General features: G+C 73.7%; 50 protein-coding genes and 2 pseudogenes. 28 read left to right on the forward strand and 24 right to left on the reverse strand.

Translation table 11 applies throughout. The features are described from left to right. From ABD419_RS22270 to ABD419_RS22280, 3 genes are all read left to right on the forward strand, one after another. Nucleotides 1–953: acetate--CoA ligase family protein (locus ABD419_RS22270; protein WP_344491398.1), on the forward strand; the 953-nt coding region annotated here is incomplete at its 5' end. A gap of 80 nt (nt 954–1033) precedes the next feature. Then, on the forward strand, nt 1034–1438 hold the full coding sequence (locus ABD419_RS22275) for a DUF7144 family membrane protein (RefSeq protein WP_344491402.1): 405 nt from the start codon (nt 1034–1036) through the stop codon (nt 1436–1438). Nucleotides 1439–1544: 106 nt separating this feature from the next. After that, on the forward strand, nt 1545–2921 hold the full coding sequence (locus tag ABD419_RS22280) for an NADP-dependent succinic semialdehyde dehydrogenase (protein WP_344491405.1): 1377 nt from the start codon (nt 1545–1547) through the stop codon (nt 2919–2921). Between the two features lie 3 nt (nt 2922–2924). On the opposite strand, the pseudogene ABD419_RS22285 reads toward ABD419_RS22280, so the two are convergent. Next, nucleotides 2925–3215, reverse strand: a pseudogene (locus ABD419_RS22285) (DNA alkylation repair protein); the annotation flags it as partial. 52 nt (nt 3216–3267) lie between these two features. After that, on the reverse strand, nt 3268–4824 hold the full coding sequence (locus tag ABD419_RS22290; RefSeq protein WP_344491408.1) for a phytoene desaturase family protein: 1557 nt from the start codon (nt 4822–4824) through the stop codon (nt 3268–3270). 117 nt (nt 4825–4941) lie between these two features. On the opposite strand from ABD419_RS22290, the gene ABD419_RS22295 reads away from it, so the two are divergent. Continuing rightward, nucleotides 4942–5193, forward strand: a complete 252-nt coding sequence (locus ABD419_RS22295; protein ID WP_344491411.1) for a hypothetical protein — start codon at nt 4942–4944, stop codon at nt 5191–5193. 45 nt (nt 5194–5238) lie between these two features. Here ABD419_RS22295 and ABD419_RS22300 read toward each other — a convergent pair whose 3' ends face one another. From ABD419_RS22300 to ABD419_RS22320, 5 genes are all read right to left on the reverse strand, one after another. After that, complete coding sequence (locus ABD419_RS22300; RefSeq protein WP_344491414.1) at nt 5239–6096, reverse strand: carbohydrate ABC transporter permease; 858 nt, start codon at nt 6094–6096, stop codon at nt 5239–5241. Beyond that, a complete protein-coding gene (locus ABD419_RS22305) occupies nt 6086–7033 on the reverse strand; it encodes a carbohydrate ABC transporter permease (protein ID WP_344491417.1) in 948 nt (315 codons plus the stop codon). Before ABD419_RS22305 ends, ABD419_RS22300 begins: the two co-directional genes overlap by 11 nt. Beyond that, entirely contained in the window at nt 7030–8298 is a 1269-nt protein-coding gene (locus ABD419_RS22310; protein WP_344491420.1) for an ABC transporter substrate-binding protein, read from the reverse strand. Before ABD419_RS22310 ends, ABD419_RS22305 begins: the two co-directional genes overlap by 4 nt. A gap of 45 nt (nt 8299–8343) precedes the next feature. Further along, nucleotides 8344–9939, reverse strand: coding sequence for an FAD-dependent oxidoreductase (locus ABD419_RS22315; RefSeq protein WP_344491563.1), 1596 nt, complete (start codon nt 9937–9939; stop codon nt 8344–8346). A gap of 62 nt (nt 9940–10001) precedes the next feature. Further along, complete coding sequence (locus ABD419_RS22320) at nt 10002–11021, reverse strand: LacI family DNA-binding transcriptional regulator (protein ID WP_344491423.1); 1020 nt, start codon at nt 11019–11021, stop codon at nt 10002–10004. Between the two features lie 222 nt (nt 11022–11243). Between ABD419_RS22320 and ABD419_RS22325 the strand changes: the two genes are divergently transcribed. Together ABD419_RS22325 and ABD419_RS22330 are read left to right on the forward strand one after the other, a co-directional pair. After that, nucleotides 11244–12212, forward strand: a complete 969-nt coding sequence (locus tag ABD419_RS22325) for a hypothetical protein (protein ID WP_344491426.1) — start codon at nt 11244–11246, stop codon at nt 12210–12212. A gap of 244 nt (nt 12213–12456) precedes the next feature. Beyond that, nucleotides 12457–12984 (forward strand): glutathione peroxidase, encoded by a 528-nt coding sequence (locus tag ABD419_RS22330; protein WP_344491429.1) that lies wholly within the window; start codon nt 12457–12459, stop codon nt 12982–12984. A 383-nt stretch (nt 12985–13367) separates the two neighbouring features. Here ABD419_RS22330 and ABD419_RS22335 read toward each other — a convergent pair whose 3' ends face one another. Genes ABD419_RS22335 through ABD419_RS22345 form a run of 3 tightly spaced genes read right to left on the reverse strand, consistent with a single transcriptional unit; the run spans nt 13368 to nt 16614 of the window. Continuing rightward, nucleotides 13368–14024 carry a response regulator gene (locus tag ABD419_RS22335; protein ID WP_344491432.1) on the reverse strand — a complete coding sequence of 219 codons (657 nt, stop codon included), beginning with the start codon at nt 14022–14024 and terminating at the stop codon, nt 13368–13370. Then, nucleotides 14021–15169 carry a sensor histidine kinase gene (locus ABD419_RS22340; protein WP_344491566.1) on the reverse strand — a complete coding sequence of 383 codons (1149 nt, stop codon included), beginning with the start codon at nt 15167–15169 and terminating at the stop codon, nt 14021–14023. Before ABD419_RS22340 ends, ABD419_RS22335 begins: the two co-directional genes overlap by 4 nt. 2 nt (nt 15170–15171) lie before the next feature. Then, nucleotides 15172–16614, reverse strand: coding sequence for a serine hydrolase domain-containing protein (locus tag ABD419_RS22345; protein ID WP_344491435.1), 1443 nt, complete (start codon nt 16612–16614; stop codon nt 15172–15174). 465 nt (nt 16615–17079) lie between these two features. Between ABD419_RS22345 and ABD419_RS22350 the strand changes: the two genes are divergently transcribed. Together ABD419_RS22350 and ABD419_RS22355 are read left to right on the forward strand one after the other, a co-directional pair. After that, on the forward strand, nt 17080–17238 hold the full coding sequence (locus tag ABD419_RS22350; protein WP_344491437.1) for a hypothetical protein: 159 nt from the start codon (nt 17080–17082) through the stop codon (nt 17236–17238). 205 nt (nt 17239–17443) lie between these two features. Then, entirely contained in the window at nt 17444–18559 is a 1116-nt protein-coding gene (locus ABD419_RS22355; RefSeq protein WP_344491439.1) for a PQQ-dependent sugar dehydrogenase, read from the forward strand. A gap of 92 nt (nt 18560–18651) precedes the next feature. Here the strand turns inward: ABD419_RS22355 and ABD419_RS22360 are convergent, their stop codons facing one another. Both ABD419_RS22360 and ABD419_RS22365 read right to left on the reverse strand, forming a co-directional pair. After that, a complete protein-coding gene (locus ABD419_RS22360; protein WP_344491441.1) occupies nt 18652–20163 on the reverse strand; it encodes a hypothetical protein in 1512 nt (503 codons plus the stop codon). 18 nt (nt 20164–20181) lie between these two features. Then, nucleotides 20182–20697: a SigE family RNA polymerase sigma factor gene (locus tag ABD419_RS22365; RefSeq protein WP_344491444.1), complete on the reverse strand. Its 516-nt coding sequence runs from the start codon at nt 20695–20697 to the stop codon at nt 20182–20184. A 222-nt stretch (nt 20698–20919) separates the two neighbouring features. Between ABD419_RS22365 and ABD419_RS22370 the strand changes: the two genes are divergently transcribed. Next, complete coding sequence (locus ABD419_RS22370) at nt 20920–21360, forward strand: YybH family protein (protein ID WP_344491447.1); 441 nt, start codon at nt 20920–20922, stop codon at nt 21358–21360. Between the two features lie 6 nt (nt 21361–21366). On the opposite strand, the gene ABD419_RS22375 is transcribed toward ABD419_RS22370, so the two are convergent. Continuing rightward, nucleotides 21367–21951 carry a TetR/AcrR family transcriptional regulator gene (locus ABD419_RS22375; RefSeq protein WP_344491450.1) on the reverse strand — a complete coding sequence of 195 codons (585 nt, stop codon included), beginning with the start codon at nt 21949–21951 and terminating at the stop codon, nt 21367–21369. A 126-nt stretch (nt 21952–22077) separates the two neighbouring features. Here ABD419_RS22375 and ABD419_RS22380 point away from each other — a divergent pair, with 126 nt between their 5' ends. The 4 genes from ABD419_RS22380 to ABD419_RS22395 all read left to right on the forward strand — a co-directional run bounded on the left by ABD419_RS22380 (nt 22078) and on the right by ABD419_RS22395 (nt 26236). Further along, nucleotides 22078–24138 (forward strand): cellulase family glycosylhydrolase, encoded by a 2061-nt coding sequence (locus tag ABD419_RS22380; RefSeq protein ID WP_344491453.1) that lies wholly within the window; start codon nt 22078–22080, stop codon nt 24136–24138. Nucleotides 24139–24259: 121 nt separating this feature from the next. Further along, complete coding sequence (locus ABD419_RS22385; protein WP_344491456.1) at nt 24260–24874, forward strand: hypothetical protein; 615 nt, start codon at nt 24260–24262, stop codon at nt 24872–24874. Nucleotides 24875–24968: 94 nt separating this feature from the next. Further along, complete coding sequence (locus ABD419_RS22390) at nt 24969–25508, forward strand: hypothetical protein (RefSeq protein WP_344491459.1); 540 nt, start codon at nt 24969–24971, stop codon at nt 25506–25508. 110 nt (nt 25509–25618) lie between these two features. Then, nucleotides 25619–26236, forward strand: coding sequence for a CatB-related O-acetyltransferase (locus ABD419_RS22395; protein WP_425556166.1), 618 nt, complete (start codon nt 25619–25621; stop codon nt 26234–26236). Here ABD419_RS22395 and ABD419_RS22400 read toward each other — a convergent pair. Next, the gene (locus tag ABD419_RS22400; RefSeq protein WP_425556167.1) at nt 26229–26834 is read right to left on the reverse strand and encodes an ankyrin repeat domain-containing protein; all 606 of its coding nucleotides are present in this window, start codon (nt 26832–26834) and stop codon (nt 26229–26231) included. The genes ABD419_RS22395 and ABD419_RS22400 overlap by 8 nt on opposite strands. Before the next feature lie 140 nt (nt 26835–26974). After that, entirely contained in the window at nt 26975–27547 is a 573-nt protein-coding gene (locus ABD419_RS22405) for a GlcG/HbpS family heme-binding protein (protein WP_344491465.1), read from the reverse strand. Nucleotides 27548–27759: 212 nt separating this feature from the next. Between ABD419_RS22405 and ABD419_RS22410 the strand changes: the two genes are divergently transcribed. From ABD419_RS22410 to ABD419_RS22420, 3 genes are all read left to right on the forward strand, one after another. Continuing rightward, nucleotides 27760–28914, forward strand: coding sequence for a sensor histidine kinase (locus ABD419_RS22410; protein WP_344491468.1), 1155 nt, complete (start codon nt 27760–27762; stop codon nt 28912–28914). Continuing rightward, complete coding sequence (locus ABD419_RS22415; RefSeq protein WP_344491471.1) at nt 28914–29534, forward strand: response regulator; 621 nt, start codon at nt 28914–28916, stop codon at nt 29532–29534. The genes ABD419_RS22410 and ABD419_RS22415 overlap by 1 nt, the downstream gene beginning before the upstream one ends. A gap of 91 nt (nt 29535–29625) precedes the next feature. Next, entirely contained in the window at nt 29626–30408 is a 783-nt protein-coding gene (locus ABD419_RS22420; RefSeq protein WP_344491474.1) for a SigB/SigF/SigG family RNA polymerase sigma factor, read from the forward strand. Here ABD419_RS22420 and ABD419_RS22425 read toward each other — a convergent pair. Next, nucleotides 30392–31618, reverse strand: a complete 1227-nt coding sequence (locus tag ABD419_RS22425; RefSeq protein ID WP_344491477.1) for a LacI family DNA-binding transcriptional regulator — start codon at nt 31616–31618, stop codon at nt 30392–30394. The two genes, ABD419_RS22420 and ABD419_RS22425, sit on opposite strands and share 17 nt — an antisense overlap. Before the next feature lie 156 nt (nt 31619–31774). Between ABD419_RS22425 and xynC the strand changes: the two genes are divergently transcribed. After that, nucleotides 31775–33040 carry a glucuronoarabinoxylan endo-1,4-beta-xylanase XynC gene (xynC, locus tag ABD419_RS22430; RefSeq protein ID WP_344491480.1) on the forward strand — a complete coding sequence of 422 codons (1266 nt, stop codon included), beginning with the start codon at nt 31775–31777 and terminating at the stop codon, nt 33038–33040. 4 nt (nt 33041–33044) lie between these two features. Here the strand turns inward: xynC and ABD419_RS22435 are convergent, their stop codons facing one another. After that, nucleotides 33045–33536 (reverse strand): MarR family winged helix-turn-helix transcriptional regulator, encoded by a 492-nt coding sequence (locus ABD419_RS22435; RefSeq protein ID WP_344491483.1) that lies wholly within the window; start codon nt 33534–33536, stop codon nt 33045–33047. A 91-nt stretch (nt 33537–33627) separates the two neighbouring features. Here ABD419_RS22435 and ABD419_RS22440 point away from each other — a divergent pair, with 91 nt between their 5' ends. Then, a complete protein-coding gene (locus tag ABD419_RS22440) occupies nt 33628–34044 on the forward strand; it encodes a Rid family hydrolase (RefSeq protein WP_344491486.1) in 417 nt (138 codons plus the stop codon). Here ABD419_RS22440 and ABD419_RS22445 read toward each other — a convergent pair. Further along, nucleotides 34041–35018, reverse strand: a complete 978-nt coding sequence (locus tag ABD419_RS22445; protein WP_344491489.1) for a GlxA family transcriptional regulator — start codon at nt 35016–35018, stop codon at nt 34041–34043. The genes ABD419_RS22440 and ABD419_RS22445 overlap by 4 nt on opposite strands. Before the next feature lie 70 nt (nt 35019–35088). Between ABD419_RS22445 and ABD419_RS22450 the strand changes: the two genes are divergently transcribed. After that, entirely contained in the window at nt 35089–36384 is a 1296-nt protein-coding gene (locus ABD419_RS22450; RefSeq protein WP_344491492.1) for an MFS transporter, read from the forward strand. Here ABD419_RS22450 and ABD419_RS22455 read toward each other — a convergent pair. Next, nucleotides 36347–37585, reverse strand: a complete 1239-nt coding sequence (locus ABD419_RS22455) for an alpha-hydroxy acid oxidase (RefSeq protein ID WP_344491494.1) — start codon at nt 37583–37585, stop codon at nt 36347–36349. The genes ABD419_RS22450 and ABD419_RS22455 overlap by 38 nt on opposite strands. A 216-nt stretch (nt 37586–37801) precedes the next feature. Here ABD419_RS22455 and sigK point away from each other — a divergent pair, with 216 nt between their 5' ends. The 4 genes and pseudogenes from sigK to ABD419_RS22475 form a co-directional block, all read left to right on the forward strand. Continuing rightward, entirely contained in the window at nt 37802–38344 is a 543-nt protein-coding gene (gene sigK, locus ABD419_RS22460) for an ECF RNA polymerase sigma factor SigK (protein ID WP_344491497.1), read from the forward strand. Then, nucleotides 38341–39066, forward strand: a complete 726-nt coding sequence (locus tag ABD419_RS22465) for an anti-sigma factor (protein ID WP_344491500.1) — start codon at nt 38341–38343, stop codon at nt 39064–39066. The genes sigK and ABD419_RS22465 overlap by 4 nt, the downstream gene beginning before the upstream one ends. 130 nt (nt 39067–39196) lie before the next feature. After that, complete coding sequence (locus tag ABD419_RS22470; RefSeq protein ID WP_344491502.1) at nt 39197–40702, forward strand: molybdopterin-dependent oxidoreductase; 1506 nt, start codon at nt 39197–39199, stop codon at nt 40700–40702. A gap of 43 nt (nt 40703–40745) precedes the next feature. Further along, nucleotides 40746–41321: pseudogene (locus ABD419_RS22475) on the forward strand (fasciclin domain-containing protein); the annotation flags it as partial. 22 nt (nt 41322–41343) lie between these two features. Here the strand turns inward: ABD419_RS22475 and ABD419_RS22480 are convergent. Further along, nucleotides 41344–41931, reverse strand: a complete 588-nt coding sequence (locus tag ABD419_RS22480) for a TetR/AcrR family transcriptional regulator (RefSeq protein WP_344491505.1) — start codon at nt 41929–41931, stop codon at nt 41344–41346. Between the two features lie 82 nt (nt 41932–42013). Between ABD419_RS22480 and ABD419_RS22485 the strand changes: the two genes are divergently transcribed. Further along, entirely contained in the window at nt 42014–42451 is a 438-nt protein-coding gene (locus tag ABD419_RS22485; protein WP_344491508.1) for a VOC family protein, read from the forward strand. A gap of 50 nt (nt 42452–42501) precedes the next feature. Here ABD419_RS22485 and ABD419_RS22490 read toward each other — a convergent pair whose 3' ends face one another. Beyond that, nucleotides 42502–44469: a potassium transporter Kup gene (locus tag ABD419_RS22490; RefSeq protein WP_425556165.1), complete on the reverse strand. Its 1968-nt coding sequence runs from the start codon at nt 44467–44469 to the stop codon at nt 42502–42504. Nucleotides 44470–44660: 191 nt separating this feature from the next. Between ABD419_RS22490 and ABD419_RS22495 the strand changes: the two genes are divergently transcribed. Continuing rightward, nucleotides 44661–49247, forward strand: coding sequence for an ATP-dependent helicase (locus ABD419_RS22495; protein WP_344491511.1), 4587 nt, complete (start codon nt 44661–44663; stop codon nt 49245–49247). 42 nt (nt 49248–49289) lie between these two features. Here the strand turns inward: ABD419_RS22495 and ABD419_RS22500 are convergent, their stop codons facing one another. Continuing rightward, nucleotides 49290–50237 carry a phosphotransferase gene (locus ABD419_RS22500; protein WP_344491514.1) on the reverse strand — a complete coding sequence of 316 codons (948 nt, stop codon included), beginning with the start codon at nt 50235–50237 and terminating at the stop codon, nt 49290–49292. A gap of 49 nt (nt 50238–50286) precedes the next feature. After that, entirely contained in the window at nt 50287–51501 is a 1215-nt protein-coding gene (locus tag ABD419_RS22505; protein ID WP_344491517.1) for a cytochrome P450, read from the reverse strand. Between the two features lie 142 nt (nt 51502–51643). Here ABD419_RS22505 and ABD419_RS22510 point away from each other — a divergent pair, with 142 nt between their 5' ends. Then, complete coding sequence (locus ABD419_RS22510) at nt 51644–53326, forward strand: D-apionate lactonase family protein (protein WP_344491520.1); 1683 nt, start codon at nt 51644–51646, stop codon at nt 53324–53326. A gap of 198 nt (nt 53327–53524) precedes the next feature. Then, the gene (locus tag ABD419_RS22515) at nt 53525–54589 is read left to right on the forward strand and encodes a hypothetical protein (protein WP_344491522.1); all 1065 of its coding nucleotides are present in this window, start codon (nt 53525–53527) and stop codon (nt 54587–54589) included. On the opposite strand, the gene ABD419_RS22520 is transcribed toward ABD419_RS22515, so the two are convergent. After that, nucleotides 54586–55149, reverse strand: coding sequence for a TetR family transcriptional regulator (locus ABD419_RS22520; RefSeq protein ID WP_344491525.1), 564 nt, complete (start codon nt 55147–55149; stop codon nt 54586–54588). The two genes, ABD419_RS22515 and ABD419_RS22520, sit on opposite strands and share 4 nt — an antisense overlap. 108 nt (nt 55150–55257) lie before the next feature. On the opposite strand from ABD419_RS22520, the gene ABD419_RS22525 reads away from it, so the two are divergent. Continuing rightward, nucleotides 55258–56184, forward strand: a complete 927-nt coding sequence (locus ABD419_RS22525) for an NAD-dependent epimerase/dehydratase family protein (protein ID WP_344491527.1) — start codon at nt 55258–55260, stop codon at nt 56182–56184. Nucleotides 56185–56262 lie beyond the last annotated feature (78 nt).

Genomic DNA, 56262 nt, shown 5'->3' on the forward strand with positions numbered 1-56262 from the left:
CCTCCGGCGAGGTCGACGCCCTCGTCGCCGTCCTCGAGGCCGGCGACGACGCCGACGACCGCCTCACCGTCCTCGCCGACGCGCTCGACGCCTTCCCCCACCTCCCCTCGGCCGTCGTCGCCATGGGCCACCCCGAACCGCCGCACCCGCTCGGCGCCGGCCGGCCGCCCGTCTTCGCGTTCCCCGAACCCGCAGTCGCCGCCCTCGGCCGCGCCGCCGACTACGCCGCCTGGCGCGCCCGCCCCCTCGGGAGCCGCCCCGAACTGCCCGGCGTCCACCGCGACCGCGCCCGCGCCATCGTCGACCGGCTCCTGCCCGCCGGGGACGGCTGGCAGACCGCCGCCGACGCCGCCGCGATCCTCGCCTGCTACGACATCCAGCTCATCGAGGCCCTCCACGTCGTCTCCAAAGGCGAGGCCGTCGCCGCGGCCCGCGCCGTCGGCTACCCCGTGGCCGTCAAGGCCGAGGACCCCGACCTGGTCCGCGGCGCCGCCGAAGGCAGCGTCCACCTCGGACTCAGCGACGCCCACGAGGTCCGCACCGCCTTCGCCGACGTCGCCGCCCGCATCGAAGGCGACGAGCAGGCATCCGTCGTCGTCCAGCCCGTGCTCGACGCCGGCATCGAACTCGCCGCCGGGATCGTCCACGACCCGCTCTTCGGCTCCCTCGTCGTCCTCGGCGCGCCCGAGGACCGCCAGTACCGACTCCTCCCGCTCACCGCCGCCGACGCCGAGTCCATGTGGCGGTCCCTGCGCTCGGGCGACCGCCTCACCGAGTACCGCGGCACCCGCCCCGTCGACCTCGACGCCCTCACCGACCTCCTCGTCCGGCTCGGCCGCCTCGCCGAGGACCTCCCCGAGATCGCCGAACTCGAACTCAACCCCGTCATGCCGCTCCGCTACGGCGTCCAGGCCGTCGACGTCAAGCTCCGCCTCACCCGCGCCGCCGCCTGACCCCCCGATTCGCCGGTTTCGCCCCCGCCGGCGGCGGGCGGGGGTACACAGGAGCAAACCCGCGAACACGAGGAGCCGAGATGTCCGAAGACGACGGCAGGCTCGCCTGGGCCACCGCAGGCGCGGTGGCCGCCGGCGCGCTGATGATCACCGTGGGCCTGTTCCAGCTCTTCGAGGGCATCGCGGCGGTCGCGAACGACGCGCTCTTCGCCACCGTCGGCGACTACACCTTCGCCATCGACACCGCCGCCTGGGGCTGGATCCACATCGTGCTCGGCGCGCTCCTCGCCCTCACCGGCATGTTCGTCCTCATGGGGCGGTCCTGGGCGTACGGCGTCGGCATCGGCCTCGCCGCGGTGTCGGCCCTGAACCAGTTCTTCTTCCTGCCGTACTACCCGCTGTGGGCCCTGCTCATCATCGCGTTCAACGTGTTCGTGATCTGGGCGCTGGCGGTGGTCCTCGCCGAGGTCAACGCGCCGTCCTGACCCGTCGTCCCCGGCGATCCCGGGCGCCGGGCCGGTCGCCTAGGATGGTACTGACCGACCAGCCGGTATGTAACGGCCCGCTGCCACGCGAAGGATTGGACCAGCCATGGCGATCGCGACGATCAACCCCGCCACCGGAGCGACCGAGCACGAGTTCGAACCGCACGGCCCCGAGGAGGTGGAGCGACGGATCGCCCTCGCCCGCAGCGGCTTCGAGACCCTCAAGGCCACCACCTTCGCCGACCGCGCGGCCTGGCTCCGGCGCACCGCCGACCTCCTCGACGCCGAGATCGCCACCACCGCGCGCCTCCTCGTCGTCGAGATGGGCAAGCCCATCGCCCAAGCCGAGGCCGAGATCCGCAAGAGCGCCAAGGGACTCCGCTTCTACGCCGACCACGCCGAGGCGTTCCTCGCCGACGAGCCCCTCGGCGACCCCGCCGCCGTCGGCGCCTCCCGCGCCTGGACCCGGTACGAGCCCCTCGGCACCGTCCTCGCCGTCATGCCCTGGAACTTCCCGGTCTGGCAGGCCCTCCGCTTCGCCGCCCCCGCGCTGGCCGCCGGGAACACCGGCCTGCTCAAGCACGCCTCCAACGTCCCCCAGACCGCCCTCTACCTCGACACGCTCTTCGAACGCGGCGGCTTCCCGCCCGGCGCGTTCCAGGCCCTCCTCATCGGCTCCGGCGCCGTCAACGCCGTCATCGAGGACGAGCGCGTGCACGCGGTGACCCTCACCGGCTCCGAGCCCGCCGGGCGCGCCGTCGCGGCCGCCGCCGGCGCCCAGATCAAGAAGACCGTCCTCGAACTCGGCGGCTCCGACCCCTTCGTCGTGCTCCCCTCCGCCGACCTCGACGCCGCCGTCGCGACCGCGGTCAAGGCCCGCACCGTCAACAACGGCCAGTCCTGCATCGCCGCCAAGCGGTTCATCGTCCACACCGACGTCTACGACGAGTTCGCCGCCCGCTTCGCCGAGGCCGTCGCCGCCCTCGTCGTCGGCGACCCCCTCGACCCCGCCACCGAGGTCGGCCCCCTCGCCACCGAGGCCGGGCGCGACGAGCTCGCCGAGCTCGTCGACGACGCGGTCGCCAAGGGCGCCGAGGTCCTCGCCGGCGGCGGCGCCCCCGACCGGCCCGGCTGGTACTACACCCCGACCGTCCTCGCCGGCCTCGGCGACGACGCCCGCATCGTCCGCGAAGAGGCCTTCGGCCCCGTCGCCACGCTCTACCGCGCCCAGGACGCCGACGACGCGGCCCGCATCGCCAACCAGACCACGTTCGGCCTCTCCAGCTCGGTGTGGACGAACGACGCCGACGAGCAGGACTGGTTCATCCGCCGCCTCGACGCCGGCGCGGTCTTCGTCAACGGCATGACCGTCTCCTTCCCCGAGCTCCCGTTCGGCGGCGTCAAGGACTCCGGCTACGGCCGCGAGCTCGCCGCCGCGGGCATCCGCGAGTTCACCAACCTCAAGACCGTCTGGAAGGCGTGACGGTCAAGCGCTCTCCTTGCGCCGCACCAGCTCCTCGATCCAGACCGGCGCGTACGGCGACGTGCACCCCGGCGACGTCGGGTAGTCCTTGAGGACCTCCAGCCGCTCGCCGATCGCGATCGCCCGCGCCCGCAGCTCCGGGCGGTCGATCCCGATCTGCGCCAGGCAGTGGTTCATCGCCCACTGCAACCGGTCCGGGGCGTCCTTCATCTCCGCCTCGATCACGTCGAGCAGCCCCGGCAGGTCCAGGCCCGCCGGCCGCTTCGCGACGCGCTCGGTCGTCAGCGCCCACGAGCGCGGCCAGCTCCGCCATGACCTCGGCGGTCGTGGTGTCCATCCCCCGATCCTAGAACCCCAGGACGGCCATGGCCGCGTTGTGCCCGGGGATGCCGCTGACCCCGCCGCCGCGCGCCGCGCCGGCCCCGCAGAGCAGCACGTTCGCGTGCGCGGTCTCCACGCCCCAGCGTCCGGCGGCCTCCTCGGTCCGGTACGGCCACGACAGGTCCCGGTGGAAGATGTTCCCGCCCGGCAGCCGCAGGTCCCGCTCCAGGTCGAGCGGGGTCTTCGCCTCGATGCACGGCTCGCCGTCCCCGTCCGTCGCGAGGCAGTCGGCGAGCGGCTCGTCCAGGTACGCGTCGAGCTGCCCGATCGTGGCCTCCAGGAGCGCCGCCTTCGCCTCCCGCTCGCCGGCGCCGCGGAACAGCCGCGCGGGCGCGTGCAGCCCGAACAGCGTCAGCGTCTGGTAGCCCTGGCGCACCAGGTCCGCCCCGAGGATCGACGGGTCCGACAGCGAGTGGCAGTAGATCTCCGAGGGCGGGCGCGAGGGCAGCCGCCCCGCGGCCGCCTCGGCGTACGCCGCCTCGAGCTGCCCGTACGTCTCGGAGACGTGGAACGTCCCCGCGAACGCCTCCCGCGGGTCGACCCCGGTGTCGCGCAGCCGCGGCAGGCGCGTGAGCAGCATGTTGACCTTGAGCTGCGCGCCCTCGGCCGGATCAGGGGCCGGCGCGCCGAGCAGGCCCGCCAGCGCCTCGGGGGAGGCGTTGACCAGCACGTGCCGGGCCGCGACGGCGCCGGGTCCGCCCTCCGCCGCGAACGCGACCTCGGCCCGCGCGCCGTCGGTGTCGATCCCGGTGACCTCGTGCCCGGTCAGGATCTCCGCGCCGGCGGCCCGCGCGGCGGCCGCGAGCTCGTCGGTGAAGGCGCCCATGCCGCCGACGGGCACGTCCCAGTCGCCGGTGCCGCCGCCGATGACGTGATACAGGAAGGTGCGGTTCTGCCGCAGGTCCTCGGCCCAGGCGTGGGTGAAGGTGCCGATGAGGGCGTCGGTGAGGACCACGCCGCGGACGAGGTCGTCCCGGAACCCCGCCTCGATCGCCTCCCCTAGGGGCGCTTCGAAGAACATCCGCCACGCTTGGTCGTCGCCGACGCGCCGGCGGAGCTCCGCGGCGGTCGGCAGCGGTTCGGTGAGCGTGGGGAAGACCCGTGCGGCCACGGCGGCCGCGGTGCCGTAGAACGCCTGCCACGCTTCGTATTCGGCGTCGGAGCCGGTGAGCCGGGCGAAGGACTCGCGGTTGCGGGCCCGGTCGCGGGTGACGAGCAGGCCGGTCGCCCGGCCGCCGCGCTCGGCGGGGGTGTACGAGGAGACGTCGCGCTTGCGCACCTGGAACCGCAGGCCGAGGTCGGCGACGATCTTCCGCGGCAGCAGGCTGACCAGGTAGGAGTAGCGCGAGAGCCGGGCGTCGACGCCGGGGAACGCGGGTGCGGAGATCGCGGCGCCCCCGGTGCGGCCCAGCCGCTCCAGCACCAGGACGCGCCTGCCGGCGCGGGCGAGGTAGGCGGCGGCGACGAGGCCGTTGTGGCCGCCGCCGACGATGACGGCGTCGTACGAGGTGTGATCAGGCATGCACCTTCCTAACACGACCGGAAGTGTTTGCTGTGCAGACGTTCAGGAAACTTTGTCTATGCAGCGCATCCCCCTATAGTGGGACGTACCGAGCAAGAGGGGGTAAACACTATGGGTTTGCTGGACAAGTTCAATGAGCTGAAGGACATGGTGACGGGCGCCGTCGAGGAGGCCAAGGGGCAGGCCGGCGAGATGGCCGGCGACGCTACCGGCGAGGCCGGCGCGGCCTACGAAGAGTACGTGGGCGACGCCTCCGGGCAGGCCGGCGACGCGGTCGCGGGGGCGCAGGACGCGGGCGACTACGTGCAGGACGCCCAGGACGGCGCGCAGGGCGCCGTCGACGACTTCCGCGGCCAGCACGGCATCTAGAACGACGTGAGCGGTGCCCCCGGCCTCCGGGCCGGGGGCACCGCTTCATCCTTTGAGGCCGGTGTGCGCCAGGCCCTCGACGAACTGCCGCTGCGCCACGACGAAGACGATGAGCACCGGCAGCGCCGACAGGGTCGCCGCCGACAGCTGCACGTCCCACATGGGACCGCCGTACGCATCGGTGAACTGCGTGAGCGCCTGCGGGAGCGTGAACTTCTCCGGTGTGGACAGGAACACGACCGGCTCCAGGTACAGGTTCCAGCTGTGCAGGAACGAGAAGATCGCGACCGCGCCCAGGGCCGGGCGCGACAGCGGGAGCGCGATCCGCCAGTACAGCCCGAAGCGGCCGAGACCGTCCATGCGCCCCGCCTCCTCGACCTCGGCGGGCAGCGCGATGAAGAACTGCCGCATGATGAGCGTCGCGAGGACGCTCGGGGCGCCGAAGACCGGGACGAGCAGCAGCGGCCAGTGCGTGTCGACCATGCCCCACCCGTTGAACAGCTGGAACAGCGGCACGATGGTGACCTCGCTCGGGATGAGCAGGCCGACGAGGACCACCAGGAACAGCAGGTTGTGCCCGGGGAAGCGGATGCGCGCGAACGCGTACCCGGCCAGGGAGGACACCGCGAGCGTCCCCACGGTGACGGCCGCGGCGATGTACATGCTGTTGAAGTACTGCTCGGCGAACGGCGCGAACTCGAAGACGCGCCCGTACGCGCTGAACGACGGGTCGGTCGGCAGGAACGTGGGCGGGAACGCGAAGATCTCGTTGGCGGACTTCAGGCTCGAGGTGACCATCCACCAGGTGGGGAACATGAACGGGACGGCGAGGACGCACAGCAGCCCGTAGAGGGTCAGCTTCGCGCGCCGCGAGCGCGCGGTGGTGAGGCGCTCAGTCTTCATGGAAGACCCACTTTCTGCGCATCTGCCACTGGATCACGGTGAGCACCAGGACGATCGCGAACAGCAGGACCGAGAGCGTCGCGCCGTAGCCGAAGTCGTGGAACTGGAAGGCGTTCTGGTACAGGTAGTAGACGAGGACGGTGGTCGAGGTGCCGGGCCCGCCGCTGGTCAGCACGTCGATCTGGGCGAACACCTGCAGCGAGCCGACGACGGTGATGATCGAGGTGAGCAGGATCGTCGGGCTGATCATCGGCATCGTGATGCGCCGGAACCGGGTCCACGCGCCCGCGCCGTCGATGGTGGACGCCTCGTACAGCTCCTTCGGCACGCCTTGGAGCGCCGCGAGGAACAGGACCATGTTGAGCCCCACGTTCTTGAGGACCTGGACGACGACGACCGCGATCATCGCAGTGGTCTCGCCGCGCAGCCAGTTCGGGCCGTCGACGCCGACGACGGACAGGAGGCCGTTGACGCCGCCGTCGTCCTGGAGGAGGAACCGCCACACGATCGTCCACGCCACCAAGGTGACCGCGACGGGGGAGAAGAAGATCGTGCGGAAGACGACCGTGCCGGCCAGCTTCTGGTTGAGCAGGACCGCCAGCACCAGCGCGAGGCTCAGGTTGAGCGCGACGAGGCCGATCGAGAACGCGGCGGTCGTGCCGAGGACGCCGGGCAGCGCCGGGTCCTGCGCGAGGCGCTCGTAGTTCTCCGAGCCGGTCCACGTGAAGCCCCCGGCGAGGACGTTCCAGTCGTGGAAGCTGTACCAGAACATCAGGCCCAGCGGGAGCAGCACGAACAGGGCCGTGCCGGCGAGCTGCGGGGCGACGAACAGGAATCCGGCGAGGTGGTCGCGGCGCCGGGCCGTCCACCACCCGGGCCGCCCCGGCCGGGACTGCGCCCGGCCGGGGACGGCGGTGTCGGCTTTCGTCGCCGTCATTGCGCCAGCAGCGGGTCGATGGCGGTGCACAGCTCGCCGAGGACGCCCGCGACGTCGGCGTCGGCGGTCCACAGCGGGTCGAGCGCGGCCCGCACGGCCTGGTCGAGCTGGGCCTGGCCGGTGTGGCCGGGCTTGACGACGCCCGCGTCGATGCGGTCGATGACGACGGTCTGGAGCTGCTCGGGCGTCAGCAGCGGGTTGGCCTGGCCGAGGACCTCGGCGGTCAGCTGCGACTCGCGCGGCGGCGGGAAGTACTGGGCGAGTTTCGCGGAGTTCTCCGGGTTCGTCATGTACGCCAGGAAGTCCGCGGCCTCCTCCGGGTGCGGGGCGACGGTGAGGACGCCGAGCCCGGCCTGCCCGATCACGGAGTACTCGCCGGCGGGCCCGGCCGGGAGCGGCACGAGGTCCCACCCGAAGGGCGCCTCCGCGAGGAGCCCGGCGCGGGAGATCTGGGTGACCGTCATGGCCGCCTCGCCCGCGAAGAAGTCGGCGGTGGTGCCGGGGCCGGGCATGGCCTCCTGCGCGAACACCGCGTCGTGCATGAACGAGAGCGCCTCGACCATCTCCGGGTCGTCGAACCCGCACTCGGTGCCGTCCTCGCTCCACGCCCGCGCGCCCCAGCCGGTCCACAGGGTGGAGAGGTTGTCCCAGCCGGAGTAGTCGAAGTCGCGGATGACCAGGCCGTCGGTGCCGGTCGCGGCGTGGACGGCCGCGCCCGCGGCGACCACGCGCTCCCAGGTCCACTCGCCTGAGGCGATGAGTTCGGCCGCGGTGGGCTGCCCGGCCTCGGCGAGGAGGTCGTTGTTGACGAACACGCCGAACGGCGAGGTCGAGAACGGGTACGCGTACAGCTCGTCGTCCTCGCGCCACAGTTCGGTCGCGGCCGGCACGAGGTCGTCGTACTCGTACCCCTCGGCCTCCGACAGCGTCTCGCTCAGCGGCGCGAGCGCGCCGCTGGAGACGAAGTCCGGGGCGGCGCTCTCCAGGATCCACGCCAGGTCGGGTGCGTTGTCGCCCGCGATCTGCGTGGTCAGCGTGCTCGTGTAGCCCTCGAACGGGAGCGGGTCGAACTCGATCGCCTCCACGTCGGGGTGGTCGGCGATGTAGGCGTCGGCGATCTCGTTCAGCATCGCGAGGTGGTCCTCGCTGGCCGACCACGTGGTCATGCGCAGCGTCACCGGCCCGTCGTCGCTTCCGCCGCCGCAGGCGGCCAGGGCCAGCGGGGCGGCCCCCGCGGCGGCCAGCAGTATCCGTGCGTGCTTCATCAGGGGTCGTTCCTTTCGGTTGACGGCATTGTCAAGGGCGCGTTGTCAGTAGGCGGCGACGTCGGGCCAGCGCAGTTCGAAGCCTTCGGCGGTCAGGCGGTCCTGGAACTCGGCGAGGAGCGCCGGGTCGTCCCCGACCGCGCGCGGCGGCAGGTTGCGCTCGAAGCTGAAGGCCGCGAGGGCCCCGGCGGCCTCGCCGATGTTCCACTCCACGGGGTGGAGCCGGTAGCAGCCGTTGGTGATGTGGGTGGTGCCGAGGTTCTTCCCGGCGGGGAGGAGGTTGTCGACCCGCACCGGCAGGAGTGCGCCGAGCGGAATCTCGAACGGGCAGGAGGCGACGTCGATGTAGTTGTCGCCCCCGGTGGAGGGGTGGAGGTCGATGCGGTACATGCCGATCCCCACGCTGTCGTGGTAGGACACCGCGCCCTTGTCGCCGCGCACCGCCGCCGAGAGGTCCTGCTCGACCACCGTGTACTCGGCCTTGATGCGCCGCGACTCGCGGTGGTAGGGGGCCTGGGCGAGGCCGTCGGTCGAGCCCGTGACGTCGCCGCGCAGGCGCAGCCCCGGCCAGCCGGCGCCGCCGTCGGCGCGCGGCGCCTCCGTCTGGAGCCAGTACAGGACGCTGCGGGACAGGCCGCGCGCCTTCTCCAGATGCAGTGCGGCGTCCGGGTTGTCGATCACCGGCGCGAGGAAGTAGTCGATCATCGGCCAGTTGACGAGGGTGATGTCGCTGGCGTACGCGCCCGGCGTGAAATTGCGGCGGGCGGCGATGCGGCGGAACGTCCACAGGTTCATGTCGCCGCCGCCGCGGCGCTGGTCGCCGACGACCGCGAGCGGGTCGTCGTCGGGGTTGGGCTCGAAGGTCCGCTCCGCTGCCTCCAGCGTGCGCGGGTTCGGGGCCCGGAAGCCGAGGAGGTTCCCGCCCCAGAAGTCGGTGCGGAACCCCCGCCAGAAGTCGTAGTCGGCGGGCTTGTCGATCGTGTGGTCGCCGTCGACGTGGTCGATCGCGAAGCACACCGAGACGGCCTGCATGTTGTCCGGCTGCGCCTCGTCGGGCGCGCTCGGCTCGCCGGTGTCCTTCGCGGACTCGAACCCGGTGGTGTACTCGGTCCCGGTGAGCGGCAGCAGCTCTCCGGTCTCGGTCGCGTCGAGCACGTACGGCGCGCCCACGGTGATCCGCTCGCCGGTGTCGCGGTGCGCGAGGGTGACGGCCTCGACCCGGTCGCCGTCCACGTCGGCCGCGACCGGCCGGTACGGCTGGAGGAGCCGCAACGTCCCCGACCCGAGGTAGGGCGCGAGCATCGACTCCAGGACCGCCACGGCCACGCGCGGCTCGTGGCACAGGCGGCTGACGTGCCCGCCGCCCGGGTTCAGGTCCCGCTTGGCGCGGGCGGCCTCGGTGAGCGGGTAGTGGCGCCGGTAGTACTCCCTGATCCCCTCGCGTAGCCGCCGGTAGGAGGCGGTGACGCCGAACTGCTCCACCCAGGACGACTCGTCGGGCGGGACGGCCTGGCTGGTGAGCTGGCCGCCGATCCAGTCGTACTCCTCGGTGAGGACGACGCGCCTCCCGGCGCGCAGCGCGGCCAGCGCGGCGGCGACGCCGCCGAGTCCGCCGCCCACGACGAGGATGTCGGCTTGCAGTTCCTGCTTCAAGATCGGTTCCTTCCGGTGGGTGTCGGGGCCGGTCCGCGTTCCGGGGGGAATCACTGGACGGGCCCCAGGGTCGCGCCGTCGTGCAGTTCGCACGGGAGCAGCCGCTGCGTGTCGGTCGCCGCGCCCTCGATGAGCGCGAAGAACACGTCGAGGGCCTGGCGGCCCATCTCGCGGCGGGGGATGGTGAAGCCGGCGACGTCGAGGTCCATCGACACCGGCCGGGTCGGGTCGCCCAGGGCGACGAGGGAGAGGTCCGCGGGGACGCCGAGCCCGCGCCCGCTCGCCCAGGCGGTGACGGCCGGGGCGTCGGCGGGCTCCTCCAGGAACAGCGCGGTCACGCCTTCGGCGACGGCCGCGTCGAGCGGCGCCGCCGCCGCGGCCGCGATCCGGCCGTACTCGACGCCCGCGTCGGCCGCGGCGGCGCGGAACCCGCGCAGGCGGTCCGCATAGGACTCCGGCCCTTCGCCGCTCCCGACGTACGCGATCCGCCGGTGCCCCAGGCGGGCCGCGCGCTCGACGAGCGCGGCGGTGGCGGCCGGGTAGTCGGCGCCCACATACGGCACCGGCCCGCCGGCGTCGTCGCGGCGGCCCACGGACACGAACGGGATGCCCTCGGCGACAAGGCGTTCCAGGTCCCCGCGGTCGACCTCACGGCCGAGCACGACGCAGCCGTCGGCGAGGCGGATGCGGCTGCCGTCGGCGAACATGCGCCGCCGGCCCCCGTCCACGGGCGCGCTGGTGAGCAGGAGCAGATCGCAGCCGAGCCGTTCGGCCTGCTCCTCGAGTCCGAGGAGGAACGGGTGGAAGAAGTCCCTTGCGCCCGAGGGGAAGACGGGCTCGTAGGTGAACACGCCGATGATGCGGTTGTACTGGTCGGCGAGGCGCCGGGCGACCGGGTCGGCGACGTAGCCGGTCTCGCGGATGGCGTCGAGGACGCGCTGCTGCGTCTCGGGGGCGATCCTGACGCCGCCGTCGAGGCGGTTGTTGAGCACCAGGGAGACGGTGGCCTGGCTGACGCCGCTGATGCGGGCGATGTCGCGCTGCGTCACGCGGCGGCGGGGTCCGGTCACGGAGGGGCCTTTCTCGACGGGCTCATAATGCGTATAACCACTGGTGCGTGTGATCATGTTGCACGTCGATTTTCGGGCCGTCAAGATGATAATCCGTATTATCATCTTGACGGCCGCTCACCCCGGAACGGACACTTCTCCTCCAAAGGCCCACCGCGGTGCCTCTGCACCGCCGCGCACCGGAGCACGGCGGCGACCGCGCGGGCCGGACAGGAGAGCGTCATGGACCCCGAACGACGACCCTTCGGCCGCCGCGGCCTGCTGCTGGGCGCGGCCGCCCTCGGCGCCACCGCGGCCCTCGGCGCCGCCCCCGCGGCCGCCGTCCCCGCCGGCTTCCCGACCTTCACCCGCCTCGGCGCGGCGATGGACAGGAGCACCCTCAGCTACGCGCCGGCCCGGCGCGAGATCATCTTCCCCTCGATCCGGCACGTGGCCGGACGGGTGCAGAACCCCTTGGGCGCCTGGTACATGTACTACGCGCCCCACGACGACCCGGGCGGGATCTGCCTCGCCTACGCCGACTCCCTCGCGGGGCCGTGGAAGGAGTACTCGGCCAACCCCATCATCTCCAACACCTGGTCGCCGCACTACCCGACGGTGCCGCACGTGTCCAGTCCGCACGCGCACTGGGCCGACGGGAAGATGTACCTGTACTTCCACGGCGACAACCGCACCACGCGCGTCGCCACCTCCACCGACGGGCGCAGCTTCACCTACGGCGGCACCGTCCTCCACACCTCGATGCTCCCCTCGAACGTCACCGAGGCGTCGTACGCGCGGGTGTTCCCGCACCCGACGCAGTCGGGGGTCAACATCATGCTGTTCATGGGGAACCAGGCCGGGACCCGGAAGATCTTCATCGGCTGGTCGCACTCGCTGACCTCTGGTTGGCAGTTCAAGCAGCAGCCCCTCATCTCGCCCGCCGCCGGCGAGGGCGGGCAGGTCTCGGGGGCGCACTACTGGTCGCAGAACGGCGGCGGCCACGTCGTCTTCCACGGCGGCGACGGCAGCATCCGCGTCGCCCGCGTCGGCACGAGTTTCGACCGCGAGGAGCACCTCGGCGTCCTCTACACCGACCCCGTCGCCACCCGCGCCGCCGCACCGAGCTTCGCCGAGGAGAACGGCCGCATGTACATGTTCTACGAGGCCGGCGCCCGTTCCAACACGAACATCGCCATCGCCCGCGCTTGACGCGGGAAGAGCGGCCCCGCCCGGAACAGGGGCGGGGCCGCCGGTCGAAGCGACGCGAGGTCCTTCGCGTGCGTGCGCCTGCGTGCGCGCAAGGGCGAAACGTGAGCGGAGGGTCCTGGCAAATCGGACATCGATGGGCCCCCGGTCTTAACCCTGCCTCGCGGGTACGACAGCGGTCCCGGCCTGATCGGCCGAGTCTCGCGGGTAGGTTTGCCGGAGGAAACGGACCGAGGAGAGGGACCGCATGAGCGACCAGGCGCTGACCGCGATCGGATTCAACCGGAACGACGGCGGGGAGGCGACGCTGGCCGAGTACCTCGGGCAGGTCGTGCTGGTCGTCAACACCGCGTCGAAGTGCGGGCTGACCCCGCAGTACGAGGGTCTCCAGCAGGCGTACGAGGAGTACCGGGAGCAGGGCTTCACGGTCGTCGGCTTCCCGGCGAACGACTTCATGGGGCAGGAGCCCGGCACCGACGAGGAGATCGCCGAGTTCTGCTCGGTCAACTACGCGGTGACCTTCCCGCTCATGGCGAAGATCAGCGTCGCGGGCGAGACCCGGCACCCGCTCTACACCGGGCTCGTGCAGCGCCGCCCCAAGATCGACGGCAAGCCCGAGGCCGAGACCGCCGACGACCCCGAGATCCTCTGGAACTTCGAGAAGTTCCTCCTCGGCCGCAACGGCGAGGTAGTCGCCCGCTTCGCCCCCACGGTCACCCCCGACGACCCGGCCCTCCGCAAGGCCATCGAAGCCGAACTCGCCCGCACCGCCTGAATTCAGGAGCCGCCGCACCGAAGTTCGGGAACCGCCGCACCGGCCTGCAGTGCCGGACCCTGTTCTGCTCAGGGCAGAACAGGGTCCGGCACGATTCCGTCGGCGGTCGCAGCAACCGGCTCCGGCCCGCTCGGGAACGGACTCCTGCAATGCGGCGAGCCGTCAACGGTGTCGGCCGCACCGGCCGCACCGGTTTGCGGCCCGCCGCCGAGCCGGGCCGAGCACTACCGAGCCCGGCCGGGCGCCACCGATGCGACACGGGTCAGCGCCGGTCTCGCCGACCAAAGCCGCAGGACGGCCTGTCGAAGCGCCGGTCCGTCCCGGCCGCAGGCCGGGCGCACCGTTCCTCGTGCCGCTCACCGATCCGCTCGTTCGACCGAGCCTCAGCTCCGGTGCACCAGGCCCGCTTCGTAGGCCAGGATCGCGGCCTGGACGCGGTTCTGGAGGTCGAGCCTGGTGAGGATCGCGCTGACGTAGCCCTTGACCGTGCCCTCGGTCAGGAACAGGCGCGAGGCGATCTCGTGGTTCGACAGGCCTTCGCCGAGCAGGCCGAGGACCTCCTGCTCGCGCGGGGTCAGGGCCGCGATCCGGTCGAGGCCGGGCGTGCGGCGGGTCAGGCCCGCCGCGCCCATCTTCGCGATCACCCGGTGGGCGATCCGAGGCGAGAGGTAGGCCGCGCCGTCGGCGACGGCGCGGACGCCGAAGACGAGCTCGCGCGGGTCGGCGGCCTTGAGCATGAAGCCGCTGGCGCCCTCGGCGAGCGCGCGCATCACGTACTCGTCCTCGTCGAAGGTCGTCAGCATCGACACCGCGGTCGCCGGCACCGTGCGCCGGATCTCGGCCGCTGCCGCCAGCCCGTCGAGCCGCGGCATCCGGATGTCGAGCAGCGCTACATCGGGCCGGTGCGCCTGCGCGAGCGCGACCGCCTCGACCCCGTCGGGCGCCTCGGCCACCACCTCGATCCCCGGATCGGTCGCCAGGATCGCGGCGACCCCGGCCCGGATCATGACCTCGTCGTCGGCCAGCAGCACCCTGATCATGCGTCTCCTCGCAACGGCATCTCGGCCTCCACGGCGAACCCGCCGTCCCGCGGCCCCGCACTGAACGTGCCGCCGAGCAACCGCACCCGCTCGGCCAGCCCCGCCAGGCCGGTTCCCGACCCCGCCTGCCCGTGCAGCGTGGTCCCCGACCCCGCCTGCGCCAGCATCGCGGGCCCCGACTCCGCCGAGTCCGGCAGCCTGGGGCTCGACCGCGCGGGCGCCGGCATTCCGGTGCCCGATCCCGCCGAGTCCGGCAGCCCGGTCCACGACCGCGCTGTCGCCGTCCCGGCACTCGATTCCGGCAGGGCGGTCCCGGATCCCGCTTGTTCAACCGCGCTCGCTTCGTTCACCACCGCCACCTGCACCGTCTCGCCCGCCCGCTCGACCCGGACCGCCACCGCGCATCCCGGCGCGTGCTTGGCGGCGTTCGTCAGCGCCTCCTGCACGATCCGGTACACGGCCCGGTCCACGACCGCGCCGGTCGGCGCGGTCTCGGCTTCGAGTCGCACGTCGAGCCCGGCCGCGGCCGCGCGGTCCACGAGGTCGCGGACCGGTTCGTCGAACGGGGCGACCGGGGCCGCCTCGTCGCGGAGCAGGCCCAAAGCCTGCCGGAGCCGGTCGGTGGCCTCGACCGCGTTGGCGCGCAGCGCGGCCGCGGCCTCCCGGTTCGCCTCCGGCAGGCCCGGCGCGAGTTCCAGCGCGCCGGCCCGCAGGGCGATGAGCGCCAGGTCGTGGCCGACCGAGTCGTGCAGGTCGGCGGCGATCCGGGCCCGCTCCTGCGCCTGGACGCGCTGTGCGACCAGCTCGCGCTCGCGTTCGAGCCGCGCTGCCCGCTCCTTCTCCGCCAGGTACAGCTCGACCTGCTGGCGCCGGTACCGGCCCGCGAACCACGGCAGCATCACGAACACACCCAGCACCAGGAAAGAGCTCACGGCCTCGTTGACGCTGACGAAGGCGATGCCCGCGGGGACCAGCGCCGAGGCCAGCAGCACGTGCGCCCCGTAGCGGCCGGCCCAGTGGCGGCCGTGCAGGTACGCGAGCACGGCCAGCGCCGGGAACAGCAGCTGCCGCCACATCGGCAGCGCCTCCGTGTCCAGTCCGTTGACCGCCGCCGTCAGCGCGATCGCCGCGAGTACCGCCCCCATGATCACGCCGCCGAGCCTACCGACCGCATCGCCGACCGCAGCCGCACCAGCCTGGCGACCGCCACCGCGAGACCCGCCGCGGCCGCGACCATGAGCGTCACCGTGAGCGGCAGCGCGAAGTAGAACATCTGGTGCCACGGGATCGTGCGCCCGCCGGAGATGAACGAGACCCCGGCCGGGTAGGCCGCCAAGGCGACCGACGGGAGCAGCACCGGCACCATGCGCAGGGCGATCCGCCACGCCCGCCGTCCGGCCCGCCGCTCGGCCCAGCGGCGCGAGCGGGCCACGCCGAGCACGCCGAGCGCGAGCGCCGCCAGCGAGACCGCGCCGAGGACCAGTTCGATGACCTGCCGGTCGTGTCCGGGCGCGGCCGGCTCCTCGCCCGCGGCGATCGCGGTCAGGCCCTCCATGGCGGCCCAGGTGACGTCGGTGAGTCCGGCGCCGGTGGTCAGCACGGCGACGCCGGAGCCGGTCTCGGGGTCGATCCACTGGACCGCGTTGTAGGTCATGAGGTTCCCCGAGTGCGCGAGGGTCCCGTCCGACTCGACGCTCCAGCCCATGCCGTAGTCCTGGACCGCGGACGGCTCGTGCATGGCCGCCAGGCTCTCGGCGCCGACCAGTTGCGTGCCCTCGCCGTTCTGGGTGACGAGCCACCGTCCCATGTCGGCGGCGCTGGTGATGATGCCGCCGCTGCCGGAGTCGTCGAGGAACCCGGCGGCCTCCTCGCGAGGGATCCACACGCCGAACAGCGAGTTGTAGCCGAGCCCCGGCTCGACGTCCTCGTCGCGAGTGGCGCTGTCGCCCATGCCGAGCGGCGTGAACACGCGGTCGCGCATGAAGTCCGCGAAGGACTGTCCGGAGGCGACCTCGACCAGTCGCGCCGCGACGTTGAGGTTCGCGTTGCAGTAGGCCCAGTCCGTGCCGGGGTCGGCGGCGAGCGAGTCGTCGCCGAGGCGGGACACGTAGTCCTCCAGCGAGGTCGCCTCCTCGAGCTCGATCGCGTCGACGGTGGTGTCGGCGAACCCGGAGGTCTGGTCGAGGAGCTGGCGGACCGTCACGTCCTCGGCGCGGGGGTCGGCCATCGCGAACTCGGGGAGCTGCTCGGCCACGGTGCCGTCGAGCGCGATCGCGCCCTCCTCGACCAGGATCATGACGGCCATGGCGGTGAAGGACTTCGAGACCGAGGCGACACGCATCGGGGTGTGCTCGGTGACCGGGTCGCCGTGGGAGTCGGTGCCGTACCCGGCCGCGAAGACCGTCTCGCCGCCGTGCGTGACGACCGCGGACAGGCCCGGCACGCCGGACGCGTCGACGAGTTCGGTGAGGTAGGCGTCGTACGCCTCGGGAGAGGGGTCGGCCGCGGCCCGGGCGGGGGAGGCGGGCAGCGCGACCGCCGCCGCGACCGCGAGCGCCGCACCGAACAGCTTGGGGACCTTGGGATTCACTGGATGGCTCCGTTCTGGGTGGGTACCTCCAGAACGGTATTTCCGGAGCCGGGCCCCGACCTCCCTCGAAAGTCCGGAACCACCCCTGACGAAAGTCAGGTATCGCGGCACCGTCACACCACGCTCCGTCGTGCACCTGATCGCCCGACTGGGAGGACTTGCGTCGGATGTCCGCAATCGTCCCACCATCCAAGAATCCCTACCGCAGGAATAGGGTTCCTGGTACAGTCGGAGCCATGCGAACCGCCGCGACACTCACCCGGCGGCGCGAAATCGATCAGATGCGCGCCGCGAGCGCCCTCTGTCGACCTCTGATGCGCTAGCCGGACGCGCACCCCGCGCCGTCCGGCCGATCCTCAATCGCACTTCGGGCCGCGAAGCGCCCGTTCCGATCACGCAACGCCCGAGCACCGTCCCCACCGGAACCGGCACCCGGGCGAGCCATCGACGAGGGAACCCACCATCATGTCCAAACGTCCCGAGCACGCGTTCAAGATGCGCCACCCCTACCGGCGCCGCATCCTCGCCGCCGCAGCCGTGGCACTCGCGGCCGCCGGCGTCGGCGCCGGCCTCGCCGACGCGGCCGCGGCCGAGTCCGGCGCCCCAGTGGAGCGGACCCCGTAAGGCCCGCCTCCACCGCACCCGGTCCTTCCGACCGCATCACCAGGCCATCGCGAACCGACCCAGCTCAACAGCACGAACGGCGTCCCGGGCGCCGATGACGGCACCCGCCGCCATCGGCGCCCGGACCCGTCTCCGCCACCTGGGCGCGCCGCTCCGGCGCCGCGATGCGATCCTGAAGCGCCGCACTACCGACGAGGAGAACCGCATGACGCTCCGGACCCTCCCGCCGCTCGCGCTGGCGCTCGGCCTCGCGTTGACCGCCTGCGGCACCGCCGAACCCGAACCGCAGCCGACCCGGTCGCCGACCACGGCGCCGGCGCCGTCCCCCTCGGCGACCGCCCCGGCCGCGCCCGCGGCCGTCCTGCCGACCGGTGAGCCCCGGGTCGTCGCCTCCGGCCTCGACACGCCGTGGTCCGTGGCCTTCCTCGGCGAGACCGCGCTCATCAGCGAACGCGACGACGGCGACGTCCTGGAGCTGCTGCCCGACGGCTCGACCCGCCTCATCGGCACCGTCGACGACGTCGTGCACAACGGCGAGTCCGGCCTCCTCGGCCTCGCGGTCGACGAGCAGGGCCGCCTCTACGCCTACTCCACCGGCCCCGACGGCAACCGCATCGAGCGGTACGCCCTCGCCGGCGAGCCCGGCACCCTCGCGCTCGGCGCGGGGGAGACCCTCCTCGACGGCATCCCCGCCGCCTCCAACCACGACGGCGGCCGCCTCGGCATCGGCCCCGACGGGATGCTCTACGCCGCCACCGGCGACGCCGGGAACCCCGACGACGCCCAGGACCTCGACAGCCTCGGCGGCAAGATCCTCCGCATGACCCTCGACGGCGCCGTGCCCGCCGACAACCCGTTCCCCGACTCCCTCGTCTACAGCTACGGCCACCGCAACCCGCAGGGCCTCGCCTGGACCGCCGACGGCGCCATGTTCGCCGCCGAGTTCGGCCAGAACACCTGGGACGAGCTCAACGTCGTCGAACCCGGCGGCAACTACGGCTGGCCCGAGGTCGAGGGGATCGCCGGGGCGAGCGGCTTCATCGACCCCGTGCAGCAGTGGAACCCCGGCGAGGCCAGCCCCAGCGGCATCGCGATCGTCGAGGGCACGGTCTTCGTCGCCAACCTCCGCGGCGAGGTCCTGCGCGCCGTCCCGGTCGCCGATCCCGGCAGCGCCACCGAGCACTACCCGGGGGAGTACGGCCGCATCCGCGCCGTCACCGCCGCGCCCGACGGCACCCTGTGGTTCACCACCAGCAACACCGACGGCCGCGGCGAGCCCGCTGGGGACGACGACCGCATCATCGCCGTCACCCTCGGCTGACGCCGCTCCAGGCGTGCACACGCCTGATCCGCCGGCCCGCACCGTGACGGCGAGCGGGCCCGGGCGACTCGCGCCCGGACCCGCGACACGTCCTAGTCCTGCCCGTACTCCGCCGGGTCGTACACCGGCGCCGGCAGCGACGCCGTGAGCGCGACCAGGTCGTCCAGGGCGAGCCCTTCGATCTCGCCCTCGTAGTTGAGGCTGAACTCGACGGCCCAGCCCGCGGGGTCGTACACGAGGACCCAGTAGGAGTGCGACTCGACGATGCCGAAGTCGCGGGTCGCGACCGTGCGCCCGTCGACCTCCGTCTCCTCGCAGGTGTCGTCCTTGTCGTCACCGGGTCCGCCGCAGCTCACCAGGTACGGCTCCGGGCTCTCCCCCTCGGGCGGCAGCCCCGGGAGCCACCCGCCGGGCAGGTGGTACGTGACCGTCGCCGACACGTCGTACCCGTCGGCATAGGGGTACGGCAGGTACAGGGAGCCGATGTACATGCGGAGGCCGGTGTCGGGGTTCTGCGACGCGCCCGCGTCGGCGAGTTCGGCGCCCGGGTGCGCGGTGTCGATCACGTCGAGCGCCGCGTCGACGCTGGCCTGCATGTCCGCCTCGGCGGCGGTCTCCCAGTCCTCGTCCCACTCGGGCGCCGGAGGGATCTCGAGCAGGTCGTCCGCCGGGGCGAGTTCGCCGGTGTCGTAGGTGAACTGCGGCATCGCGAGCATCGCCGCGGTCAGGTCCTCCACGCTCATCTCATGGCCCTGGCCCTCGCAGTCGAGGTCCCATGAGGACCGCAGCGCCGACCCGTTCGGGTACACCACCGCCGCCTCCAGCGCGCAGCCGTGGTCGGCGACCATCAGCGTGCGGCCGTCGTCGAGCGCCTCGCTCGTGAACGCGGGCGCGTCGTCCGTCCAGGACGCCTCGTCCGAGATGAGGTGCTGCGGGAAGGCGACGTCACCGGTCGGCCCGGGCTCGGCGGTCCAACCGCCGGGCTGGACAGCCGCGATCTCGAACGCCTGCTCCTCGGGCCGGTCGTCGCCTTCGTCGGCGACGTACCCGCGCAGGTACACTTGGCCCCCGGCCGCGGGCCAGTCCCGCCTCGAGAACTGGAGCGGCTGGTTGAGGTGGCCCAGTTCGGACAGGGCCTCCTCGTAGCCGATGCCGAACTCGTCCATGGCGGCCTGGATCTGGCCGTCGGACGGGCGCTCGCCGGCCAGGTCTCGCGCGTCGACGAAGCCGCCGTTCACCACGAGGTCGCCGAACGCGGCCTCGGCCGCGGCGTCGAGGGCGCCGGGGACGTCGTCCCACTCGTCGGCCCACGAGTTCCGCGGGTACGCGGCGGTGGCCGGGTCGAAGTCGAACCCCGCACCCGCCGGGTACTCGTGCGGGGGCGCGGACTCCGCCGCCGGGTCGAACACCCCGGCCGAGAGCGCGATGACGGCCGCCAGGACCGCCGCCCCCGAGGTCGCGGCGGCGCCGATCACGGCGCGGTGCCGGCGGCGGGCGCGGTAGCCGCCGCGCATGATCGTGTCGAGGTCGAGCGGCGCCTCCGTCGGCGTCGTGTCGGGTCGGGCCTGCCGGAACATCGTCCCGGTGTCGTCGTGCGGTTGCATGTGCGTCATCTCCTTCAGCTATGCCCGGACCGGTGAAGCGGATTCGGCGAGGATCCCGCGCATCTTGCTCAAGCCCTTGGCGCACTGGCTCTTCACGGTGCCCGGCGAGCACCCCATGGCCTCGGCCGTGTCCTCCACGGACAGGTCCTCCCAGTACCGGAGCACCAGGGAGGCGCGCTGCCGCGGCGGCAGCCTGTCGAGCGCCGCGACGACCGCCATGCGCTGGTCGACCCCCTCCTGGGGGTGCTCGACCAGAGTCGTCGGCATCTCGTCGCCGGAGGCGCGCTCGCGGCGCACCCACGCCAGGCGCCGGTGCGAGAGGTAGACGTTGACGACGATGCGGCGCACGTATGCGGGCGCGCCGTCCGGGTCCACGCGCCTCCACACCGCGAACGCCTTCGTCAGCGCCTTCTGCACGATGTCGTCGGCCTCGTACCAGTCCCCGGACAGCAGGTACGCCTGCCGTCTGAGGTTGTCGCGCTGGGCCAGCGCGAACGACCGGAACTCGGCCTCTTGCTGCTCCTTGCTCTTCACTGGGCCTCTTTCAGGTGACGGGTCGGGGGTCGTGCGCCGCCGTCTCGGTGTGGATGCGGCGGCGTCCGACACCGTTCATAGGTGGGCGGCCCGGAGGCGGGTTGCCCGGTTCGCGGTGCGCCGGAGTCAGACCGGTCACGATCCGCTCCGCGGCGTCACATCTCCGCCGGCTGCTCCGTCAAGGAGGCGAAGCCGCGACACCGAACGGAAGGAACGGGAACCATGACCGAGCAGCACGACGCAGACGAGGCCGCCGTCAGGGACCGGCTCGCCGGGATCATCGAGGCGCTGCGCGCCAAGGACCTCGCGGCGCTGCGGGCGATCTACGCCGAGGACGTCGTCTCCTTCGACGTCGAGCCGCCGCTCCAGCACGTCGGCGTGGACGCGAAGCTGCAGAACTGGGAGCGCGTGTTCGCGGTCTTCGCCGAGATCGACTACGAGCTGCGGGACGTGCGCGTCGCCGTTGACGGGACCGTGGCCTTCGGGTACGGGTTCGGTCGCCTCAGCGGCACCCTGCGGAACGGCGCGACGGCACCGGGCATGTGGGTGCGGGCCACGTTCTGCCTCCGGCGGACCGGCGGGTCGTGGCTGATCGTCCACGACCAGGTCTCCGTGCCGTTCGACATCCCGACCGGCATGGGCGTCACCGACCTGCGGCCGTGACACCGGTCAGGGCGGCGGCAGCGGTGTCGCCGCCCCCGGGCCGAACGCGTCGAAGACGAGCACGAGGTAGCGCCGCCAGCCGTCGTCCCCCTCGGGCACGACCCACAGGACGTTGGTGAGCAGGCCCAGGACGCGGGCGACGTCGTCGCCGGTCACGTCGCCGCGGATCGTGCCCGCGGCCTGGGCTCGCACGGTGAGCTCGGCGAGCGGCCCCAGCGCCGGCTCGATGATCTCCGCGGTGAGCGCCGCCGGGTTGGCCGCGGCCGCGAGGACGCTCCGCTCGCGCTCGACGATGGCGAGGACCGCCTCCATGACGACCAGGATCGCCGAGCGGGGGTCGAAGTCGGGGATGCGGTAGAGGATCGGCGGGAGGCGCTCGGTGACGGTCTGGCGCAGCGCCGTCCGGACCAGCGCCTCCTTGTGCGGGAAGTGGCGGTAGAGGGTCCTGGTGCCGACGCCGGCCCGCTCGGCGATCGCCTCCAGGGGCGCGTCCGGCCCCTGTTCGGCGAAGACGGCGCGCGCGGCGTCCAAGAGCCGCTTCACATTGCGTGCGGCATCGGCGCGCAGGGCGCGTTCGGCTTCAGGGGGCACCCGCGCATTCTAGCCAGCACCGCCCGCGCCGCTCCGAGCCCTAATTGACACTCGACTGCCATATTTAGTATCGTCGATGGGAGAGTCCGTGTGACCCGAGAACCCCCATCCGGCAAGGAGAGCCACGTGCACCCGCTATCCCTCCGAAGCGCGCGCCTGCGCCTGGTCGCCGTCGCGGCGGCCGTCCTCGCGACGCTCGCGGCCGGCCTCACGGGCGCCGCCGGCGCCCAGGCGGCCCAAGGCTGCGAGGTCGACTACCACGTCCAGCACCAGTGGCCCGGCGGCTTCACCGCGAACGTCACGGTTCACAACCTCGGCGACCCGATCGACGGCTGGGACGTCGAATGGGACTGGCCCGAGGCCCAGCGCGTCGCGCACGGCTGGAACGCCGCCTTCACCGCCACCGGCGACCGCGTCAACGCCGAGCATCTGAGCTACAACAAGGCCATCGCCACCGGCGGCTCGGTCTCGTTCGGCTTCAACGGGACCTGGGCCGGCGTCAACCGCGACCCCTTCGCGTTCCGACTCAACGGCCGCACCTGCGACGGCACCGTCGGCGAGCCCACCACCACGCCGACCACGCCGCCCCCGACCGGCGGCGAGTCCGCCATGGACCAGGTCGCCGCGATGCAGCCGGGCTGGAACGTCGGCAACACCCTCGACGCGCTCGGCGGCGAGACCGCCTGGGGCAACCCGCTCATCACCGAGGAGCTGCTCGCGCACGTGAAGTCGCAGGGCTTCAACTCGATCCGCCTCCCCGTCACCTGGGAGGAGTACATGGGCCCCGGCCCCGGGTACGCCGTCGACCCGGCCCGTATGGACCGCGTCGAGCAGGTCGTGGACTGGGCGCTCGAACAGGACCTCCAGGTCCTCCTCAACGTCCACCACGACTCCTGGATGTGGCTCAACGAGCTCGGCACCGACCACGACGCCGTCCTCGCCAAGTACGAGGCGCTGTGGACGCAGATCGCCGACCGCTTCAAGGACCACCCGGCCGAGCTCGCCTTCGAGAGCGTCAACGAGCCCCAGTTCACCGGTGCCGAGGGCGCCGCGGGCGACGCCCTCACCGAGGAGCTCAACCTGGTCTTCCACGAGATCGTGCGCGGCTCCGGCGGCGGCAACGACGACCGGCTGCTCGTCCTCCCCACCCTCGTCACCAACGCCGACCAGCCGCGCCTCGACGCCCTCAAGGCCACGATCGACGGCCTCGACGACCCGATGGTCGCCGCGACGATCCACTTCTACGGCTTCTGGCCCTTCAGCGTCAACATCGCCGGGTTCACCTCCTACGACGCCGAGGTCGAGGCCGACCTCGTCGGCACCTTCCAGCGCGTCCACGACACGTTCGTCGACGCGGGCGTACCGGTGATCATGGGGGAGTGGGCCGTCCTCAACTACGACCACAACCGGCCCGGCGTGCACCAGAGCGGCGAACTCCTCAAGTTCTTCGAGGCCGTCGGGTTCCACGCCCGCGACAAGGGCGTCACCACGATGCTCTGGGACGCCGGCCAGTTCCTGAACCGCGCCACCCTGCACTGGCGAGACCAGCACATGTACGAGTACTTCGCCTCGGGCGTGACCACGCGCTCGGGCACGGCCTCCTTCGACTCGGTGTACCTGCCGAGCACCGGCGCGATCACCGCGAAGTCGCTCACCCTGCACCGCAACGGCCTCGAGTTCCAAGGCCTGTGGCACGGGGGCACGAGGCTCGCCGAAGGCGCCGACTACACCGTCTCCGGCGACACGCTCACCTTCACCGCCGCCGCGCTCACGCGCCTGGCCGGGAACCGCGCATACGGCGTCAACGCCACCGTCGAGGCCCGCTTCTCGGCCGGCGTGCCCTGGCGCGTCAAGGTCGTCACCGCCGACGCGCCGGTCCTGTCCAGCGCCACCGGCCCCTCGGCCTCGTTCGCCATCCCCACGCAGTTCAAGGGCGACACCCTCGCCACCATGGAGGCGAAGTACGCCGACGGCACCAACGCCGGCACCGCGACCTGGACCTCCTACCAGGAGTTCTGGTCGAACTTCCGGCCCGACTACGCCGCGGGGACCCTCGTGCTCACGCCCGAGTTCCTCGCCGCCGTCACCGACGGGCAGCCCGTCACCCTCACCTTCCACTTCTACAGCGGCGCAACGGCTTCCTACACGATCACCGAATCCGGCGGCACCGTCACCGGCACCGCCTGACCGCACCCCGCCGGGACTGGGGCGGTTGGCACACTCTGGGGATTCTGGGGACCGCCGATCCTCGTAGATTGGTCTTCACAGGCAAGCGCAGGCGAGCCACTTCAAGCGGAGGAGCAGGACCATGAGCGAGTACGACGACACCACCTACGACGAGGCCGACACCGCCGAGGACCCCACCGTGGAGGACGACCACACGACCGGCCTCCCCGGCGTCACGGTCGAAGAGGTCTTCGACCTCGACGGCGACGGCTACGCCGACGACACCATCACCGCCGACGGCGTGACCTACGTCGACTCCGACGGCGACGGCCAGGCCGACGGCGTCGCCTACGACGTCGACGGCGACGGGCTCTCCGACGAGATCCTGGTCGACCTCGACGGCGACGGCTCCTTCGAGACCGCCGTCTACGACACCGACGGCGACGGCCAGGCCGACACCTTCGAGTCCGACACCGACGGCGACGGCCTCGTCGACCAGGTGTCCTACGACTCCGACGGCGACGGCTACGTCAACCAGGTCTCCACCGACACCAACGCCGACGGCCTCGTCGACGTCGTCGCCACCGACTACGACAGCGACGGCCTCGTCGACGAGATCCAGGTCGACTCCGACGCCGACGGCGTCGTCGACGCCACCCTGATCGACACCGACGGCGACGGCTTCCTCGACTCGGTCGCCACCGAGGCCACCCCCGAGGGCGACTCCTTCCAGTCCCAGACCGGACAGGTCATCTAGCACCCGGTCCCGCACCGGGACCTCCCCGCTTGCACCCGGGGTCCGCGTGGCCGCGGACCCCGGGCAGCGGCCGTATCGAATACCCTTGGCGCCTATGCGCACCGCCCCCGTCCTCCTGCCGCTCGCGCTCCTCGCCGCGGCGGCCGCGTGCACGCCCGCCCCCGAGCCGGCCGGGCCCGCCGCTCCCCCCGAGACCGCGGCCGAGCACGCGCCCGAGAGCGCCGCCGCGAGCGAGCCCGGCGACGTCGCAGTCCTCAACCCGGAGACCCTCGAAAGCGACGACGGCACGATGGTCAGCCACCGCACGCCCAGCGAACTCATACTCAGCGAGTTCTCCTCCGCCCGCGACCTCGAATGGAACTCCTGGGGCGCCGACGCCGCCACCGCCGCGGGCCGCATCGACGGCATGTTCTGCGAGACCGGATGCGACGGCGACGCCTACACCGTCACCCTCGTCCTGTGCGACGTCGCCGACGGCCACTACACGCGCTTCGGCGTCTTCGGCGACTTCCCCGAGTTCGACGACGCCGCATGGGCGTTCGCCGGCCCCCTCTACTTCGGCGGCGCACCCGCCGACACCGACGCGGAGTGGAGCAACGGCTGCGAGGAGCCCGACCCGGCCGAGCGCACCTGAGCCGAAAACGGGGTGAGCGGGCGCGCCCGCCGCGGTAGGTTGGGGCCCCATCCGCACACCCCGGAGCGAAAGGGCCCGCCGTGATCCCCGACCCCACCGTCCTGCACCCGATGCCCGGACAGCCGCGCGTGGTCTTCCTCAAGCCGCTCGTCGAATCCGAGAAGATCGAGATCGGCGAGTACACGTACTACGACGACCCCGACGCCGCCACCGAGTTCGAGACCCGCAACGTCCTCTACTCCTACGGTCCCGAGCGACTGCGGATCGGCCGGTACTGCGCGCTCGCCACGGGGACGACGTTCATCATGGCCGGGGCCGACCACCCGATGGTCGGCGTCTCGACCTTCCCCTTCGCGATCTTCGGCGGCGACTGGGCCGAGTCCACCCTCGACATCGTCATGAACGTCGCGAGCCGCGGCGACACCACCGTCGGCAACGACGTCTGGTTCGGCTACCGGGCCACCGTCATGCCCGGCGTGACCATCGGCGACGGCGCGATCATCGCCAGCGGCGCCGTCGTCACCGCCGACGTGCCGCCGTACACGATCGTCGGCGGCAACCCCGCCAAACCCATCCGCAAGCGCTTCGGCAACGACGAGATCGAGCTGCTCCTCCAGGCCGCCTGGTGGGACTGGCCCGTCGAGCTCGTCACCGCGCACGGCCGCACCGTCATGTCCGGCACCCCCGCCGACATCGCCGCGATCGCGAAGGCCGAAGGCCTCAGCTGACGCCGTCCAGCAGGTCCGCGATCTCCCGGTGGCCGCGCGACCGCGCGTGCTCGAGCGCCGTGCGCCCGTTCCGGTCCCGCACCGCGGCGTCCGCGCCCGCGTCCAGGAGCGCCGCGACGATCTCCCGGTGCGGCGCACCGCCGTCGCCGAGCGCCACCGCCTCCAGCAGCGCCGTCCACCCGTTGTAATTGACGCGGTCGATCACGGACTCGATGTCCGTGGCCGCCAGCACCTCCCGCACGTAGTCCGCGTGGCCGCGCTCGGCGGCCGGATGCAGCGGGCTGCCGCCGCGCCGGTTCGGGACCGCCAGGTCGGGCCCGGCCGGGAGGATCGCCGTCATCATCGCGACCGACCCGGTCACGCCGCACGTCACCCACGGCGTGTCCCCGAGGCCGTCCCGCGCGTCCGGGTCCGCGCCCCGCTCCACCAGGACCCGGGCCGCCTCGACCCGGTCGGCCAGCGCCGCGAGCATGAGCGGACCGCGCCCCTCGCCGTCCCTGGCCTCCACCGAGGCGCCCAGGCCCAGCAGCCGGACGACCGCCGCGGCGTCCCCGGCGCCGGCCGCCGCCAGCAGGTCCCGGTTCCACGCCTCGACCAGGCGCGGCCCCGGCAGCGGCGCGCGCCCGGCCTCTGCCGGGACGCGGTGCCCGCGCGGCTCGGGGACCGGGGCGCAGGCGGCGAGCAGGCCGACCCCGGCCGCCAGCGCCGCCCGGCGCCCGATCCCCTCGCGCGCCCGCACTAGCCCTCCAGGTCCGCGAGCGCGGCGAGGCCGGCCAGGGCGATCTCCTCGTCGATGTCGCCGCTGGGGGCGCCGCCGACGCCGACGCCCGCGATCGGGGCGCCGTCGTAGACCACCGGCACGCCGCCCGCGAGGAACAGCGTCCCCGGGATGTCGGCGACCGTGGCCCCCTCGCCCTCGGCCGCACCGGCCAGGTCGCTCGTCGCCTGGCCCCACGACACCGCCGTGTACGCCTTGGCCTCGGCCGAGTCGGGGCTCTGCGGCCCCGCGCCGTCGCCCTTCACCAGGGCGATCGTGTTCCCGTTCCGGTCGACGACCGCGACCGTCACGCGCTCGCCGAGCTCGGCGGCCTTGTCCTGCGCGGCGTCGAGGACCGCGAGCGCGGCCTCGTGGGTGAGGGCGTTCGCGCCGCGCACCCCCTCCTCCTGGACCTCGGCGACGGCCACCGCGTCGATCGGCTCCGCCTCCGTCTCCGGTGCGGCGTAGGCGCCCGCGCCCACGACGGCGCCGACGACGGCGAGCCCGGCGACGGCCCCCAGGGCGAGGCGCTTGCGAAGATCGATCGCGTTCATCAGTACTCCTTCAGGTTCCGGACCGGCGCGCTCGCCGGTGCACGCCGACAACACTCCGCCCGGCCGCGGGCCTTGCCATCGCACACCGGACTGAACCGGTCTCCACCCTTCGATCGATGCGCCCCGCGCCCGCGCCGGGCACGATTGGTGGTCCGAAGCGCCCTCGGGCGCGCACGCGCGGGCCTACGCTGGCCCCGGGAACGGAGGCGCAGGTGGGGGAGCGGTCCTGGCTCAACGGGGCGATGCACGCGGGGTTCTTCCTGCTGCTGGCCGCCTCCGCCGCGCGCGTCGCCGCCCGGCACGAGCTCACCGACCGGCTCACCGTCGCCGCGCTGTCGGTCGCCGCGCTCCTCGCCGTCCTCTACGGCGCCGGAGTCGTCCTGTGGCGGCGCCTCGGCGCGGCCCGCCCGGTGTGGCTCGGCCTCGTCCTCGGCGTCACCGTCGCGCTGGTCTTGCTCGCGCCCTCGTTCGCGTGGTGCGCCGTGCCGCTCTACTTCCTGTGCCTGCGGCTGCTCCCGACCCCGGCGGTCCTCGCCTCGGCCGCGCTGCTGACGGCCGCCGTCATCGCCGGGCAGCTGCGCATCGCCGACGTCCCCGACCCGAGCCTGGTCCTCGCCCCGATCGGCATCGCCGCCATGATCACCGCCGTGTTCTGGGTCCTCCAGCACGAGATCGCGCAGCGCCAGCGCCTCATCGACGACCTCGTCGCCGCCCGCGACTCCCTCGCCGCCTCGCAGCTGCGCGCCGGCGCCCTCGAGGAGCGCGGCCGCCTCGCCCGCGAGATCCACGACACGCTCGCCCAGGGGCTCTCCAGCATCAGCATGCTCCTCCAGGCCGCCGACCGGTCCTGGGGCACCGACCGCTCCCGGACGCTCGCCGCCCAGGCCGCCGCGGTCGCCGACGAGAACCTCGCCGAGGCCCGCCGCTTCGTGCACGACCTGAGCCCGGCCCGCCTCGACGGCCGCAGCCTCGCCGACGCCCTCCGGGACCTGTGCGCCGACACCGGGCGCCGCACCGGCCTGCGCACCGTCTTCCGCGAGGTCGGCGAGCCCGCCGGGACCGGCGAGGCCGCCGCCGCGGTGCTCCTGCGCGTCGCCGAGGCGGCGCTGGCGAACGCGGTCGAGCACGCGGGCGCGGCCGAAGCGGTCGTCACCCTCTCCCATCTCGGCGACGCGGTCAGCCTCGACGTCCGCGACGACGGCCGCGGCTTCGACCCCGCCGCGACCGGCCCCGGCCGCGGCCGCGGGTTCGGCCTCCCCGGCATGCGCGACCGCCTCGCCCGCGTCGGCGGCAGCCTCGCGGTCGAGTCCCGCCCCGGCGAGGGCACCGCCCTCGCCGCGTCCGTCCCGATCGGCGAGGAGTCCTGATGCGTCTGTTCCTGGTGGACGACCACCCCGTGGTCCGCGCGGGCCTGGCCGCGCTCGTCGACGGCGAGCCCGACATGGAGGTCGTGGGCGAGGCCGGCGACGCGGCCGCGGCCCTGCGCGGCATCCGCGGCTCGCGCCCCGACGTCGTCCTCATGGACCTCCAGCTCGGCGCCGGCCCCGACGGGTTCGCCGTCGCCGAGGAGGTCGCCGCCCTGGACGACCCGCCCCGCGTCCTCGTCCTCACCACCTACGAGTCCGACGCCGACGTGCACCGCGCCGTCGCGGCCGGCGCCACCGGGTACCTGCTCAAGGCGTGCCCGCCCGAGGAGCTGTTCGCCGCGATCCGCGCCGCCGACCGCGGCGAGTCCTCGCTCTCCCCGAAGGTCGCCGCGCGCGTCTTGGACCAGGCCCGGTCCGGCCGCCCCGCGCTCACCGCCCGCGAGTCCGAGATCGCGGCGCTCCTGGCCGAGGGCCTGGGCAACCGGCAGATCGCCCAGCGGCTGTTCATCACGGAGGCGACCGTGAAGACGCACCTCGTGCACCTCTTCGCGAAACTCGGCGTCGACTCCCGCACCGCGGCCGTCGCCGCCGCCGTCAGGCAGGGCCTCATCCGGCGCTGAGGGGACGAACCGGGCATCGCCGCGAGTCCCGGACACCGCCCGGCGCCTGATATACGCTCGGTGAACGACCGACCACGGCGGGTGGATTCGCATGACCGCACGGCACCGGACCGAACGCGACGACTACAAGGCGCTGGCGCCCCTGTTCCTCGAACTGGCGGACCTGTGCGAGGACGACCCGCGCCGGGCGGAGGTCCGCGAGCGGCTGATCACCGGGCACCTGCCGCTCGCCGAGCACATCGCCCAGCGGTACTCCGGCAAGGGCATCGTCAAGGAGGACCTGCTCCAGGTCGCGTCGGTCGGGCTCATCCACGCCGTCGACCGCTTCGACCCGGCCCTGGGCAGCGACTTCCTCTCGTACGCGGTGCCGACCATGATGGGCGAGGTGCGCCGCTGCTTCCGCGACACGGCCTGGCCGATGCGCGTGCCCCGCCGCCTCCAGGAGCTGCGCCTGGCGATCAACCAGGCGAGCGCCGACCTCGCGCAGGAGCTGGGCCGCCCGGCCACGTGCGCCGACCTCGCCGAGCGCCTCGAGCTCACCGAGGCCGAGGTGGAGGAGGGCCTGGAGGCCAGCCAGGCGTTCCGGTCGGTGTCGCTCGACGAGCCCGCGTTCCGTGACGAGCGCGCGCCGCTGTGCGAGACGATCGGCGCCGAGGACCTCGCGCTGGAGCTGGTGGAGAACCACGAGGCGCTGCTGCCGCTCATCCAGGACCTGCCCGCGCGCGAGCAGCGCATCCTTGCGCTCCGGTTCTTCGAGGAGCGGACCCAGGCGCAGATCGGCGAGGCGATCGGCATCTCGCAGATGCACGTGTCCCGGCTGCTCAAGGGCACGCTGGAGGAGCTGCGCGAACGGCTGCTCACCGCGCCGCGATAGGCGCGGTGCTGGCGCGCACCGTCAGGTGGGCGGGCAACTCGACGCGCGCGGGCGCGACCGCCTCGCCCGCGGCGAGCGCGAGGACCAGGTCCGCGGCGGTCGCGCCGAGTTCGGCGAACGGCTGCCGGACGGTGGTCAGGGGCGGCCCGCACCAGCGCGCGTAGGAGATGTCGTCGAAGCCGACGACGCTCAAGTCCCCGGGGATGCGGACGCCGGCCTGCCGGGCGGCCTCGTAGACGCCCAGGGCCTGGAGGTCGTTGCCGCACAGGACGGCCGTGGGCGGGTCGGCCAGGCGCAGCAGGTCCCGCCCGTGCGCGAGCCCCTCCTCGTACGAGAACCACATCCCGGTGCGCACGAGCCGCTCGTCGAGCGCCGCGCCCGCGGCCGCGAGGGCGGCGCGGGCGCCGTCGAACCGGTCGCGTGAGCACAAGCGCTCCAGCGGCCCCGTGACGACGCCGATGCGGCGGTGGCCGAGGCCGAGCAGGTGCCGGGCGGCGTCGGCGCCGCCCTGGCGGTTCGCGGCGGCCACGGCGGGGACGGGATGGATCGGCTCGCCCGGCGGGTCGACGGCCACGAGCGGGATGCCGCTCGCGGCGAGGAGCGCGTGCTGCTCGGGCGTGAACCCCATGTGCGCCACCACGACCCCGGCCGGGCGCCGGTTCAGGATCTCCCGGGCCCAGTCGCGGCCCGCGGCCTCCTCCTGCAGCGCGTCGGTGAACGCGACGGCGAGCCCCTGCCCGGCGGCGACGCGCTTGACGCCCCGCATGAGGTCGACGCCGACGTGCGCTTGGAGGCCGTAGAACAGCACTTCGAGGCTCGCGGCCCGCGCGGCCTTCTCGGGGCGCCGGTAGCCCTGCTCGCGCAGCAGGCGCTCGATGCGGCGCCGGGTCTCGGGGGCGACGCCCGCGCGTCCGTTGAGGACCTTCGAGACCGTGGGCGCGGAGACCCCGGCCAGTCGCGCCACGGCCGCCACCGTGAGCGGCCGCTCGTCCGCAACGGAGTCCCGCCGCTCCTCGGCCCGCGCGAGGAGCCCGGTCCGCACCCGCTCGGCCTCGTCCTCGGCGCCCGGACCGGCCGCGACGGTCTCCACGAGGTACCGGCGCCGGCGCGTGAGCGGATCGAGCCCGTCGTAGACCCGCACCCGCAGCGATCCGCTGGGGAGCCTCTCGATCTCGCCGCGGGAGCGCCGCGGACCCGCGCCGGTGGCCATGGAGCGACCGTAGCAGCGCTTGCCGCGAACGCGCGCGGCTCCACGGTCGGAAAACATTCGCGCGAGCACTCGTATTGACGTGCATCGATGCCACTTCTAGGCTTCTCTCACAGGCATTCTGAAACTCTCGGAAACTTCCGAACCTCTGGAGGAGCGATGGCGTCCCGTCCGAACGAAGCCCGCGACCGATCCACCGCCCTGCGCCGCAGGTCGATCCTGGCGATGGGAGCCGCCCTCCCGGTCCTGGCGGCCCCCTCGCCCGCATCGGCGCAGACCACCGTCCTCATCCAGCCCTCGGTGGTGCAGCAGACCATCCAGGGCTTCGGCGGCATGAACCACACCGTGTGGATCAGCGACCTCACCGCCGCCCAGCGCGACACCGCCTTCGGCAACGGCGCCGGGCAGCTCGGCTTCTCGATCCTGCGCATCCCCGTCCACGAGGACCGCGCGAACTGGAGCCGCGAGCTCCCCACCGCCCAGCGCGCGGTCGCGCTGGGCGCCAAGGTCATCGCCTCGCCGTGGAACCCGCCCGCGAGCATGACGGAGTCCTTCTCCGGCGGAAAGCGCCTGCGGTACGACCAGTACGGCGCGTACGCCCGCCACCTCGACGACTTCACCGTCTACATGAGGAACAACGGCGTGAACCTCTACGCGGTCTCGGTCCAGAACGAGCCCGACTACGCCAGCGAGTGGACCGCGTGGACCGCCGCCGAGATCGTCCGGTTCCTCAAAGAGCATTCAAGCGTCATCAGCACCAAGGTCATCGCGCCCGAGTCCTTCCAGTACCGCAAGAACCTCTCCGACCCGATCCTCAACGACGCCGCCGCGCTGGCCAACATGGACATCCTCGGCGCCCACCTCTACGGCACCCAGCCCGCCGACTTCGCCTACCCGCTGTTCCAGCAGCGGGGCGCCGGCAAGGAGCTGTGGATGACCGAGGTCTACTACCCCAACTCCAGCGACTCGGCCGACCTGTGGCCCGGGGCGCTCGACGTCGGCGAGCACGTCCACCGCGCCCTCGTCAACGGCCGCTTCCAGGCCTACATCTGGTGGTACCTCCGCCGCGGCTACGGCCCGATGCGCGAGGACGGCCAGATCAGCAAGCGAGGCGCGAACCTCGCCCACTACGCCAAGTGGGTGCGCCCCGGCTTCCAGCGGATCACCGCGACCGCGAACCCGCAGTCGGGCGTGTACCTCTCGGCGTTCAAGAGCGGGTCGCGGATCGTCATGGTCGCCGTCAACAAGAACGCCTCGGCGGTGTACCTCCCGTTCACGCTCGAAGGCGGCGGCACCGGTTCGTTCGCCACCTGGGTGACGACGTCGAGCCAGACCCTCGCGGCCTCCAACGCGGTCCCGATGACCAACGGCGCCTTCGGCTCCCAGCTCCCGGCCCAGAGCATCCGGACCTACGTGCTGAACTAGCGGCTCAGGCCAGGTCGACCGGGCGCACGCGCAGCTTCTCGGCCACGCGCGCCAGGGCCGCCTGGTCCTCCGCGTCGAGCCGGTCGAGGGCCGCCTCGCGGACGGCGCGCACGTGGACGGGCGCGGCGGCGACCACCGCCGCGTACCCGTCCCCGGTGAGCGCGGCGATCGTGTAGCGGCCGTCGACGGGGTCGGGCGAGCGCTCCATCCAGCCGCGCGTCTCGAACCGCTTGACCACGTTGGAGAGGCGCGAGAGCGAGCCGTTCGCGAGGAACGCCAGCTCGCTCATGCGCAGGCGCCGGTCGGGGGCCTCGGAGACGTGGCTGAGCACCAGGTACTCGAACAGGCTCATGCCGCACTCGCGCTGGAGCGGCGCCTCCAGGCGCTCGGGCAGCAGGTAGACCAGGGAGACCAGGCCGGTCCAGGCCTCCTTCTCGGCGGGGTCGAGCCACCGCACCGGGCCGGCGCCCCCCTCGGCGTCCGCAGTCGTGGGCATGGCGGCAGTCTACCGGCCCACACTGACTTCACGCTTGAAGTCAATCGTGATAGGTTGACTTCAAGCGTGAAGTCAACCGAAGGGACACGCCATGAGCCACCCGCAGTTCTTCATCACCCCCGGCGCCGGGGAGAAGCTCCACGGCCTCCTCGGCTACAGCCAGGCCGTGCGCATCGGCGACCGCGTCGAGATCTCCGGCCAAGGCGGCTGGAACGACGACATCGAGTTCCCCGCGGACCTGGAGGACGAGATCGCCCAGGCCTTCGACAACGTCGAGCGCACCCTCAACACCGCGGGCGCCACCTGGGCCGACGTCGTCAGCGTCGACTCCTACCACCTGCCCGACGACCCCGCCTACATCGGCGAGCGGCCCGGCCGCCTCATGGCCGAGCAGTTCCGCAAGCGCATGAACGGCCGCGAGCCCATCTGGACCGAGCTCGGCGTCGCCGCCCTCGGCGCCCCCGGGATGCGCGTCGAGATCCGCGTGACCGCCGTCGTCCCGAGCTAACCCGCGAAGGTCCGCCGGTACGCGCTCGGCGAGACCCCCAGGGACGCCTGGAAGTGCATCCGCAGCGAGGCGGCCGACCCGAACCCGGCGTCGGCCGCCACCCGGTCGATCGACCCGTCCGAGCGCTCCAGCAGGTCCCGCGCCCGCTCCAGCCGCTGGTGCAGCAGCCACCGCTGCGGCGACGTGCCCACCTCCTCGCGGAACCGGCGCGTGAACGTGCGCACGCTCATCGCCTCGCAGTCGGCCAGCTGCCGCAGCGTCAGCGGCTCGTGCAGCCGCGCCAGCGCCCACTCCCGCGCCCGCACCGTCGCCGCCGCGCCCGGCGCGGGCACCGGCCGCTCGATGTACTGCGCCTGCCCGCCGTCGCGGTGCGGCGGCACCACCGACCGGCGCGCCACCCGGTTCGCCACGGCCACCCCGAAGTCCCTGCGGACCATGTGCAGGCACAGGTCGAACCCCGAGGCCACCCCCGCCGACGTCAGCACCCGGCCGTCCTCGGTGTACAGCACGTCCGGCTCCAGCCGCACCCGCGGGAACAGCCGCCGGAACCGCTCGGCCGAGTCCCAGTGCGTCGTCGCCCGCCGCCCGTCGAGCAGCCCCGCCGCCGCCAGTGTGAACGACCCCGTGCAGATCGACGCGATCCGCGCGTCGGGCCGGATCACCGCGAGCGCGTCGGCCAGCGGCCCCGGCAGGCGGCCTGCCGTCCACGTCTCGTCCGACTCGTGCTCCGAGGGCACCACGACCGTGTCGGCCTCCGCCAGCGCCTCCGGGCCGTTCGCCACGTTCACCGTCACGTCCGCCTCGGTGCGCACCTCGCCGGACTCGGTCGTGCACGTGACCACCTCGTACAGGGGCCGCCCGCCCGACCTCGCGGACCCGAACACCCGGTGCGGGATGCCCAGCTCGACGGGCAGGAGGCCGTGGCGGACCAGGACCGCGACCCGGTGGCGACCGGGATGGTGGAACACGCTCATGGCCCGATCCTCGCACATGTTGGCCTCCCGGCCACTGGCCGATCCCCGGCGCCGCGACGAAACTGGACGAATGTCCATAGCAGCCCCAGACGCCCCCGAGCAGCCCCGCACCGCCCGCCGCGTCCACCGCGCCTGGTGGGTGGCGGCCGTCAGCTTCGTCGCCCTCGTCGGCGCGGCCGCCTTCCGCGCCACCCCGAGCGTCTTCATCGAGCCGCTCCACGACGAGTTCGGCTGGTCCCACGGCACCATCTCCGCCGCGATCTCCGTGAACATCCTGCTCTACGGCCTGTTTTCGCCCTTCGCCTCCGCGCTCCAGGAGCGCTACGGCATCCGCCGGGTCGTCTCGATCGCGCTCGCCCTCATCGCCCTCGGCAGCGGCGCCACGGTCTTCATGACCGCCTCCTGGCAGCTGGTCCTGTGCTGGGGCTTCATCGTCGGCATCGGAACCGGGTCCATGGCGATGGCGTTCGTCGCCACGATCACCAACCGCTGGTTCATCGCCCGCCGCGGCCTCGTCTCGGGCATCCTCACCGCCGGCGGCGCCGCCGGGCAGCTCGTGTTCCTGCCGCTCGTCGGCCTCCTCGTCGAAGGCCCGGGCTGGCGCTCGGCCTCGGTCCTCGTCTCCCTCACCGCGCTGGCGATGGTCCCGCTGGTGCTCCTGGTCGTGCGCGACCGGCCCGAGGACGTCGGCCTGCGGCCCTACGGCGCCGGCGACGACTACACCGCCCCTGCCGTCTCCGGGTCCGGCGCGGCCCGGCGGGCCCTCGGCAGCCTGTGGCGGGCCAGCGGCTCCCGCGCGTTCTGGCTCCTGGCCGGGACGTTCGCGATCTGCGGCGCGTCCACCAACGGCCTCGTCGGCGCCCACTTCGTGCCCGCCGCCCACGACCACGGCATGCCCTTGACGGCCGCCGCCTCCCTCCTCGCGGTCATCGGGATCGTCGACATGGCCGGCACGATCTTCTCCGGCTGGCTCACCGACCGGTTCGACCCGCGGCACCTGCTCGCCGTCTACTACGCGCTCCGCGGCGCCTCGCTGCTCGCCCTGCCGTCCCTGTTCGCCGGTGACGTGCGGCCGCCGATGCTGTTCTTCATCGTCTTCTACGGCCTCGACTGGGTCGCGACCGTGCCGCCGACGATCGCGCTGTGCCGCGAGCACTTCGGCGAGGACGGCGCGGTCGTCTTCGGCTGGGTCCTCGCCTCCCACCAGTTCGGGGCGGCCCTCATCGCGTGGGGCGCCGGCTTCGTCCGCGACGCCACCGGGAACTACGACCCGGCGTGGTTCACCGCGGGAGCGCTGTGCGCGCTCGCCGCGGTGATGTCCCTGGCGATCAGGAGGCCCGCGGCACCAGCCGCTCCAACTGGGTGACGTGGCCCGGCTCCAGCTCCTCGAGCGCCGCGACGCCGAGGAGCTTCATGGTCCGCTCGACCTCCTCGCGGAGGATCGCGACGGCCCGGTCCACGCCCTCGCGGCCACCGGCCATGAGCCCGTACAGGTAGGCGCGCCCGATCATGGTGTACCTGGCGCCCAGGGCGACCGACGCCACCACGTCGGCGCCGGACATGATCCCGGTGTCCAGGTGCACCTCGACGTCCCGGCCCACCTCCTTCACCACGCGGGGGAGGAGGTGGAACGGGATCGGCGCCCGGTCGAGCTGGCGGCCACCGTGGTTGGACAGCGTCACCGCGTCCACGCCGAGATCGGCGCAGGCCTTCGCGTCCGCGACGGTCTGGACCCCCTTCACGACGAGCTTCCCGGGCCACTGCTCCTTGATCCAGGCGAGGTCCTCGTAGTCCACCGTCGGGTCGAACATGGTGTCGAGGAGTTCGGCCACCGTGCCCGACCAGCGGTTGAGCGAGGCGAACGAGAGCGGCTCGGTGGTGAGCATGTCGAACCACCAGTGCGGCTTGCGCGCCATGTCGAAGAACGTGCGGGCGGTGATCGCCGGGGGGATCGCGAACCCGTTGCGCTTGTCGCGCAAGCGGGCCCCGGCCACGGGCACGTCGACGGTGACCAGGAGCGTGTCGAACCCGGCCGCCGCCGCCCGCTCGACCAGGGCCATGGACCGGTCGCGGTCCTTCCACATGTACAGCTGGAACCAGTGGCGCCCGTCGGGGCCGCCGACCGCGGCGACCTCCTCGATCGGCGTGGTGCCCATCGTCGAGAGCGCGAACGGGATGCCCGCCGCGGCGGCCGCGCCGGCGCCGGCGGTCTCACCCTCGGTGTGCATCATCCGCGTGAACCCGGTCGGCGCGATCCCGAACGGCAGCGCCGAGCGCTTCCCGAGCACGTCCCAGCCGGTGTCCACCTTCGAGACGTCGCGCAGGATCGCGGGGTGGAACTCCACGTCCTCGAACGCCTGGCGCGCCCGCGCGAGCGACAGCTCGCCCTCGGCCGCGCCCTCGGTGTAGTCGAACGCCGCCCGCGGCGTCCGCTTCTTCGCGATCGCCCGCAGATCACCGATCGTCAGCGCGGCGTCCAGGCGCCGCCGCTTCGCGTTGAACTCGGGCTTTTTGAAACGTATCAAAGGCAGGATGTCGTGCGGGCGGGGAAACTGGCGCTTTGTCATCGGAGGCCTATCGGAGGAGCGGGCGAGGGGTCCGTCACCGCCATTGTGCCCCGCCCGAAAATTCCCCCCGACCTGACCCATCCCCGGCCGCCCCCGCTCCGAATACCGGGCGATCGGAGTCGACGAGCACCGGGGAGCGTGATGATGTCCACACAGGGGGATCCGAAGGCCTGGCGAACAGGCCGACCCCGCCTGACGGCGGTCGAAGAGGCGGCGATGCCCACGATCGAGCGCCTGCTGCACGACACCGCGCTCGGCGACGAGCACGCGTTCGCGCGCCTCTACGACGAGGCCGCGCCGCGCGTCTACGGCCTCTGCCTGCGGGTCCTGCGCGACCCCGCCCAGGCCGAGGAGGTCGCCCAGGAGGTCCTGGTCGAGATCTGGCGCACCGCCACCCGCTTCGACTCGCGCCGCGGCTCCGCCGGATCCTGGATCTCCACCATCGCCCACCGCCGCGCCGTCGACCGCGTCCGCTCCGTCCAGGCCTCCGGGGACCGCGAGCGCCGCACCGCCTACAGCGAGGCCCCCGGCTACGACGCCGTCGCCGAGGCCGCCGCCGTCCGCCTGGAGCACCGGCAGGTCCGGCGCTGCCTCCAGACCCTCACCGAACTCCAGCGGCAGGCCGTCACCCTCGCCTACTACGGCGGCCACACCTACCGGCAGGTCGCCTCGCTCCTCGACACCGCCGTGCCGACCGTCAAGTCCCGCATCCGCGACGGACTCCTGAAACTCCGCGACTGCCTGGAGGTGGCACGATGAGCGCCGACGTGCACGCCCTCATCGGCCCCTGGGCCGTCGACGCCGTCGACGACGCCGAACGGGCCCTGGTCGAACGCCACCTCGCCGAGTGCGCCTCCTGCGCGCAGGAGGCCGCCGAACTCCGCGAGGCCGTCTGGCGGCTCTCCGACGTCACCGTCGCCGACCCGCCGCCGCGCCTGCGCGACCGCGTCCTCTTCGAGGCCTCCCGCACCCGCCAGGAGTCCCCGGCCCCCGAACCGCCCGCGCCGCGGCTCCGCCGCCACCGCGGCATGCCCCGCATGCGCCTCGCCCTCGCCGCGGGCGCGCTGGCCGCCGTCATGGCCGTCGTCGGCGGCATCGTCACCTGGTCGGTCATGCGCTCGCAGGCGCCCACCGAGTCCGACCGGATCGCCGCCGTCCTCGGCGCGGACGACGCCGAGGTCGGCACCGTCGCGGCCGAAGGCGGCGGCGACGTCACCGTCGTGCGCTCCGACGCCCTCGACCAGGCCGTCGTCGTCGTGTCCGGGCTCGCCGCCATCGGCGAGGACCGTGCCTACCAGGTCTGGATGGTCGACCCCGACGGCCAGGTCTCGGCCGGCGTCATGGCCCCCGGCGAACGGTCCGCGACCATGCTCGTCACGGGCCTCGGCGACGCCGAGCTCGTCGGCGTCACCCAGGAACCCGCAGGCGGCTCCGAGACCCCGACCCTCCCGATGGTCGCCGGCGTTCCGCTCGACGCGTAGCGACGGCCGAACCGCTGCGACCCGGTCCATCGGACCGGGTCGCAGCGTGTTTCATGCCCGATCGCGGAAAAAATCCAAGAAAATTCCGGCCCCGACCCATCCGCGGGCCCCCCGCCCCCGAATCAAGGGCATGAGACCGACCATCGCCGCCGCATCCGCCGGCATCGCCTGCGCCGCCGTCGCCGTCGCGACCGCGCAGCTCGCGGCCGCCGCGGTGGCACCGGGCAGCGCGCCCATCGCCGCCATCGGCGCCGCCGTGGTCGACGCGGTCCCCGAACCCGTCAAGGAGTTCGCGATCCGCACCTTCGGAGCGAACGACAAGCTCGTCCTCCTGGCCGGGATCGGCGCGGCCCTCGCCGTGCTCGCCGCGGCGACCGGCGTCGTCGCCCGTCGGCGCCTCTGGGTCGGATACGCCGTCCTGGCCCTCCTCGGCGGGGCGGGTGCGGCAGCCGCCCTCACCCGTCCCGCCGCCTCCCCCTGGTGGGCGCTGCCGTCACTGGCGGGCGCCGCCTGCGGCGCGGTCGTCCTCGCGCTGCTGCTCCGCGGGCGACCGGACCGCGAGGCCGAGGGCCGCGCCGTGCCCGGACGGGCCGTCGACCGCAGAGGCGTGCTCATCGCCCTCGCCGGCGCCGGCATCGCCGGCGCGGCGGGGTGGCGCCTCGGCGGCACCGGCGACCTCGAAGCGGCCCGCAGCGCCGTGGACCTCCCCGAACCGGCCTCCGTCGGCCCCGCCGGCACCGGCCTCGACGTCGACGGCCTCACCCCGTACCTCACCCCCAACGCCGACTTCTACCGCGTCGACACCGCGCTGGTGCTCCCGCGCGTCCTCCCCGAGGACTACCGGCTGCGCGTCTTCGGCCGCGTCGCCAACCCGATGGAGCTGACCTTCCAGGACCTCCTCGACCGCGACCTCGTCGAACGCGAGATCACCATCTCCTGCGTCTCCAACGAGGTCGGCGGCACCCTCGCCGGCAACGCCCGCTGGCTCGGGGTGAGCCTCGCCGAGCTCCTCGCCGAGGCCGGGCCCGAGCCCGGCGCCGACCAGGTCGTCTCGCGCTCGGCCGACGGCTGGACCGCGGGCACCCCGACCGCGGTCTGCACCGACGGGCGCGACGCGCTCATCGCCGTCGGCATGAACGGCGAGCCGCTGCCCCTCGAACACGGCTTCCCGGTGCGCATGATCGTCCCGGGCCTGTACGGCTACGTCTCGGCCACCAAGTGGCTCACCGAGATCGAGCTGTCGTCCTTCGCGGACTTCGACGCCTACTGGGTGCGCCGCGACTGGGCGGCCGAGGCCCCGATCAAGACCTTCTCGCGCATCGACACCCCGAAACCACTCAAGACCGTCCCGGCCGGACCCACCGCGGTCGCCGGGGTGGCCTGGGCCCAGCAGCGCGGCATCGCCCGCGTCGAGGTCCGGGTCGACGAAGGCCCTTGGAACGACGCCGATCTCGCGCCCGTCATCGGGAACGACACGTGGCGGCAGTGGCAGTGGACCTGGGAGGCCGAACCCGGCCGCCGCAAGTTGGAGGTCCGCGCCACCGCCGGCGACGGCGAGGTCCAGACCGGGGAGCGGGTCACGCCCTTCCCAGACGGTGCCACCGGATGGCACTCCGTCGTCCTGAACGCCGAATGATCCGCAGGGCTGCCGCCCTGCGACCGAACAGAGAGGCAAGACCATGAACAACCGACTCATCACCCGGGCCGGCGCCGTCCTGGCCGCCGCCGGATGCGCCTTCGTGTTCACCGCGTGCGGCTCCGACAGCGGCGACGACTCGTCCTCCGAGGACATGACGTCGAGCGAGGAGAGCATGCAGGAGGAGTCGTCTGCGGAGATGGCGCCGGCCGGGGAGTTCGGTGCGGCGTGTTCGGCCGTGCCCGCGGACGGGGAGGGCTCGTTCTCCGGCATGGCCGACGACCCGGTCGCCACCGCCGCGTCGAACAACCCGGTCCTGTCCACGCTCGTCACCGCCGTGGGCGAGGCCGACCTGGTCGACACGCTCAACACCGCCGAGGACATCACCGTGTTCGCGCCCACCAACGACGCGTTCGCCAAGATCCCCGAGGCCGACCTCAACGCCGTCCTGGCCGACCAGGAGACGCTCACCAGCATCCTGACCTACCACGTCGTGGCCGGCGAGCTGGCACCCGACGCCCTCGCCGGCGAGCACACCACCCTCCAGGGCGGCACGCTCAACGTCGAAGGCTCCGGTGAGGACTTCACCGTCAACGGCGAAGCGGCTGTGGTCTGNGGCGTAGCAGGTTCCGGGGCCGCCGTCAGGCGGCCCCGGTGCGCAGGCCGCCCAGGACCCGGTCCAAAGCGAGGGCGGCCTGCTCCAGCGCCGCCGCGTCCGCGGTCCGCGCCAGCCACAGCGCGGCCTCGTTCATCGCCCCCGACAGGAGCCGCACCAGCGGCTCGACCGGCTGCTCCGCCACCACCCCGGCCGCGACCAGCCCCTCCAGGGCCTCCCGCAGATGCCGCGCCGACGACGCCTCGTCCATCGCGCGCCACTCGTCCCATCCGAGCACCGTCGGCGCGTCGACCAGCAGGATCCGGCTCACGGCCGGATCGGTCCCCGCCGCCAGGAACGCCCGGCAGCCCGCGCGCAGCTGCTCCCACGGGTCCGCACGGCGGTCGGCCTCGGCCGCGACGCGCGCGCCCAGCTCCTCCTGCACCTGCGCCGCGACGGCCCGGAACAGCCCGAGCTTGCTCCCGAAGTGGTGGTACGCCGCCCCCTTGGTCACCCCGGCGGCCTGCGCGACCTCGCTGAGCACCACGTCGTGGTACCCGTCCGCGGCGAACCGGCGGCGGCCCTCCTCCAGGAGCGCCCGCCTCGTCGCCTCCCGCTGCTCGGTCCTCGTCATCCGGCCTCCCTTTCGCATACCCGAGGTATGTTAACATCGAATTCCACATACCCGGGGTATGTGAAACTCGAGAGGACCCGCCATGACCGCCAAGCTGACCGGCTTCTACCCGGTGCTCGCCACCGGCGACGTCGCCGCCACCACCGACTTCTACGTGCGCCACTTCGGATTCGAGGAGGTCTTCGCCGCCGACTGGTACGTCAGCCTCCGGCGCCCCGACGCGCCCCACTACGAGCTGGCGATCCTCGACGCGAGCCACCCGACGATCCCCGCCGGGCACCGCGAGCGCCTGCGCGGCGGCCTGCTCCTCAACTTCGAGGTCGACGACGTCGACGCCGAGCACGCCCGCCTCGTCGGCGACGCCGGCTTGGAGGAGCTGCTGCCGCTGCGCACCGAGGACTTCGGCCAGCGCCACTTCATCGTCGCCGCCCCCGACGGCGCCATGGTCGACGTCATCACGATCGTCCCGCCGACCCAGGAGTACCGCGAGCAGTACGCCCCCGGCCACGAACCCGCCTGAGACGCCGAGGCCGGGCGCCCCCGCGGGGACGCCCGGCCTTCACGCGCGGGTCAGACCTCGATGTGCGAGCCGATGATCATCGTGCGGTCGCGGGGGAGCCGGAAGTGCTCGGCCGCGTCGGCCGTGATGTGCGAGGTCGCGATGAACAGGTGCTTGCGCCACGTCGCCATCGTCCTCCCCTTGCCCGGCTTGAGCTGGATCGTCGACAGGAAGTACGTGGCCCGGTCGAGGTTGAGCCGCCGCCCCTCGGCCTGCTCGGGGTCGATCGCCTCCAGCGCGCGCGGCACGTCCGGGGTCTCCATGTAGCCGAACCGGGCGGTCACGTGGATGACCGCGTCCCGGACGTCGCCGAGCTGGTCGACGGTGAGCCGGTCGGGCTCGCCCACGCGCGGCACCGGCTCGGTCACCACCGAGAGGACCACGATCTGCGAGTGCCGGGCGTGGTTCTGCTCCAGGTTCGAGCGCATGGCGAGCGGGGCGCTGTGCTTGCCGCGGTCGAGGAACACCGCCGTGCCCGGGACCCGGGCCACCTTCGGCTCGCCCTCGCGGAGCTTGTCGACGAACTCCCGCAGGGAGCCCTCGCGGCGCTCGCGCTCGCCGGTGACGACCTCGCGGCCCTTCTGCCAGGTGATCATGACGGTGAACGCGAGGACGCCGATGAGCAGCGGCAGCCACGCGCCGTGGATGATCTTCGTCGAGCTGGCGGCCAGGAACACCACGGTGATGGCGAGCAGGAGGCCGCCGCCGGTCGCCAGCAGCCACTTCGGGGCGCCCCAGCGGACGCGGGCGACGTACAGGAACAGCAGCACCACGATGACGATCGTCCCGATGACGGCCATGCCGTACGCGAACGCGAGCGCCTCCGAGGTGCGGAACGCGAACACCAGGACCAGGACCGACACCATGAGCAGCCAGTTGATCCACGGCACGTAGATCTGGCCGTACTGGTGCTCGGAGGTGTGCGCGATGCGCAGCCGCGGCAGGTACCCCAGCTCGGACGCCTGCGAGGCGACCGAGAACGCGCCCGAGATGACCGCCTGGGCGGCGATGACGGTGGCGACGGTGGTGAGCACGAGCAGCGGGATGCGCAGCGCCTCGGGCGCGAGGAGGAAGAACGACCCGGAGATGTTCCCGGTGTCCTCCAGGATGAGCGCGCCCTGGCCCATGTAGTTGAGCATCACGGCGGGGAAGACGATGCCGATCCAGGCCCTGGAGATCGGCTTGCGCCCGAAGTGGCCCATGTCGGCGTAGAGGGCCTCGGCGCCGGTGAACGTGAGGATGACCGCGGCGAGCGCGAAGAACGCGACCCCGAAGTTGCCGAAGACGAAGTCGATCGCGTACCCGGGGGAGAGGGCCTTGAGGATCTCGGGGTTGCGGGCGACGCCGCCGACGCCGAGGAGCGCGAGCGCGCCGAACCAGACGCACATGATCGGGCCGAACCAGCGGCCGATGACGTGGGTGCCGCGCTTCTGGAAGGCGAACAGCATCACGATGATGACCGCCGTCGCGGGGATGATGGCCGCTTCGAGCCCGGTGCTGACCGTCTTGACGCCCTCGACCGCGGAGAGCACCGAGATCGCGGGGGTGATCATCGAGTCGCCGAGGAACAGCGCGGCGCCGAAGATGCCCAGGGCCGCGAGGGTGAGAGCGGCCTTGCGGCTCCGCCCCGAGGCGTGGCGGCGGATCAGCGTGATGAGGGCCATGATGCCGCCCTCGCCGTCGTTGTCGGCGCGCATGGCGATGCCGACGTAGAAGACGGTGACGATGATCGTGACCGACCAGAAGATCAGCGAGACGATGCCGTACACGTTGGCGGTGTTCACCGGCACCGGGTGCGGGTCGGCCGGGTTGAAGATCGTCTGGAGGGCGTAGATGGGGCTGGTGCCGATGTCGCCGTAGACGACGCCGAGCGCGCCGACGAGCAGGGCGAGGCGCAGCGGGCCGCCATTTCCGGGGTGTCGCGGGGGCGCGCCGACGGGTGTCCGGTCGAGCGTGCCCTCGCTGGTTTGAGCGGTCACGTGAGCTCCTTTCGTGCCGCACGCTAGCGCGATCCCGTGAAGGAATGCCCGGTCCTGGGCGTATTCACGTGAATCCATACGCGTTCTTGACACCGGCCGCGGCGATCCATACGCCTTCTTGACGCGCCCCCGGCGGGGCCGTCCGCGCGAATCCGGGGCCGGTGTCGGTCCCGCGGGGCACCATTGGACCCATGTCCCCGAGAGCACCGCGCGCCGCCGGCCCCCACCCGTCGCTCGCGCGGTTCTCACCGGCCACCGCCGCCTGGTTCGACCGGGCCTTCGGCACCCCGACCGCCGCCCAGCAGGGCGCCTGGGAGGCCCTGGGGGAGGACCGGGACGCCCTCGTCGTCGCGCCCACCGGCTCGGGCAAGACCCTCGCCGCGTTCCTGTCGGCCCTCGACGCCCTCGCCGCGGCGCCGCCGCCCGAGGACGCGAAGCACCGCTGCCGCGTCCTCTACCTCTCCCCGCTCAAGGCCCTCGGCGTCGACGTCGAGCGGAACCTCGCCGCGCCCCTCGACGGCATCCGCGAGGAGGCCGCCCGCCTCGGCCTGCCCTTCCCCGAGATCCGGGTCGCGATCCGCTCCGGCGACACCCCGCAGCACGAGCGCCGCTCGATCGCCAACCGGCCGCCCGACATCCTCATCACCACCCCCGAGTCGCTGTTCCTCATGCTCACCTCCGGCGCCCGCGACGCGCTCGCCGGCGTCGAGACCGTCATCCTCGACGAGGTCCACGCCGTCGCCGGCACCAAGCGCGGCGCGCACCTCGCGCTCTCCCTGGAGCGCCTCGACGCCCGCCTCGACCGGCCGGCCCGCCGCGTCGGCCTCTCCGCCACCGTCCGCCCCGTCGACGAGGTCGCCCGGTTCCTGTCCCCGAGCCGCGACGTCGCGATCGTGCAGCCGCCCTCCGACAAGCGCTGGGACCTGCGGGTCGTCGTCCCCGTCGCGGACATGTCCGCGCTCGGCGACGCCCCCGCCTCGCCCTCCTCGCCCGACCCGCGCCGGGCCGGCTCGATCTGGCCCCACGTCGAGGAGCGCATCGTCGACCTCATCGAGGCCCACCGCTCCACCATCGTCTTCGCCAACGCCCGCCGCGTCGCCGAACGCCTCTCCAACCGCCTCAACGAGATCGAATACGAGCGCCGCCACGGCGCCCCGCTCCCGGAGGACCACGGGCCCGCCGCGACCATGGGCGGCTCCGGCGCCGCCGCGGGCGCGCCGCCGGTCCTCTCCCGCACCCACCACGGCTCCATCTCCAAGGAGCAGCGCGCCGAGGTCGAAGGCGACCTCAAGGCCGGGCGCCTGCCCGCCGTCGTCGCCACCTCCAGCCTCGAACTCGGCATCGACATGGGCGCGGTCGACCTCGTCGTCCAGGTCGAGGCCCCGCCCTCGGTCGCCTCCGGCCTCCAGCGCGTAGGCCGCGCCGGGCACCAGGTCGGCGCCGTCTCGCGCGGCGTGTTCTTCCCCAAGGTCCGCTCCGACCTCATCCAGTCCGCGGTCGTCGCCGAGCGGATGCGCGAAGGCCGCATCGAGGCCCTCCGCGTCCCCGCCAACCCCCTCGACGTCCTCGCCCAGCAGCTCGTCGCCATCGCCGCCATGGACGAATGGGACGTCGGCGAGCTCCTCGGCCTCGTCCGCCGCGCCGCGCCCTTCGCGTCCCTCCCCGACTCCGCGTTCGACGCCGTCCTCGACATGCTCGCCGGCCGCTACCCCTCCGACGCGTTCGCCGAACTGCGCCCGCGCCTGGTCTGGGACCGCGCCGCCGGCACCGTCACCGGCCGCCCCGGCGCCCAGCGCCTCGCCGTCACCTCCGGCGGCACCATCCCCGACCGCGGCCTCTTCGGCGTGTTCCTCGCCGGGGCCGCCACCGGGCGCGGCGGCGGCCGCGTCGGCGAACTCGACGAGGAGATGGTCTACGAGTCCCGCGTCGGCGACGTCTTCACCCTCGGCACCTCCTCCTGGCGCATCCAGGAGATCACCCGCGACCGCGTCATGGTCGCCCCCGCCCCCGGCGTGCCCGGCCGCCTCCCGTTCTGGCACGGCGACGGCCTCGGCCGCCCCCTCGAACTCGGCCGCGGCCTCGGCGAGTTCGTGCGCGAACTCGCCGCGCTCGACGACCCCGCCGCCCACGCCCGCCTCGCCGCCGCCGGCCTCGACGACTTCGCCGCCCGCAACGCCATCGCCTACCTCGCCGAGCAGCGCGAGGCCACCGGGCACGTCCCCGACGACCGCACCGTCGTCATCGAGCGCTTCCGCGACGAGACCGGCGACTGGCGCGTCGTCGTCCACTCCCCGTTCGGCGCCCAAGTCCACGCCCCCTGGGCCCTCGCCATCGGCGAGCGCCTGCGCGACCGCCACGGCGTCGACCCCCAGCTCATGCACCACGACGACGGCATCGTCCTGCGACTGCCCGACGGCGACCTCGCCGACGCGCTCCTGCGCGCCGACGACCTCCTCTTCGACCCCGCGACCATCGCCGACACCGTCACCCGCGCCGTCTCCGGCACCTCCCTGTTCGCCTCCCGCTTCCGCGAGGCCGCCGCCCGCGCGCTCCTGCTCCCGCACCGCCAGCCCGGCAAGCGCCAGCCCCTGTGGCAGCAGCGGCTCCGCTCCTCCCAGCTGCTGGAGGTCGCCGGCCGGTACCCGTCCTTCCCGATCATCCTCGAAGCCGTCCGCGAGGTCCTCCAGGACGTCTACGACGTCCCCGGCCTCACCGAGCTCATGACCGACCTCCGCTCCCGCGACGTGCGCCTCGTCGAGGTCGCCACCGCCGAACCCTCGCCCTTCGCCCGCTCCCTCCTCTTCGGCTACGTCGCCCAGTTCATGTACGAAGGCGACACCCCGCTCGCCGAGCGCCGCGCCGCCGCCCTCTCCCTCGACTCCCGCCTCCTCGCCGACCTCCTCGGCCAGGTCGAGCTCCGCGACCTCCTCGACCCCGCGGTCCTCGCCGAAGTGGAGGCCGAACTCCAGTGGCGCACCGCGGACCGCCGCGTCCGCGACGCCGAGGGCGTCGCCGACCTCCTCCGCGTCCTCGGCCCCCTCACCGACGCCGAACTCGCCGCCCGCGGCGCCGACCCCGCCTGGGCCGCGACCCTCGCCGACACCGGCCGCGCCTTCCGCGCCGACCTCGCCGGACGCCCCCACTGGGCCGCCGTCGAGGACGCCGGCCGCCTCCGCGACGCCCTCGGCACCGCCCTCCCCGCGGACCTCCCCGACGCCTTCACCGAACCCGTCGAGGACCCCCTCGGCGACCTCCTCGCCCGCTACGCCCGCACCCACGGCCCCTTCACCGCGACCGAGGCCGCCGCCCGGCACGGCCTCGGCCCCGCCGTCGCCGAACGCGCCCTCCGCCGCATCGCCCCCGACCGCCTCGTCGAAGGCGAGTTCCGGCCCGGCGGCGAGCACCTCGAATGGTGCGACGCCGGCGTTCTCCGCCGCCTGCGCCGCCGCTCCCTCGCCGCCCTCCGCAAAGAGCTCGAACCCGTCCCGCCCACCGCCCTCGCCGAGTTCCTGCCGCGCTGGCAGCACCTGGGCGGCAAGGAGTCCGGCGAGCGCCTCGAAGGGACCGACGGCCTCGCCCGCGCCATCGAGCAGCTCCAGGGCGCCGCCGTCCCCGCCTCCGCGCTGGAGCGGCTCGTCCTCCCCGGCCGCGTCGACGACTACCGCCCCGCGATGCTCGACGAACTGACCGCCTCCGGCGAGGTCGTCTGGGCCGGCGCGGGCGCGCTCCCCGGCACGGACGGCTGGATCGCCCTCTACCCCGCCGAGACCGCCCCGCTGCTCCTGCCCCCGCCGCGGGACCTCGACACCGCGGGCCTGCACGGCGCCGTCCTCGACGCCCTGGACGGCGGCTACGGCCTGTTCTTCCGCCAGCTCGCCGACCGCGTCCGCGACGGCGGCCACGCCGGGGCCGCCGACGCCGACCTCACCGCCGCCCTGTGGGACCTAGCCTGGTCGGGACGGATCACCAACGACACCCTCGCGCCCCTGCGGGCCCTCCTGAGCTCCGGCCGCACCCCCGGCGCCACGGCCCACCGGGCCCGGCGCGCCGCCCCGCGCGCCCGCTACGGCGGCGGCTGGCGCGGCCTCCAGCAGGCCGCCCCGAGCGGCCCCACCGTCGCGGGCCGCTGGTCCCTGCTGCCCGCCGCCGAGCCCGACCCGACCGTCCGCGCTCACGCGCTGGCCCACACCCTGCTCGACCGGCACGGCGTCGTCACCCGCGGCGCCGTCGCGGCCGAAGGGGTCGACGGCGGCTTCGCGAAGGTCTACCGGGTGCTGTCGGCGTTCGAGGAGTCCGGGCGGGCCCGCCGCGGCTACGTCGTGGACGGCCTGGGCGCGGCCCAGTTCGCCGTCGAGGGCGCGGTCGACCGCCTGCGCGCCACCGCGACCGACCGCGCCGAACCGGGCCCGGCGGTGGTCCTGGCCGCCGCCGACCCGGCGAACGCCTACGGCGCGGCCCTGCCCTGGCCCGAGCCGGCCTCGGGCCACAAGCCGGGTCGCAAGGCCGGGGCCCTCGTGGTCCTCGTCGGCGGCGAGCTCGCCCTCTACCTCGAACGCGGCGGCAAGAGCCTCCTCGCTTGGCCCGCATCGGCGATCGAGGACGACCCGCGCCTGCCGGCCGCCGTCGCGGCCCTCGCCGAGGCGGTCCGCGCGGGCCGCGCCGGGGCCCTCCACATCGAACGCGTCAACGACGACTTCGCGCCGGGCTCACCGCTCGCCCCAAGCCTGCGGGCGGCCGGGTTCCACCCGACGCCGCAGGGTTTCCGCGTGCGCCCCTGAGCGTCGGCGCCGGCTCCGCCAGCCGACGGACCGGCCCCTCGTTCACCGGCGCCGCCCCAGGCGCAGCCAGTAGTCCTCGCGCCCGGTGTCGAGCGGGCGCGGCTCCTCGCGGAAGAACGGGAGGCGGTTGAGCATGAGCTGGACGGCGGGGGCGTTGGCCATGCCCCGGTAGATGTCGATCGACCAGAGCCCGTTGACGATCACGAGTGCGCGCAGCCGCTGCTCGATCCCGCGCCCGGCCAGCAGGTCGAGCTCGTGGTCGGCCTGGATGCGGGTGCTCGGCATGACCGGGGCCCACAGCACGTAGCGGGCGAGCTCCCACAAGGGGTCGCCGATCATGACGGCCTCCCAGTCGAACACTCCGGCGATCGCGTCGCCCTCGACCGTGTAGTTGCCGGGGTTGAGGTCGCCGTGGATGAGCCGGCGCTCCAGCGGGATCGACGCGGTGATGCCGAGGGCCGTCGCCGTCAGCTCCTCGGCCATCTCGCGGTCGGCGCGGTCCTCCAGGTAATCCCAGTTCTCGGGGAGGAGCGAGCGGAGCTGCGCGGTCCAGTCCGGGGCCGCGCCGTCGCCCGTGGCGGGGTCGACGGAGCCCCAGCCCGCGGAGTCGCCGAGGTCGGTCGCGGCGATGTCCTCGACCACCGCGCGCACGGCCGGGGCGCAGCGGCGCTGGTGGGCCTCGTCGGAGGTCGTGAGGTGGACGCCGCCGAGGCGCTCGGAGACGCAGCAGTACGCGCCCTCGCCGATCGGTCCGACGTGCAGGACCTCGGGAACGGGCACCTTCGTGCCGGCGAGGGCGCGCGCGGCCCAGGCGTCCTTGTCGAAGCCCACGCGCCGGGGCGCGATGCGCAGCACGAGGTCGCGCCCGTCCGAGCGGAAGGCGAACGCCTGGGAGACCTCGCCTTCGGCGAGCGGGGTCCAGTCGTGAACGGAGCCGAGGAGGCCGCGCATCGCCTGCGCGGCCTCCTCGCTGGAGATGGCGGTCTTCACCGGGTCCACGCTAGGGGCCCGAGCCGGTTCCGCCAATCGGTTTTCCCCGCTACCAGGTCACCGGGAGTTCGCCGACACCGTAGAAGTTCTGGTCGGTCCGCAGCGGCACCTGCGCGGCGGGCACGGCCAGGCGCAGGCCCGGCAGGCGCCGGATGAGGCGCTCGAAGGCGATGCGCATCTCGACCCGGGCGAGCTGCTGCCCGAGGCACTGGTGGACGCCGTGCCCGAAGGTCATGTGGCCCTTGGCGTCTCCGGCGACGTCGAACACGTCCGCTTCGTCGAAGTGCGCGCCGTCGCGGTTGGCGGTCTGCACCGAGACGGTCATGAACTCCCCGGCGGCGATCCGTTCGCCTTCGAACTCGAAGTCCTCCGCGGCCTGGCGGATGATGCCGGTGTGGATGACCCCGACGTAGCGAAGCAGCTCCTCCACGGCGTTCGCCATCAGCTCGGGCCGCTCGCGCAGGAGGTCCCACTGGTCGCGGTTCTCCAGCAGCGCCATGGTGCCGAGGCCGATCATCTTCGCGGTGGTCTCGTGCCCGGCGACGAGCAGGAGCATCGCCATGCCGACGACCTCCTCCTCCGACAGGTCCGCGTCGGCGGCGAGGTCGGAGAGCAGGTCGTCCTGCGGCTCGGCCCGCTTGGCGGCGACGAGCCCGGCGATGAACCCCATGATGCGCATGCTCGCCTCGGCCTTCTCCTCGGCGGAGACGGTCATGGTCATGACCGTGGCGGCGTCACCGGTGAAGTGGTCCTGGTCGGCGCGCGGCACCCCGAGGAGCTCGGAGATCACCAGGGCCGGCACGGGGAGCGCGAACTCGGCCACGAGGTCGGCGCCGCCGCCGGCCGCCTCCAGCGCGTCGAGGCGCTCCTCCACGATCTCGGCGACGCGCGGCTCCAGGAGCCGCATCCGGCGGACGGTGAAGACGCCGGTGAGCTTGCGCCGCAGGCGGGTGTGGTCCGCGCCGTCCATCTCGATGAACATGCCGGGCGTGACCGGCAGCGGGCCCGCGTAGTCGCCCATGGCCTCGACCTGGGGCATCGGAATCGGCACCTTGATCGGGGCGACGAGTCGGGACCTGAAGCGCGGGTCGGCGAGGACCTTGCGGCCCAGGCGGTGGTCGGTGACGATCCACCCGAGCGTGCCGTCGGGGAAGTAGCGCAGGCGCCGCAGCGGGGCCTCGCGGTGGAGGGCCATGAGGGCGGCCGGGGGGTCGTAGCGGGTCTCGCGGTCAAGCGGGATGCCGTAGGGGACGGTGTCGGTCATCGGGTGCTCCTCGTCGCAGTCGCGGTGCCTTTCTGCGTATAAACATAATATACGTATACGCGTGCGCGCAAGCCTCCCCGCGCCCGATCCGAACGGCCGCACCGGCGGCCCGCCCGCCGCACCGGCTTGGCTACCCTCTGGCATGCGCACCTGGCAGACCGACACCGCGACCTGGCGCCACGGGCCCTGGTCGATCGAGCGGCGCGGCGGCGACCTGACCGACCTCGCCTACGACGGCCGGCCCGTCCTCTCCGGCGTCCGCGCCGCCGCCCAGGACCAGGACGGCAACGCCGCGACCTGGCAGGCCGAAGTCATCGACGACGCCGACGCGCTCCGCCTCGCCCTCCACTGCGACGGCGCGCCGCTCCGCGGCACCCTCACCGCGAGCCCCGCAGGCGACACGCTCACCATCACGCTCGAACTCGACGCCGACCCCGAAGCGCCGCAAGCCTTCCAAGTCGCACTGGTCGCCCGCCACTCCGCCAGGCTCGCCGGGACCGCGCTGCGCGCCCGCCGCCCCGACGGCACCGTCGAGGACACCGCCTTCCCGGTGCGCATCGGCCCGCGCCCGCCGGTCGCCGACGTCGCCGCCCTCGCCTGGGAGCACGGCGGCCTCGCCGTCGACCTCGCCTTCACCGGCGCCGCGTGCACGATGGCGGACCCGCGCGGCCGGGCCGACGCCGCCTACGAGACCGGCCCGCGCCCGGCCGCCGGACCCCTCCGCCAGCGCCTCGTCCTCACCGTCGCGCCACGCGGCCCCGCCCCCGGACCCGAGTCCCGCACGCGCCTCGTCCTCGCCCCCGGCGGCCTGTTCCCCGAGATCGCCCTCGGCGCCGCCACCGCGCCGAGCTCCGACGCCGACCCCGCCCCGGACCTCCCGCTCCTCGGCGGCACCGTGCTGGTCGAACTCGACCTCCGCACCCCGAACTGGCACGCCGCCCTCGAACGCGCCGCGAGCCCCGGCCTCCCGCTCGACGTCCGCGTCACCGTCCCCTGGTCCGGATCGGACCTCGCGATCCTCACCGACTTCCTCGCGCCCCACGCCGTCGCGCGCATCGCCGCCTTCGACCCCGACACTCACCTCACCAGCGCCGCCGCCCTCGACGCCCTCCGCACGGCCCTCGCCGCCGCCGGACTCCACCCGCCGCTCGTCGGCGGCACCCGGTCCCACTTCGCCGCCCTGCACCGCGACCCGGCCGGAGTCCCCGAGGACACCGAGGCACTCGCCTTCGCCGTCGCGCCCCTGTCCCGCGACACCGGCACCGAGCAGCTCCTCGCCTCCGTCCCGGTGCAGCGCCAGGTCGCCCGCCAGGCCGTCGCCGACGCCGGCGGCCGCTTGGTCCTCATCGGACCGATCACGCTGCGGCCCCGCTTCGACGACACCCGCACCGGCGCGCAGCTCATGTCCACGCGCCCGGACCTCGCCGACGGCTACGGCGCCGAGTTCACCGGCGCCGCCGACCCGCGCCAGCGCGACGACCCCCTGGCCGCCTGGACGATCGCCGCGGCCGCCGCCCTCGCCGTCCCCGGCGTCGCGGGCCTCGCCTGGTACGAGGAGTGGGGCCCGCGCGGCATCCGCTCCGCCGCGGGCGACCCCTACCCCGTCGCGGCCGTCCTGGAGACCCTCGACGACATGTCCGCGGGGGAGCTGCTGTGGGCCGAGCACCCCGACGAGCACGTCTGGGCCCTCGGCTCCCGCACCGCCTCCCGCGTCCGCATCGCCGTCGCCAACCTCGACCGCCGCCCCCGCACCTGCACGATCGCCTTCGCCGGCGAGGAGCTCACCCTCGTCCTCGGCCCCCTCGGCTGGGCCGTCGTCGACTAGGGGCCGACGGCACGCCGCTCCGCGCGCACGGCGACGTCGACCAGTCCAGGGGCCCGCGCCGCCCGTCCTCGACCCGTCCCGGCGCGTCCAGCTCCGCAACGCCCCCGACCTCGCCCACCCCGGCCGCCCGTGGCGCGGCCGTCTCCCGCCGCGGCCGAACCCGTCGTCGCATTCGGACCGTGCCATAAAATCGGGAACATGAGCACTGTGCTGGTCATCGGACTGGGCGACATGGGGGACCGCGTGGCCGCGGGCCTCGCCGCGAGCGGGTTCGTCGGGCGGCTGGTCGTCGCCAGCCGGTCCGAGGTGAACGTGGGCCAGACCGCCGCGACGCTCGCGAGCGCCGCCGACTGCCTCGTCGAAGGCGCGCCCCTGGACGCCACCCGCCCCGACGACGTCGCCGAGCTCCTCGGCCGCGTCCGCCCCGACCTGGTCGTCCAGTGCGCCTCGCTGCGCAGCCCGTGGGCGCTGGCCGATCGCGGCGACCCGGCCGCGAAGGCCGTCGCCGCCGCCGGTCTCGGCCTGCGGCTGCCGTACCAGGTCCCCGTGGTGCTCAACGTGATGCGCGCGGTCCGCGAGGCGGGCCTCGACGTCCCGGTCGCGAACCTGTCCTTCCCCGACGTGACCGGCCCGGTCCTGGAGCGCGCCGGCCTCGCGCCCACGCTGGGCCTCGGCAACGCCGGGATGGTGCTCCGGCGCGTGCGCGCGGTCCTGCGCGAGGAGACCGGCGGCGTGATCCCGCCGCTCGTGCGCGTCGTCGGCCACCACTCGCAGCTGACGCCCGTCATGACCGCCGCGGACCCCGGGCCCGAGGACCGCTGCCGCGTCTACCTCGGCGAGGAGGGCCGCCGCGACGACGCCGCCGCCTACCGCGCCCCGGCGATCGACCCGGGCCTGCGCTGGAACTTCCTCACCGCCGCGGCCACGCTGCCAGTCCTGGAGGCACTGCTGCCGGAGTCCCGGGTCCTGCGCTGGTCCGTGCCCTCGCCCGGCGGGCTCCCGGGCGGCTACCCGGTCCGCATCCAGGCGGGCGCGGTCGAACTCGACCTCCCGCGCGACGAGTCCATCGAGGACGCGATCGCCTTCAACGAGCGGATGGCCCGCGGCGACGGCGTCGAGCGCGTCGACGCCGACGGCACCGTCCACTTCACCGACGCCGCCCGCGAGGCCGTGGCGGGCGTCGCCCCCGACCTCGCCGAGCCGCTCGCGCTCGCCGACATGGACGCCCGCGCCGCGCGCCTGGACGAGGTGCTCGGCGTCTAACGGCAGTTCATGCCCTTGAGCTCGATCAGCACCAGTCGCATGAGCTCGCCCAGGTCACTCGGCTCGGGGTCGGCGACCCACTGGGCGTAGGCGACCTTGAACACCGCCACGCCGGACTCGGCGGCCAGGCTCGCGGCGGGCTCGGCCACGCCCCGCCGGCGCAGACCCGCCGCGAGCGTGTCGGCCAGCCACGCGAGTTTGACCGCTTCGCGCTCGCGCAGTTCGGCGTTCCCGGCGACCACCGCCTGACGCTGCCGCGCGTATGTGTGCCGGTCGGTGAAGAACGCGGCGACGGCCTTGAGGACCTCGGCGACCGTCTCCATCGGCTCGGTGGACGGCGGCGCCGCCTCGATCGCCGCCGCGAACCCGGTGACGAGCGGGTTCGCGTCAGGGAACAGGACTTCGCGCTTGTCGGCGAAGTGCCGGAAGAAGGTCCGCTCGGTGAGCCCGGCCCGCCCGGCGATCTCGGCGACGGTGACCTGCTCGAACCCGCGTTCGGTGAACAGCGCCATCGCGGCCTCCTCGAGGCGTCCGCGCGCGTTCGGCTCCCAGCGTCCCATGGTGGCGATCCTACCGATGTCAGGCACTGACATGACGGTGCTACGGTTGATGTCAGGCACTGACATCAGGCCGGGATCGTCCGGCCCCACCACCAGGAGGTCTCCTTCATGCGTGTCTTCATCACCGGTGCGTCCGGTTTCATCGGCTCCGCGGTCTCCGGCGAGCTCCTCGCCGCGGGCCACGCCGTCACCGGCCTCGCCCGCTCCGACGCCTCCGCCGCCGCGCTCGCCGCGGCCGGGGTCGAGGTCCGCCGCGGCACCATCGACGACCTCGACGTCCTGCGCGAGGAGTCCCTCGCCGCCGACGCCGTCGTCCACCTCGCCTTCAAGCACGACATCGCCTTCTCCGGCCGCTTCGACGACGCGGTCGACGCCGACCGCGCCGCCGTCGAGGCGATCGGCGAGGCCCTCGCCGGCTCCGGCAAGGCCTTCGGCATCGCCTCGGGGGTTCCCGTGTCGGACGGCGGCCCCACCAGTGAGGACCAGGGCCACGACACCGACGCCGCCACCACCGGCCCGGCGGCCCGGTTCGCCGTCGCCGAGTACGCCCTCGGCCTCGCCGCCCGCGGCGTCCGCTCGATGGTGTTCCGCTTCCCGATCGTCTACGGCGAGGGCGACCCCGGCTTCACCGCGACGCTCGTCGCCACCGCCCGCGACAAGGGCGTCGCGGGCTACCTCGGCGACGGCGCCAACCGGTGGTCCGGCGTCCACCGCGCCGACGCCGCGGTCCTGCTCCGCCTCGCGGTCGAGCGGGCCCCCGCCGGGTCCACGCTCCACGTCGTCGCCGACGAGGGGGTCGCGATCCGCGACCTCGCCGCGGTCATCGGCCGCGGCCTCGGCGTCCCGACCGCCTCGATCGCGCCGGAGGACGCGGCGGCCCACTTCGGCTGGCTCGCGGGCTTCGTCGGCGCCGACCGGGCCGCGTCGAGCGCGTTCACCCGCGAGCTCCTCGGCTGGACCCCGACGCGCCCGGGGTTTCTCGACGACCTCGACAAGGGCCACTACTTCGCGCTCGGTTCGCCGCAGGGCGAATAACCGCGCCCGCCGCGGCTACTTCCCCAAGCGCCGGATAGATCCGCCCGAAGCACGCATACTGATGTGGTTTCGGAGCTG

This window comes from Glycomyces endophyticus (genome assembly GCF_039531525.1).
Classification (GTDB): domain Bacteria; phylum Actinomycetota; class Actinomycetes; order Mycobacteriales; family Micromonosporaceae; genus Glycomyces; species Glycomyces endophyticus.

Bases quoted from the DNA above. Each gene is read 5' to 3' on its own strand.
- ABD419_RS22330 (WP_344491429.1), top strand. From the start codon at position 12,457: ATGAGCGACCAGGCGCTGACCGCGATCGGATTCAACCGGAACGACGGC.
- ABD419_RS22445 (WP_344491489.1), bottom strand. From the start codon at position 35,018: ATGAGCGTGTTCCACCATCCCGGTCGCCACCGGGTCGCGGTCCTGGTC.
- ABD419_RS22465 (WP_344491500.1), top strand. From the start codon at position 38,341: ATGAGCGCCGACGTGCACGCCCTCATCGGCCCCTGGGCCGTCGACGCC.
- ABD419_RS22495 (WP_344491511.1), top strand. From the start codon at position 44,661: ATGTCCCCGAGAGCACCGCGCGCCGCCGGCCCCCACCCGTCGCTCGCG.
- ABD419_RS22350 (WP_344491437.1), top strand. From the start codon at position 17,080: ATGTCCAAACGTCCCGAGCACGCGTTCAAGATGCGCCACCCCTACCGG.
- ABD419_RS22355 (WP_344491439.1), top strand. From the start codon at position 17,444: ATGACGCTCCGGACCCTCCCGCCGCTCGCGCTGGCGCTCGGCCTCGCG.
- ABD419_RS22470 (WP_344491502.1), top strand. From the start codon at position 39,197: ATGAGACCGACCATCGCCGCCGCATCCGCCGGCATCGCCTGCGCCGCC.
- ABD419_RS22340 (WP_344491566.1), bottom strand. From the start codon at position 15,169: ATGGGGGCGGTACTCGCGGCGATCGCGCTGACGGCGGCGGTCAACGGA.
- ABD419_RS22325 (WP_344491426.1), top strand. From the start codon at position 11,244: ATGGACCCCGAACGACGACCCTTCGGCCGCCGCGGCCTGCTGCTGGGC.
- ABD419_RS22480 (WP_344491505.1), bottom strand. From the start codon at position 41,931: ATGACGAGGACCGAGCAGCGGGAGGCGACGAGGCGGGCGCTCCTGGAG.
- ABD419_RS22310 (WP_344491420.1), bottom strand. From the start codon at position 8,298: ATGAAGCACGCACGGATACTGCTGGCCGCCGCGGGGGCCGCCCCGCTG.
- ABD419_RS22370 (WP_344491447.1), top strand. From the start codon at position 20,920: ATGACCGAGCAGCACGACGCAGACGAGGCCGCCGTCAGGGACCGGCTC.
- ABD419_RS22390 (WP_344491459.1), top strand. From the start codon at position 24,969: ATGCGCACCGCCCCCGTCCTCCTGCCGCTCGCGCTCCTCGCCGCGGCG.
- ABD419_RS22280 (WP_344491405.1), top strand. From the start codon at position 1,545: ATGGCGATCGCGACGATCAACCCCGCCACCGGAGCGACCGAGCACGAG.
- ABD419_RS22485 (WP_344491508.1), top strand. From the start codon at position 42,014: ATGACCGCCAAGCTGACCGGCTTCTACCCGGTGCTCGCCACCGGCGAC.
- ABD419_RS22275 (WP_344491402.1), top strand. From the start codon at position 1,034: ATGTCCGAAGACGACGGCAGGCTCGCCTGGGCCACCGCAGGCGCGGTG.
- ABD419_RS22415 (WP_344491471.1), top strand. From the start codon at position 28,914: ATGCGTCTGTTCCTGGTGGACGACCACCCCGTGGTCCGCGCGGGCCTG.
- sigK (WP_344491497.1), top strand. From the start codon at position 37,802: ATGCCCACGATCGAGCGCCTGCTGCACGACACCGCGCTCGGCGACGAG.
- ABD419_RS22405 (WP_344491465.1), bottom strand. From the start codon at position 27,547: ATGAACGCGATCGATCTTCGCAAGCGCCTCGCCCTGGGGGCCGTCGCC.
- ABD419_RS22505 (WP_344491517.1), bottom strand. From the start codon at position 51,501: ATGACCGACACCGTCCCCTACGGCATCCCGCTTGACCGCGAGACCCGC.
- ABD419_RS22385 (WP_344491456.1), top strand. From the start codon at position 24,260: ATGAGCGAGTACGACGACACCACCTACGACGAGGCCGACACCGCCGAG.
- ABD419_RS22440 (WP_344491486.1), top strand. From the start codon at position 33,628: ATGAGCCACCCGCAGTTCTTCATCACCCCCGGCGCCGGGGAGAAGCTC.
- ABD419_RS22300 (WP_344491414.1), bottom strand. From the start codon at position 6,096: ATGAAGACTGAGCGCCTCACCACCGCGCGCTCGCGGCGCGCGAAGCTG.
- ABD419_RS22360 (WP_344491441.1), bottom strand. From the start codon at position 20,163: ATGCAACCGCACGACGACACCGGGACGATGTTCCGGCAGGCCCGACCC.
- ABD419_RS22435 (WP_344491483.1), bottom strand. From the start codon at position 33,536: ATGCCCACGACTGCGGACGCCGAGGGGGGCGCCGGCCCGGTGCGGTGG.
- ABD419_RS22525 (WP_344491527.1), top strand. From the start codon at position 55,258: ATGCGTGTCTTCATCACCGGTGCGTCCGGTTTCATCGGCTCCGCGGTC.
- ABD419_RS22455 (WP_344491494.1), bottom strand. From the start codon at position 37,585: ATGACAAAGCGCCAGTTTCCCCGCCCGCACGACATCCTGCCTTTGATA.
- ABD419_RS22335 (WP_344491432.1), bottom strand. From the start codon at position 14,024: ATGATCAGGGTGCTGCTGGCCGACGACGAGGTCATGATCCGGGCCGGG.
- ABD419_RS22290 (WP_344491408.1), bottom strand. From the start codon at position 4,824: ATGCCTGATCACACCTCGTACGACGCCGTCATCGTCGGCGGCGGCCAC.
- ABD419_RS22450 (WP_344491492.1), top strand. From the start codon at position 35,089: ATGTCCATAGCAGCCCCAGACGCCCCCGAGCAGCCCCGCACCGCCCGC.
- ABD419_RS22510 (WP_344491520.1), top strand. From the start codon at position 51,644: ATGCGCACCTGGCAGACCGACACCGCGACCTGGCGCCACGGGCCCTGG.
- xynC (WP_344491480.1), top strand. From the start codon at position 31,775: ATGGCGTCCCGTCCGAACGAAGCCCGCGACCGATCCACCGCCCTGCGC.
- ABD419_RS22395 (WP_425556166.1), top strand. From the start codon at position 25,619: ATGCCCGGACAGCCGCGCGTGGTCTTCCTCAAGCCGCTCGTCGAATCC.
- ABD419_RS22425 (WP_344491477.1), bottom strand. From the start codon at position 31,618: ATGGCCACCGGCGCGGGTCCGCGGCGCTCCCGCGGCGAGATCGAGAGG.
- ABD419_RS22520 (WP_344491525.1), bottom strand. From the start codon at position 55,149: ATGGGACGCTGGGAGCCGAACGCGCGCGGACGCCTCGAGGAGGCCGCG.
- ABD419_RS22515 (WP_344491522.1), top strand. From the start codon at position 53,525: ATGAGCACTGTGCTGGTCATCGGACTGGGCGACATGGGGGACCGCGTG.
- ABD419_RS22305 (WP_344491417.1), bottom strand. From the start codon at position 7,033: ATGACGGCGACGAAAGCCGACACCGCCGTCCCCGGCCGGGCGCAGTCC.
- ABD419_RS22420 (WP_344491474.1), top strand. From the start codon at position 29,626: ATGACCGCACGGCACCGGACCGAACGCGACGACTACAAGGCGCTGGCG.